Source organism: Brucella sp. NBRC 12950, from assembly GCF_030268145.1.
GTDB lineage: Bacteria > Pseudomonadota > Alphaproteobacteria > Rhizobiales > Rhizobiaceae > Brucella.
The window spans coordinates 517,544-558,211 of sequence record NZ_BSQC01000002.1; the positions used below are offsets into that span (position 1 = coordinate 517,544).

A 40,668-nucleotide genomic window follows, 5' to 3' on the forward strand; every position below is an offset into this window, starting at 1 on the left:
TGTATTGGTCTTGTTCGTTTTAAGAGTTTTTATGAACGCATTCATGCGCCAACAATCGGTTCCTCGTTCGGTGCAGGCGGAATCTTGATTGCTTCGATCATGTTTTTCTCCATCTTGCAATCCAGACCGATTCTGCATGAAGTGTTGATTACCGTCTTTGTGGTCATCACAACGCCGGTAACGCTCATGTTGCTCAGCCGCGCGGTGATTCATCGGGACCAAACGCACGACAGCAAAGAGCTCCCTTCATCTTCCGACCAGAAGTGATGGTTGGAAGCATCGGCTTGAAGCATTTGGAGGAGTGCTAAGAGCTGCGGCCAATTGTCCATATGCGCCTTGCGTCCAGACATGCGGATTGAAGGTTCATGTCATTTGAATTATCTGAATTTCAGTATTTTCTGAAACTTCAGAATTTACGGGAGAGAGAACTTGGAATTATCGCCAATTGTTCAGTCGTTTGTTCTCCACTTCGGAGAGATGGGCAGCCGCTGGGGCATCAACCGCACGGTTGGGCAGATTTATGCGTTGCTGTATCTATCGTCTGAACCCCTGTGTGCGGATGATATTGTTGATGCGCTAGGTGTTTCGCGCTCAAACGTCTCGATGGGTATCCGCGAATTGCAGGGATGGAATCTGGTGTTGCTTAAGCATATCCCCGGCGATCGCCGTGACTTTTTCACGACGCCGGGTGATGTGTGGGTGATTTTGCGAACGCTTGCTGAAGAGCGCAAGAAGCGCGAGATCGATCCGACCTTGTCGGTCCTGCGTGAAGTTCTCATGGAACAACCTCAGGACGTCGGCGACCGTTATGCTCAAGATCGCATGAAGGACATGTATGCGATGATTGAGCGGCTCACCAACTGGTACGACGACGTCAAGAAACTCGACACCGACAGATTGACCAGTCTTCTGGCGCTTGGCGCCAAGGTTACACGCTTTCTGGAAACGACCGACAGGATCGTCGCTCTGGGGCGCGGAAGAACAGCGGCCAAGAAGGAGCCTAAACGAGAGTGAAACCCGTTGCCCCCCGGACGGAAAAAGCGGCACAACAAGGTGGTGAAACTTCAGGCGACAAACATCGCCCGCCTCGACGCCCAGTTCCGACTCTGCTCAAAGTGGGGGCTTGGTTTCAGGCAGTGGCAGCACTTTTATGGCTGCCACAAGCCGCACTTCTAGCCTACGGCGTAGGCTATTTGGCCGACACTGGTTTTGACGCCACAATCTATCTTCTGGCTGCCGGATTGTTTCTTATAGGCTGCTTACGCAGCTTGCTTGATGGAAACGGCGCAATCAAGGCTTTCGACGCAGCTCGCAGTGAGCTTACCAGTTTACGCGAAAAGGCAGTCATCGCCTTATCCAAACGCTCTCCACTTGATACATCGCGTCCATCTTCCGGCGAAGCCGCCAGCATATTGGCAGAGCAGGCCGAAATGGTCGTTCCCTATCTCTCCCGCTTTGTTCCTGTGCGTATTCGCGTGATGCTGGTTCCACTGGCGATACTCGCAGTTGTCCTGTGGTTTTCATGGACAGCGGCGCTCATTCTGCTCATTGCCGCACCTCTGATCCCGATTTTCATGGCGCTCATTGGCTGGCGCGCAAAGGCTGCCAGCGAAAAACAACTCGTCGCTTTAGGCGATATGAATGGCTTCCTGCTTGATCGGCTACGTGGCCTTGCAACAATCCGCAGTTTCCATGCTGTGGATACAACTGCGACACGTCTGCGCGACAATGCCGAGACTTTGCGTCGCAAAACGATGATCGTTCTGCGCATCGCATTCCTCTCATCCGCAGTCCTCGAACTGTTTGCTGCCTTGGGTGTCGCCATGGTTGCCGTCTATATCGGTTTCCATCTGCTCGGCCCTCTGGATTTCGGCGCATGGGGGCACAAGCTCACACTTGCGGAAGGTTTGTTCATTCTTCTGCTTTCGCCAGCATTTTTCGAGCCTTTGCGTGATCTTTCGGCAGTCTGGCACGACCGCGCTTCCGGCGAAGCGGCAATTGATGCCCTCCAACAGCTTGCAAAGCATGAAATGCCACTGATTGGCGGTATCAATCCTGTTGACGAAGTCGCAAACGAACCCTCGGTGATGTTACGGAATGTCCGGTTTCGTTATCCCGCAGGCTCCGCAGATATATTCAACAGTTTCAATCTTGATATCGAGGCGGGCGAGCATGTAGCTCTTCTCGCGCCAAGTGGTTACGGAAAATCGACCTTACTAGCCCTGATCGCAGGGCTGGCCGCACCACAAGAAGGCGAACTACGAGTCGGTAACATAACTTTGAGCGATGAAACTGCTGCTGCAATTCGTAGCCGAATGAGCTGGGTAGGTCAGAAGCCGCATATTTTTGCGGGCAGCGCCCGGTATAACATCAGTTTGGGCCGCAATGTTGATGGTATGAAGACTTCATCCATCATCGATCAGATGGCGCTGAGCCATGTCGCGGGTGTCACCGGCGCCGGAGTTATCGGCGAAAACGGCGCAGGCCTTTCAGGCGGCGAGGCGCTGCGATTAGCGGTCGCACGGATCGCCGTCGATGATCATGCAGACATTATTCTTGCCGATGAGCCAACCGCGCATCTTGACCTAGAAACAGCAGGCCTCATCGCCAACAGTCTGATTAATGTCGCGAAGGGCAAGACGCTGATTATTTCCACTCATGACAAGAAACTGGCTAGCCGTATGGATCGGGTCGTCCGTCTTGATGATTTGAGCGCGAATGCGCAGCTCTGGCAGAAGAGGGCAGCAGAATGAACGGTCTTAAATCACTTCTCCCGATCTTTCAGCTCTTTTTCCGCACAAAAGGGACCGCACTTTCTGCGGGCATAGCGGCTGCTACCGCGACGGTTCTTGCAGGCATAGCATTGCTCGGCCTATCAGGTTGGTTCATCACAGCCACCGCGATTGCTGGTCTTAGCGTTGCAACAGCGGTCGTGTTTGATGTCTTTGCACCTGCTGCAGGCATTAGGCTGCTTGCCATTCTGCGTACTGGAGCGCGCTATCTTGAACGCCTCGTCACGCATGATGCTACGCTCGCAATTCTTGCAGCGCTCCGCGAACAACTTTTCCGTGCATGGGCGCGGCCTGCCGCAGCCAGCAATTTGCTCAAAAGGCCCGCTCGGCTTCTTTTCAGGCTGACAGCGGATATCGATGCACTCGACTCCCTTTACCTACGTGTACTTGTTCCGGCAGGGGCAGCGCTCGCAACCGCCTTTATTGCTGGCATTGCGCTTGGTCTCATGCATTCGCTTCTCGGATTGGTCATCGCGTTGACGTTGCTTTGTGTCGGTCTTGGATTGCCACTTGTTGCTGCCAAACGTTCGGAAAAGCCGATGCGCCAACGCGCCAAAGGAACTGAAGCCCTGCGTGCGCGAACTGTCGATCTGGTAGCAGGTCAAACCGAACTCGTCATGGCGGGGCGCATGGATAATCAAAACGCCATCATCATGCGTGCCGATAATTACATTGCCTCAAGTGACCGGACACTCAATCGTATCGAAGTTTCGACCGGGGCAGGGCTAGGCATTCTTCATGCAGGGCTCCTTGCCGGTGGTTTGATTGGCACTGGCTTGCTGATGCAGGCGGGCTTGATCAATGCGCCTGTCGCAGCACTTGGACTGTTGATAATCCTCGGTGCGATGGAGCCCTTTGCAGCGCTAAGACGTGGCGCAATGGAACTCGGCCGCACTATACTCGCTGCGCGTCGTGTTGCCCCGGCACTCCACACGAGGGATGAAATTCAAACACTATCCTTGCCTGCCGAGGGCGATGCGGTTCGGCTGGAGAATGTAACGGTCTGTCACGAGGGCTCCAGCACGAAAGCGCTCAACGCTGTTAATCTGAATATAGCAGCAAGCGAACGCGTTGCTCTTATCGGAACCAGTGGGGCGGGTAAATCCACGCTCTTTAACGTGCTTGCGGGAGAAATCCGGGCTGAATGCGGTGAGATACACGTCCTTCCCGCACGGCTTCTCACACAGCGCACTGAGCTTTTCAAAGACAGTCTTCGAAACAATCTCAAGCTCGCAAAACCTGATGCCACCGATGCTGATTTGAATGCCGCATTGGAAGCTGCAGGGCTTGGCGTCTTTATGAAAACCCAAGCCGAAGGGCTGGATACAGTTCTCGGAGAGGGGGGGCTGGGGCTTTCTGGCGGTCAGGCCAGACGCCTTGCTTTGGCTCGCCTGTTTCTGACCGACGCTCCGCTGTGGCTTCTGGATGAACCCACGGAAGGGCTTGATCAGGAAACTGCTGAGGATGTGCTTCGCCGCCTCAGCGAACAGGCAAAGGGCCGTAGCCTGTTGATAGCAACGCATATTCAGCGCGAGGCACAGATTTGTGATCGAGCGATTGTTTTGGATCAAGGCCTGCTGGTTCAATCCGTGAACAAAGGAGAGCCGTCATTTGGCAAAACCCTCAATTCCTTGAGGTGAAATTTGAGTAGGGGGGCTGTTTGCTGGTATCATATCAGTGACAGCTCGTAACATTAGGAGGGCCGGATTTGCCGGCTTAAAGAGATGGAATTCGATATTGTCTCCCTGTCGCGATTGCAGTTTGCAATCACGGCACTTTATCACTTCCTCTTCGTACCTCTGACATTGGGTCTGTCCGTGCTGCTTGCAATCATGGAAACCGTATATGTTATGACCGGAAGACTCATCTGGCGGCAGATGACGAAATTCTGGGGTACGCTGTTTGGTATTAACTTCGTTATGGGCGTCGCGACCGGCGTTGTGATGGAATTTCAGTTCGGCATGAACTGGAGCTATTACAGCCATTATGTCGGAGACATTTTCGGAGCGCCTCTGGCAATTGAAGGCATGATGGCCTTCTTTCTTGAAGCGACCTTCGTTGGCCTGTTCTTCTTCGGCTGGGATAAGCTGTCCAAAGTGGGCCACCTTATGGCCACTTATGCAGTTGCCGCCGGTTCCAATTTTTCGGCGCTTTGGATTCTTATCGCGAATGGCTGGATGCAAAACCCGGTTGGTTCAGCCTTCAACCCTGAAACCATGCGCATGGAAATCACCGATTTCTTCGCAGTTCTGATGAACCCGGTTGCCCAGGCTAAATTCGTGCATACGGTTTCGGCTGGTTATGTAACCGCTTCGATTTTCGTGCTTGGTGTCTCGGCCTGGTATTTGCTGAAAGGCCGTTCCACCGAACTCGCCAAGCGGTCGATGACAGTTGCAGCATCCTTCGGTCTTGCCGCATCACTTTCTGTCGTCGTTCTGGGTGACGAAAGCGGTTATCTCGCCAACGAACACCAAAAGATGAAAATCGCGGCAATAGAAGCCATGTGGGAAACCGAGCCAGCTCCGGCTTCGTTCACAGCTTTTGGTTTCCCTGACCAGGAATCTCGCGAAACCCATTATGCCGTGCATATTCCTTGGGTTATGGGGCTGATTGGAACACGCTCGCTGACGACGCCGATTGAAGGCATTGAACAGCTTGTCGCAAACGCTGAGGGCCATATCCGCAAGGGTATTATTGCCTATGATGCGTTGCAGCAGATCCGCGCTTCTGGCGATACAGATGCAGTGTCGCAAGGGGTGAAAGATACCTTTGCCGATAACAGCCAGTGGATGGGCTACGCGCTTCTGTTGAAGCGTTATGTCGATGATCCACGTCAGGCAACAGATGCACAGATTACGCAGGCAGCGAACGATACTGTTCCCGGCGTTCTACCGCTGTTCTGGGCATTCCGCATCATGGTGGGTATCGGATTCTTCCTGATCCTGCTGACCGGCACATTCTTCGTGCTTTCGGCGCGTCGTGCCCTGGATCGTCATCGGTTCCTGCTGAAAGTGGCAGTCTTTGCCATTCCGCTTCCATGGATTGCAGCTGAAATGGGCTGGATTGTTGCCGAGTTCGGGCGACAGCCATGGATTATTGAAGGCATTCTGCCAACCGCAGTCGCCGTCTCCAATCTTGGTGCTTCGACGGTTCTCTTCACCATCGTCGGCTTTGTGGCGATCTACACGGTTTTGTTCATCATCGAGATGGGCCTGATGCTGCGCGCGATTAAAGCTGGACCTGAACCTGACAGCAAACCGGAAGCAAAGCTCGCCCCGGCAAGCATTGCGCCAGCGGAGTAAGAATCATGATACTCAGCGATTTGTTGGACTATGAAACACTGCGCATCATCTGGTGGGTGCTGCTTGGGGTATTGTTGATCGGCTTCGCCGCAATGGATGGTTTCGACCTTGGTGTTGGTACACTTTTGCCGTTTATCGGCAAAACCGACATTGAACGCCGTGTCATCATCAACACCATCGGCCCGGTCTGGGAAGGCAATCAGGTATGGTTGATCCTCGGTGGTGGCGCAATTTTCGCCGCTTGGCCACCACTTTATGCGGTGTCCTTCTCTGGATTCTATCTCGCGATGTTTGCCATATTGTTTGCCCTCATCCTGCGGCCTGTCGGCTTCAAATTCCGCTCCAAGCGGGACAGTGTGGCTTGGCGGACAGGTTGGGACTGGGCATTGTTCATCGGCGGTTTCGTGCCATCCTTGATCTTTGGTGTCGCCGTCGGCAATGTGCTTCAAGGCGTGCCGTTCCGCTTTAATGACGATCTCCAGATTTTTTATGATGGAACGTTCTTCGGCTTGCTCAATCCGTTCGCACTTCTTTGCGGTGTAATTTCATTGACCATGCTTATCATGCACGGCTCCGCATGGCTTGTTCTGAAGACAACGGGCGTAGTGCAAGCACGAGCCCGTGCCTATGGCAGCGTCGCTGCACTGCTCACCAGCGTTCTCTATGTCATCGCCGGCGTCATCAGCTGGTATTGGGTTTCCGGCTATAAGATCACCAGTGCAGTCGTTACAGGTGGACCCTCCAACCCACTACGCAAGGCTGTAGAGTTTGATCAGGGTGCCTGGTTCGTCAACTACATGAATTATCCGGTTTTGCTGATCGCGCCTGCGCTGGGCATTCTGGGACCGTTGCTCCTATTTGTGTTCTTCCGCAGCAAACGTGAAGTGGCGCCATTGCTTATCGGTCAACTATCGATCTTCGGCATTATCTCATCGGTCGGTGTGTCGATGTTCCCATTCATCCTGCCATCGTCAGTCGATCCACGATCGAGCCTGACAGTTTGGGATGCATCATCGAGCCATATGACCCTCTTCATCATGCTGGTAGTGACGATCATCTTCCTGCCACTCATCGTCGCTTATACTTCGTGGGTCTACAAAGTCTTGTGGGGTAAGGTCGAGCAGCGCGACATCGAAGATGAAAGCAACCACGCTTATTAAGCTATCTGCGGGCGCTTGCAGCCCGCATAACCCCAATCAAGAAAGGAGAGCAAGATGTGGTATTTTTCTTGGCTTCTAGGCCTGCCGCTTGCTGCAGCTTTCGCAGTTCTGAATGCCATGTGGTATGAATTGATGGATGACAGGGCGCGAAAGCGCCTTGCCGGTGACCCGACCGCCGATCTGGCACGTGAAGGCAACAACCATCACTGAATTGAGAAAAGCGGTCCGGAAACGGTCCGCTTCTTTTGCGTGTAACGACACCGATTGAGCGAAACCGGGCATGACGCATCTGTGGACAAAATGCCTCATCCCACGATCATTATTGCTTCTAAGGGCTTGGGAAGCACTTCAATAGTACCGAGCGGTACTGACGTTTTCGTCAATTATGAGTAATAATGTTGCGTTCTTGAGATCAAATATTACCATATAAAACATATATAAAAACAGTCGTATAAGCTTGTTTCGGGAAGGGCCATACGCCTTCGGTCGGCTCGCTGAGAACGCGGTCGGAATCCAGACCCTGACATCTTTGAAGAATAATCTTGCTTTATTCCAAAACCCGTTCCAACCTGACTAAAGTGAAATCGGAGGAGGAAACCGGCTTCACGTCGCATGGGAGAAAATGAAGCTGATCTAAACTGGATTGGCTCTCGGATGTAGTTGAAACTCGCAGCCGGAACAAAACGCAAATTCTCCCGTTCGACATTTTGTGCAAGTTTACGAGGAACACCTGCATGAGCGATGATGTCGTACTTTCTCTGCATGTCCCAGAACCTGAGTGGCGCCCCGGCGATGCCCCAGATTTCTCCCACGTTAAAATTCCGCGGGCAGGGAGTGTCAGACGTCCGGAGATAGACGAAAAACCAGAAGGCATGCGCGATCTGGCTTTCAGCATCATCCGTGTATTGAACCGCGAAGGCGAGGCGGTCGGCCCCTGGGCGGGTAGCCTGACCGATGATGAACTCAAAGACGGTCTACGCCACATGATGATCCTGCGTGCTTACGATGCACGTATGATGATGGCGCAGCGACAGGGTAAAACCTCGTTCTATATGCAGCATCTGGGTGAAGAGGCGGTGAGTTGCGCGTTCCGAAAGGCGCTGCGCAAGGGCGACATGAATTTCCCAACTTATCGGCAGGCAGGGCTTCTCATCGCTGACGACTACCCGCTCGTTACCATGATGAACCAAATTTTCTCCAATGAGCAGGACCCGCTTAAAGGCCGCCAATTGCCGGTGATGTATTCCTCCAAGGAGCATGGCTTCTTCACCATTTCCGGAAATCTCGCCACGCAATACACGCAGGCTGTGGGCTGGGCGATGGCTTCAGCCATTAGCCATGACACTAAAATTGCAGCTGCATGGATTGGTGACGGCTCGACAGCCGAAAGTGATTTCCACGCTGCACTTGTCTTTGCATCGACCTACAAAGCCCCGGTGGTGATGAACATCGTCAACAATCAATGGGCAATCTCAACATTTCAGGGCATCGCGCGCGGTGGTTCCGGCACTTTTGCGGCGCGCGGACATGGCTTTGGCATTCCGTCACTTCGCGTTGATGGCAACGACTATCTTGCGGTTCATGCGGTTGCGAAATGGGCTATTGAACGCGCACGCCGCAATCTTGGTCCGACTATCATTGAATATGTCACCTATCGCGCTGGCGGGCATTCGACGTCTGACGACCCTTCCGCTTATCGTCCAAAGGCAGAAAGCGACGCCTGGCCTCTTGGTGATCCCGTCTTACGGCTCAAAAACCACCTGATCCTGCGTGGCGTATGGTCTAACGAACGACACAAACAAGCGGAAGCGGAAATTCTGGATCTCGTCGTCAGTGCACAGCGCGAAGCAGAAGCTATCGGCACGCTTCATGATGGTCGCAAGCCGTCAATGCGCGACATGTTTGAAGATGTTTATGCAGAAACACCGCCGCACCTTATTCGCCAGCGTCAAGAGGCGGGGTTCTAATCATGACAAAGTTAACGATGATTGAGGCGATCCAGAACGCCCACGACATTGCCATGGAGCGCGACCAGAAAGTCGTCGTTTTCGGCGAAGACGTTGGTTACTTCGGTGGCGTTTTCCGCTGCACAGCCGGTTTGCAGAAGAAATACGGCAAGGAGCGCTGCTTCGATGCCCCAATCAGCGAGCTCGGCATTGTCGGCACCGCGATTGGCATGGCGTCTTACGGCTTGCGTCCATGCATCGAAGTGCAGTTCGCGGACTATGTCTATCCTGCCTATGACCAGATCGTTTCAGAAGCGGCACGCCTTCGCTATCGTTCTGCGGGGGAGTTTACCTGCCCTATCGTTATCCGTATGCCTTCGGGAGGCGGCATTTATGGTGGGCAGACACACAGCCAAAGTCCGGAAGCACTTTTCACTCATGTTTCTGGTCTGAAGACCGTGATGCCTTCAACGCCCGCAGATGCCAAAGGCCTGCTGCTGGCAGCGATTGAAGATCCCGATCCCGTCATCATGTTTGAGCCCAAGCGCCTTTATAACGGACCTTTTGACGGACATCATGACAAACCCGTCACTTCTTGGAAAAAGCATGAGCTGGGCGAAGTACCAGAAGGTTACTATACCGTGCCGCTCGGCAAGGCCGCGATCCGACGTGAAGGCAGCGATGTGACTGTTCTCGCCTATGGTACGATGGTTCATGTGGCATTAGCCGCGACTGAAGAAACCGGCCTCGACGCGGAAGTCATTGATCTGCGCACCCTGCTTCCGCTCGACACGGAAACAATTATGGCTTCCGTTAGGAAGACCGGACGTTGCGTCATTGTGCATGAAGCAACATTGACCTGCGGATACGGCGCCGAGCTTGCGGCACTCGTGCAGCGCGAATGTTTCTATCATCTCGAAGCACCGATCATCCGCGTGACGGGCTGGGATACACCCTACCCGCACGCGCAGGAATGGGCCTATTTTCCGGGGCCAGATCGTGTTGGTCGTGCACTCGTTTCAATCATGGAGGCTTAAATGGCTCATTTTGCGATAAAGCTCCCTGATGTTGGCGAAGGCGTTGCAGAGGCTGAACTTGTCGAATGGCATGTGAAGGTTGGCGATATTGTCCGGGAGGATGATCTGCTCGCTGCCGTTATGACCGATAAGGCCACTGTCGAAATACCTTCTTCGCGCAGCGGCAAAGTCATCGCAGTGAATGGAGAAATCGGCGAGAAAATTGCTGTTGGCTCAGAACTGGTTCGTCTCGAAATACAAGAGGGAAGCAGCGAACAAAAGCCAGAAGCACCAGAACCCGTAGCGGCCGCGCCTGCTGAAACACCTAAGCCGCAACCAGCCAGCGCGGAAGCGCCCGTGCTTTTGCAAACGCCGGTTCCACCTAAACCTGTTCCACAGAAAAAAGAAACCTCAGGCCGGGCCTTTGCCGGAGCAGGGCCAGTGCGGGCCGAAGGTGAAAAACCGCTAGCAACACCATCCGTCAGGTTGCGCGCACGCGACGCAGGCATTGATTTAAGACGTGTCAAAGGTAGCGGCCCTGCCGGGCGCATTACGCATGAAGATCTGGACGCCTTTTTCCAGACTGAAAGCGGAGCTGCGCCTTCAGTCTCGGGTTATGTTGCAGACACCACAATCAACGAGATCAAGGTGATCGGCCTAAGGCGCAAGATTGCGGAGCGTATGGCCGAAGCAAAACGCCATATTCCGCACATTACTATCGTTGAAGAAGTGGATGTGACACAGCTTGAAGACCTTCGCACGGGGCTTAACAATGAGAAGAAGGAAGGGCGTCCGCGCCTGACCTTGCTGCCATTTGTTATCCGCGCAATCGTCAAGGCAGTCAAAGAACAGCCGGGGCTCAACGCACATTTCGATGATGAATCGGACATTATTCGTCAGTTTGGCGGTGTGCATGTGGGCATTGCCACACAGACGCCAAGCGGCCTTATCGTGCCGGTAGTTCGCCACGCGGAAAGCCTTTCTGTATTTACCGCAGCATCGGAACTTGTCCGCGTGACGGATGCAGCGCGCAACGGCACAGCTATGCGTGAAGAACTGACAGGCTCGACTATAACCATCACATCATTGGGACCACTAGGCGCCATCGCAACCACGCCAATTATCAACCGGCCCGAAGTGGCAATTGTCGGCATCAACAAAATGGCCGTGCGCCCTATGTGGGACGGCACACAATTTGTACCGCGTAAAATGATGAACCTGTCGTGCAGCTTCGACCATCGCGTTATCGATGGATGGGATGCGGCAGTATTCGTGCAGAAGCTGAAGAGCCTGCTGGAAACGCCTGCGATGATTTTTGTAGAGGGCTGATCGGATGAGTGAGATTTCCTGCAAACTTCTGATCATTGGTGGCGGTCCCGGCGGTTATGTCTGCGGTATTCGCGCAGGCCAGCTTGGGATCGATACGGTTCTGGTCGAGAAAAAGCGGCTGGGCGGGACCTGTCTTAATGTCGGCTGCATACCGTCCAAAGCTGTTATTCATGCCGCTGACGAGTACCACCGCCTCACGACATTCGCGTCGAAAGGTACGCTTGGCATCACAGCTGAAAGTCCTAAGATCGATTTTGCCAAAACGCTCGAATGGAAAGACGGCATCGTCAATCGCCTGAACAGCGGTGTCGCCGGACTTCTGAAACGCTCCCGCGTGCGAATGTTCCAGGGGCAGGCGCGTTTTATGGATGGTAAAACCGTTGTGGTGGATACCGACACCGGTCGCCAGACTATCCATGCCGAGACCATTGTGATCGCAACAGGGTCGGTGCCGGTTGAAATTCAGTCACTGCCTTTTGGCGGCAATGTCATCTCCTCAACGGAAGCGCTTTCACTCGATAAGATCCCTGAAAAGCTTGCAATCGTTGGCGGTGGTTATATCGGGCTCGAGATCGGTACGGCCTTTGCAAAGCTTGGTGCAAAAGTGACCGTCGTTGAAGCCACTGATCGCATCCTACCGCAATATGATGCAGAGCTGACACGCCCGATCATGGCACGGCTGAAAGTACTCGGCGTTGACGTGCTGACGAATACGTCTGCCAAAGGCTTATCCGCCGATGGAAAAGCGCTGGATGTGTTGCTGGGTGATGGCAAAAGGCATTCAATTCCTGCCGACAAAATTCTTGTCACGGTTGGCCGCAAGCCCCAAACCGATGGCTGGGGTTTGAGCGAAATCCGGCTCGATATGGATGGCCGCTTTATCCGCATCGATGACAAATGTCGCACATCAATGCGCGGCGTTTATGCCATCGGCGATGTAACAGGTGAGCCCATGCTTGCGCATAGAGCTATGGTTCAGGGCGAAATGGTTGCTGAAATCATTGCGGGCGGCAAACAGGCCTGGGATAAGCGCTGCATCCCGGCAGTCTGCTTTACTGATCCTGAGATCGTAACAGTCGGCTTATCTCCTGATGAAGCGCGCAAGGCAGGTCATAATATCCAGACCGGCATTTTCCCGTTTCAGGCCAATGGACGCGCGATGACTATCGAGCGGGAAGATGGTTTTATCCGGGTTGTCGCCCGCGCTGATAACCACCTGATGCTTGGCATTCAGGCCGTTGGTGTCGGGATTTCCGAGCTGTCATCCGCCTTTGCGCTTGCTGTTGAAACAGGCACACGCCTTGAGGATATAGCAGGAACGATCCACGCTCATCCGACCCTTGGTGAAGGCTTTGCCGAAGCCAGCCTGAAAGCACTCGGCCACGCGCTCCATGCCTAAAGCATGTCGCGGAAAATTGAGAACCGCTTTCGCGGAGAAATCAGTCCACAGGACTGATTTCTTAATCCCGCGACGATCCCATAACGACATGAGCAAAAGCAAAGAGATAGAGAGAGAGCGCAGCGTATACAATTAACTGCGACACGCTCTAGAACACGTCTTTATACCAAAATCGGCTTCCACTTTCGGGAGACACGCCTTTATACCAACGCGGCCCAATATGCTGACGCATCACGCCTTGAAAAAGTTCAATCTCCACTCGGACTTAACCAACACTCCATTACTCATACTGATGGAGTGTTGGAATTAGTGCTTTGATTTGCGCTCGTACCGCCATACCAAAATGGCAGCACCGGCAATCATGGCTGCAAGCGCAAACCATGTGATTGCATAAGAGAGATGGTTGTTGCGGAAGGTAACAACCGTAAGCCCGCCAATAGGCACGTTGCCCGGATTGGAGTTATTATCTGCATCAATGAAATAGGGCGCGACTGCCCCCAAGCCTTCTTTTTCAGCGAAAGCTTTGACATCTCGCGAATTCCAATCATTGCGGGCAGGGTCGTTGGGACGAAGGAAGAAGCCATCAGGCTCCGGCATGCGCAGAAGGCCAGTTACGGTCGTCTCGCCCGCGATTTGCGTTTCTACGCGTGAAGATGGATCGCGCTTGGTATCAGGAATGAAACCACGATTGATGAAGGTCAGTGTACCATCATCTGAACGCAACGGCGTCAGCACCCAAAAGCCTGAACCGCGTTCAGTCAGCGCACGAACCAGCACTTCCTTGTCATTGAGGTAAGAGCCGGTCAGCGTGACATGCCGGTACTCGTCATCGGCCTGATTGACATTGGCCCAATCGTCTTTGCCCGGAGCAGCGACCGGCTCCGAATGAACGCGCGCATCAACGCGGGCAATCAAGTCGAGCTTCCAATGCAGGCGCTCGACTTGCCAGATGCCGAGGCTCAGAAACAATGCGAAAAACAGCGCCCCCAAAACAGCCATGAAGCCAAGGAAGAAGCGTGATTTCTTCTTTTGCGATGTCGAACTGGCTTGCATGGGCGTTGTCATGATTATTCCTGGGAGATGGGGAGAATTGCTGTTTGAAATACTCCAGATGCGCGCTGTAATAAAGGGCGGCCGGGGCAAAACTACGTGATTGATCAATAAGAAACAGCGCCGACACCCCTCTGACCGGATGCGGCGCTTGAATATTTTAAGATTTAATTATGCGTTTTTATGAACTCTGCGTCTGCGATGTGAGTAACCGCCCTTAGAAAGACGTAGAACATTGCAAACCTGTGTTTTATCGTCAGAAGGTTGCTGCATCTGAGTTTGAGCATTCTGCAGCATCTGTGTCGTTACAGGGGTAGGCTTTGCACTTGGTCCAATTGTGATGCTTCTCATCGATCATTCTCCCTGTTTTTGGGCGCGGTAGGAGCCTCAACGGCTACTCCGTCCGGTAGTCAAGAATGTGCGAATGAACTAAGTATTAACCTTATTGGGGTGGTTGACAAGCACCAAATACAACCCTGCGTAAGTCATTGCACACGCATAATAAAAGGCCGGATCGTTGAAACGACCCGGCTTCTGCAATCTATAATCCGATCACTTAATCGCGGTTGCCAGTGAGGATTTCACGCTTACCAACATGGTTAGCCGCACCGACAAGGCCTTCCTGTTCCATACGCTCGACAAGTGAAGCCGCGCGGTTGTAACCAATGCCGAGGCGACGCTGGATGTAAGAAGTCGAGCACTTCTTATCACGCAAAACAACCTTCACAGCCTGTTCATACACATCGTCACTGTCTTCCGAAGCCATGGCCGAAGCATCGAAGACTGCAGTGTCCTGCACGGCATCTTCATCTTCCTCGTCTTCGGTGACAGTCGCCAGATAATCAGGACGACCCTGTTCTTTCAGATGATTGACGACCTTTTCAACTTCTTCATCCGAAACGAATGGTCCATGGACGCGAACAATGCGGCCACCGCCGGCCATATGCAGCATATCGCCCTGACCGAGAAGCTGTTCGGCACCCATTTCACCAAGAATGGTACGGCTGTCGATCTTAGACGTGACCTGGAACGAAATACGGGTCGGGAAGTTAGCCTTGATCGTACCGGTGATAACGTCAACAGAAGGACGCTGCGTTGCCATGATAAGGTGGATACCAGCAGCACGCGCCATCTGTGCAAGACGTTGTACAGCACCTTCAATGTCCTTGCCGGCAACCATCATCAGGTCGGCCATTTCGTCAATAATCACGACGATATATGGCATTGGCGTCAGGTCGAGTTCTTCCTGAACATAGGTTGCTTCGCCGGTTTCCTTGTCAAAGCCGGACTGCACCGTGCACATGACGGTTTCGCCTTTGCCCTTTGCAGACGCTGCACGCTGATTGAAACCTTCGATGTTGCGAACGCCCAGACGTGCCATCTTGCGATAGCGGTCTTCCATTTCGCGCACGGCCCATTTCAGAGCCACAACGGCCTTCTTCGGATCGGTCACAACTGGCGTCAGCAGGTGCGGAATGCCATCATAGATGGAGAGTTCCAGCATCTTCGGATCGACCATGATAAGGCGGCATTCTTCCGGTTTGAAGCGGTAGAGGAGCGACAGAATCATCGTATTGATAGCGACAGACTTACCCGAACCGGTGGTGCCTGCTACGAGCAGGTGAGGCATCTTCGCAAGTTCTGCGATGATCGGCTCACCACCGATGCCTTTGCCCAGACAAAGCGGCAGGCGGTAGTTCGAGGATTCGAAGGTGCGGGAGTCAATCATTTCGCGCAGATAGACGGTCTCGCGATTGGCATTTGGTAGTTCGATGCCAATGACGTTACGCCCCGGAACAACGGCAACACGTGCAGAGAGTGCCGACATCGAACGCGCAATATCATCAGCAAGACCTATCACGCGGGACGACTTAACGCCGGGAGCTGGTTCAAACTCATAGAGTGTGACGACAGGGCCAGGACGAACATGGATGATTTCACCACGCACACCGAAGTCTTCAAGCACGCTTTCGAGAAGGCCAGCACTGCGCTCAAGCATTTCCTGCGTGATGACATTGCCATCGAGCGAAGGCGGTTCCTGCAGCAGGTCACGCGGCGGAAATTCATAGTCGCCATGCATGACGACAGCTTCTGTCCGGGGGAGGGGCTGCGGCTGATAAAGAGCGATTGAAGGGGCTGTCTTCGTAGGGGCTTCAACCTTTGGCATTTCTGCAACAGGTTCAGGAGCCACAATGTCCTCGACCACATGCTCTTCTGCTTCAGCGACAGTAAGCACGCCTTGATCTTCCGTTGCTTCAGCAGCAACATCAGTGACGACTTCGACAGGTGCCTGAGGTGCAGCCTCTTCGATAAGCGCACGAGGTGATTCAATCACCACTTCTGCAACGGGTATAGCAACTGGCTGTGGAGCTGGAGCAGTCTGGTCTGGCTGAGCAACTTCAGCAACCGGAGCAGGCTGTTCTACGACAGCAGCAGGAGCCTCCTGAGACTTACCCTTGTTCCATTCAACCGTGCGGAACTGTGCGATGATCGATTCAACAGTCGGCGCAGCACGCTTTGGCGTTGCAACTTCTTCAACTTCTTCAACTTCTGCAATAACGGCAACAGACTGAACTGGCACGGCATCAAAATCAAAGCTTTCCCAAAAAGCAAAATCCGACAAATGTGAGAATGCCGAAATAGCTGCGGCTACATTCGCTACAGGCTGAACATCAATCGATTGGGCAGCCAAAACAGGCGCTACTTCGACAGGCTGGACTACGGTTTCGGCTGGTACGGTCGTCAGAACAGGCGGCACGGGCGCGACGGGTGTGCGAACCATATTCTGTGAAACGGACTGCTGAAGAGCAGCAACAGCCATTGGCTGAGCTTCCGCAACTTTTTCGATCTCGACCGGAGCATGATCAGCTTCCACCTCCGCAGGCTTCGCACGACCATTGATATCCGGCAGATCTTCACCGCGACGACGCACCAGATCAATCTCTGGCGTGCGGGTAAAACGCACATTCGCACCGAGTGAAAAATACGATTTCCACGTCCCGTCCGAATTTGGCGAATGCGCTCCCAACGGGTCGCGCTGCGGCTTCTGCTCTGGAGCAGACTCTGCACGATTTCCATCTGTATGGGGAAGATTTTCTCTCAAATTACGCATGATACCCGAACCATAGATATGTCGCCTGAATGAGCCTTAGTAATAAAAAATGAAGGTTAACAACCCCCTTCATAATTCACTCAAAACCGACAAATTTCTTTGGTCCCATCAATCGACCCAGGGCATTAACTTGTATAATACAATCACATTTTATTATTAAATAACAATACGATATAGATTTAAAATAATCTATTTTATTAAAAAATCAGAAAACTTCTGCTCGTTTTACGAGCCGTGGAAGCTGTACTGCCACGGCTCTTTCATCAGACTCAGTGAGACTCGGAACTTTTAAGCCAATCCGCCAAGGAAATGCGGCGATTTCCGCCACGACCAACAAAGGTTTCAGCCGCACACATGGAATTCAGCACGGCCTCCTGCGCGGCCTCAGCGGCGGCCCGGAAAAGAATGTCGATACGATTCTCGTTCAGAGCCTTTAATGAGATCAAGTCGGATGCTTCATCGTGATCGAATGTTGCAGCCGTTGAAAAACCAATCGCAATATCGCCGCTGCCATTGCCCCAGAATGCACCGAGGCGAGCCAATCCCGCACCACAACGTTTCGAAACACGCTTTAATTGCCGATGTTCGAGCGGCACATCGGTTGCGAGCACAAGGATGACCGAGCCTTTTTCCGATTGCGCAATGGTCTTTGGCGATGGCCTGCGCCCATCCGGCAGAATCAGATCGCCAGTGCGCCCAAAATTTGTGAGCGCCAGAATGCCAAGGTGATAGACTTCGCCATTCAGATCAAACCGACGAGATGCACTACCAACACCCCCCTTGAAACCGAAGCATGTCATGCCGGTTCCTGCACCGACATTGCCCTGAAGGAAGCGATTGCTGGCATTTCCAAGTGCTAGCCGCGCATGATCCTCAGTTATCGCCAAAGCTTGAATGTCATTGAATGGCCCATCATTACACTCGAGAACAACGGGATTGACGGTTGCGGTCGTCCTGCCGATATCAGGATTTGCGGCAATTGCCTCACGAATAAGGGTATTGGCGCAAGTTCCGACGCCGAACGTATTGGTAAGCAGAATAGGGGTCTCGATAGTGCCCAATTCCTCCACCTGCATCAGACCGATGCTTTTGCCAAAGCCGTTGATGATATCGCAGGCGCCAAGAACTTTCTGCCGATAGAGATTGCCGCTGTGAGGCATGATGGCCGTGACGCCGGTATTGATGTCGCCATCTTTAACTGTGTGTTGTCCAACCAGAACACCAGGAACATCGGTGATAACGTTCTTATCGCCTGTTGGCATTGTTCCACAAACGATACCAAAATCTCTTGCCGTATAGGTCATGCTCTCATCCCACCTCAATTTATCAACAGTCCTAGACGCTTTTGAGATCGCGCGAAACTCACAAACAGACATTGAGGCGTGACCAGAAAAACGCACGTTAAAGATACTTATGCTCATTTTAAGCAAAAGCGTCTTATTTCGATCAAATCGCGATTGACAGACGAGGCTGAGAGGCGCAGCAAAAGCACCGTAGAATTTCGGCCGGAAAGAGGGGATCATCGCGGCATGAAAGTTACAATCGAACAAACGCTCGATCAGGCCGGAGCCGGCCCCTTCCAGCGCAATCTTCTCGGTGTATTCGGACTTGTATGGGCTGCAGATGCCATGCAGGTCCTAGCGGTAGGTTTCACCGCAGCCTCGATCGCCGCAACTTTCGGCCTCACCGTTCCACAGGCGTTGCAGACTGGTACGCTGTTCTTCTTCGGAATGCTGATTGGTGCAGCACTGTTTGGCAGGCTTGCCGACAAATATGGTCGCCGCCGCGTTCTTCTCATTACAGTTGCATGTGATGCAGTGTTTGGCTTGCTGTCTGCTTTCTCGCCGAACTTTGCTATTCTTCTCGGCCTTCGCTTTTTGACCGGTATCGCGGTCGGCGGAACCTTACCCGTTGATTATGCAATGATGGCAGAATTTCTGCCATCCAAGAATCGTGGCCGCTGGCTGGTTATGCTCGAAGGTTTTTGGGCTGTTGGCACAGTGATCATTGCGCTTGCTGCGTGGGCCGCAAGCCTTGCAGGCGTGGCCGATGCGTGGCGCTACATTTTCGTCGTTACCGCCGCACCGGCCTTGATCGGCATCTGGCTGCGTATCTGGATTCCTGAATCCCCGATGCATTTGCTCAAAACCGGTCAGACACAAGAAGCAAAAAGCGTGATGAATCGCGTTCTGCGGCGTAACGGCAAGCCGGAGCTGCCGCCAAAGGCTGTTCTTGATGCACCGCTTCTGGTGACAAACGAAAAACTTCTTTCGCCAAATCTGCGTCAGCGCACGCTGACCACGCTGGCGATATGGTTCCTTGTTTCTGTATCCTATTACGGCATCTTCACATGGATTCCGGCCAAGCTTGCAAGTGATGGCTTCGGCTTCGTGCGTGGTTATGGCTTCCTGGTCGTCGTTGCACTGGCACAGCTGCCCGGTTATGCGCTGGCCGCATATGGCGTCGAGGCTTGGGGCCGTCGTAAGACGCTGATCGGCTTCCTGTTCATAAGTGCCGCTGCCTGCGCGCTTTTCACTATCGCCGGAAGCTCTGCCCTGGTTGGTGCATCGATCCTCATCATGAGCTTTGCTCTGCTCGGCACATGGGGCGCGCTTTATGCGTTTACGCCGGAGCTTTATCCGACAGCATTGCGTGCAAGCGGCATGGGCGCGGCAGGCGCTATGGCACGCCTTGGCGGATTACTCGCACCTTCGGCATTGGCGATTGTCGTCACACAGAGCTTCAATACGGCTGTTGCAATGTTTGCAGGCTTGCTGGCGCTTGCGGGAATAATCGCCTTCTTCATAAATGTGGAAACACGAGACAAGGCGCTCAACTGATAAAAAAGACGCCCGGGTTTCTGGTTTGAAATCCGGGCGCCTTAAATTTAAATTACTTTATTAATTAATGCTATCTAACCATTGTATTTTATAGTTTTTATATGTTTCATTAGCTGGACTAAAGATACGTTCAGAGATTGACGGAACCGCAGCTCCGGCAAGTAAAGCAGCCCCCATCGCAGTCCCTGTCGTCCCTGAAACAGCAATCACATCTCGACCAGCGAAACCTGCCAGAGCATGAAGATAGATGCTGTTTGCCGCGAATGGACCTTCGACGATTATTTGACCATCAGCACCCAGAAGCTCAAGGCAACTCTGCGTCATCAGTGCTGCATAAAGGCAGGAAGCTACATAACGCTCCGCTGGTCTTGCATCTTCGGCGTTTAACCAGCGTAGCGAAGTATCCGGGTACGGCCCGCAACCCGGCACAGCAGAAGGTAAAGCCATGATGCCGTGTGCCAAAACCTGATCCAGGACGCGTTCATACTCTTCTTCGCTCGGGGGCATCAGATTTGCAGTCATCACGTCGAATTCGCGTCCGCCCATATAGCGGGCAGAGGGAACAGCGCGACCATAGGCATCGACATTGGCGAGCGTATCGCGTTTCGGATCAAGCCCTTCGAGATCACCGCCAACTGCAAAACTCACAACCCATGTACCCGTCGAGACAACCGAAAAGGGCGGCTCACGATCCATGAGATGCGGAAGTAAGGAGGCGTTTGAATCATGGATACCGCAATAGACGGGAACAGTGGCGACAAGCCCAATCTCCTGCGCGAGTTCGGGCAGCAGATTGTCCAGCGCATCGAATGCCGATCGCAGCGGCGGAAACTTGCCCTCAAGGCCAAGGCTTTCGACCAGCGACGAATAAGTACCGCTTTTCGGCAGCCAAAGATCCGTATGGCATCCGAGTGATGTCAGCTCGACCGCAGGAACCCCGGTCAACCTATAGGCCCAGTATTGCGGATAGGTCACGACCAGCGCCGTTTCGGCAAACTGTTCAGGAAAAACTGTCTTCAGGTAATGAAGCTGTGCGCCGACATTGAGCCCCAGCGAAAGTGTTGGCGAATAAGTCAGCGCGAAGTCCGGCTTGATGCGTGCATAGTTTTCACGGATTTCAGCGCCATAATCATGCTCGTAATCAAGCGTGGGCATGGCAAGCTCGCCATCCTTGTCGAGCAATACTGCACTCGCACCATGGGTTGTAATCGAAATAGCGTCAAAGCCCGGGGCTTTTGCAAACTCGGTAAGGCTTTTCAGGAAAAAGCCCCACAGCGTCTCCAGATCATAATGCGGATAGGGACCATCGTGCAGCACTGTGTTTGGGATGCGCCGCACGGCAACCTCTTCACCTGTTACTGCATCAAGCAGAACGGTCTTGGCATTGGTTTTGCCGACATCGAGAATGGCAATATGTTTCATGGCATATGAAAGACAGGTTTGAGGTCGATGGAAATCGGCGAATTATCGGCATTCGTTTCCATGATGTCGGCCATATGCGCCCACCATTTCTTCATGACCGGATGATCTGGCAACGCTGCCATGTCATGCGTCTTGGTTCGGGTAAGCGTGCCGAAAAGGATATGTGTGTCCTCATCCAGCCATATCGAATAATCAGACACTCCGGATTGCTGCAGCAGATCGATAAGCTCGGGCCAGATTTCATCATGACGGCGCCGGTATTCTGCTTCCTGACCGGGATGAAGCTTCATGCGGAAAGCATATCGTTCACTGTTCATGACTTTTGCCTTGCTTTGAATTTGCGCCCAAGGATTGGCAGCGAGATCGTGGTGATCAGCAAAAGCCCGATGAAGATCGACATGACAATGCCCGGCACATTGAGAAGGCCGAGGCCGAAGGTCACAAGCCCCATCACAAAAGCCGCGATTACAACGCCGATGATGCTGCCTGCGCCGCCGAGGATCGACACACCACCGAGCACGACCATCGTTATGATTTCAAGTTCCCAGCCCTGTGCAATGGATGGCCGGGTGGAGCCAAGGCGTGAGGTGAGGCACACGGCAGCTATGCCACTCATCAGCCCTGTGAGCATGAACAGTGTGAACTTCATGCGCTCGACAGGGATGCCAGAAAAGCGCGAAGCAAACTCATTATTGCCGATGGCATAAATGCGTCGTCCGAAAGTGGTGGCATGCAGCAGTACGCCGAAAATCAGTGCAAAAGCGACGAACAGCACAAATTCAAACGAGAAAACCCAGATGACATAGCCCTGTCCGAAATAAGCGAAGCTTTCCGGATATCCGCCATAGGCTTTGTCGCCAAGTACAATATAGGAAATGCCACGAAACAGACTCATCGTACCAATGGTGACAACGATGGAGGGAAGCTTAAGTCCAGCCACAAGTCCACCATTGATCGCCCCGCAAACAAGACCTGTACCGATACCGATTAACACAAGACCCGGAGTGCCTACACCCATCTGTGCTGCGGCCCCCATGGCGGTCGATGCTAAAGCAATGATCGCAGCAACCGACAGATCGATCTCACCGGAGATGATGAGCAACGTCATTGCAAAGGCAATGAGCGCTTTCTCAGTGAAATTGAACGTTGCGTCGGAAAGGTTCCAGGCATTGAGGAAATATGGCGAGGCAAATGAATTGGCGATGAAAATCGCAATCGCCACGCCAAGCAACAACATTTCCCAACTGGCAAACAGCCGCGTGTAGGACGTTCCCAGCCGATCCGGGATATGACGGCGTTCCGTTATCTCGCTCACGTGGCTGGCTCCTCATAAGTCTTTGCGGCTTTGTCGCGCAGAATGATACGTCCGCCGCGTTTCTCCTGTCGGGCATTGAAGATCACGGCTGCGATGATAACCGCGCCGGAAATCGCCATTTGCCAGAAGGGTGAGATGTTGATGACGGGCAGGGCGTTTTTGATAACGCCGAGAAACAGCGCACCCAACACTGCGCCAAAGGCCGTGCCAATGCCGCCGATGATTGAAATCCCGCCTATCACGCAGGCAGCGACGCTATCGAGTTCAAATCCGTTGGCGATATCGACATAAGCAACCGCATAGCGTGAAACCCAGAGATAACCGCATAACCCTGCCAACGAGCCGGACAGTACAAAGGCGAAGAAGCGCGTGCGGCCCACATCGATACCGGCATAGACCGCAGCCGTCGGATTGCCACCTGATGCATAAAGTGCTCGGCCAAAGAAGCTGCGCGTGAGCAGCACATAGATGAAACCGATGATGAGCAGTGCCGTCCAGCCTAGGAGCGGAAGCCCCAGAAACACCGTGCGGGGCGTATTAAGAAACGGCCCGGTCATCTGATGAGCATTGACCCAGCCACCACCTGACAGAACAAAGGCCATGCCGCGATAGATGGTCAGTGTGCCAAGTGTTACCACAATAGCTGGAATATCCAGCTTCCAAACCAGAATTCCATTGATCGCACCCAGAATGGCACCAATGCCTACGGCTGCAACAATCAGCACGACCAGCGGTATTTCAGGGTAGGCGGCATTGAGCATCGCCACCGCCATGCCGGTAAATGCCAGATTGGCCGCGACTGAAAGATCGATGGACTTTGTCAGGATCACCGACATCTGACCCAGAGCCAGAATAATCAGGATCGACGTGTCGTTGAAAATGTTCGCGAGATTGCGCGGCGAGCTGAAACCCGGCGCACGTATTGAGAACAGCCCGATCATGATTGCAATGATGACAAGAAGCAGGAGTTCGCGCTGTTTGAGAAGCTGTTTCATATCTTACTCCGCATTCTCACCGGCATTTCCAGTGGCCGCACGCACCAGAACTTCGGCATCAAGGTCGGCACGATCAAAAACGCCTTCCACCAGCCCTTCGCGCATCACCATGACGCGATCCGACATACCTATAATTTCGGGTAGCTCGGACGAGATCATGATGATGCTCAGTCCTTCCGCAGCTAATTCGCTGATAAATTCATGGACGGCTGCTTTCGAGCCAATGTCGATGCCTTTGGTCGGTTCATCGAGAATGATGACCTTTGGATGGGTCGCGAGCCATTTACCGATAACCACTTTCTGCTGATTGCCGCCGGAAAGCGTTCCCACCGGCACCGACAGTGCGGCGGCGCGCAAATCAAACCGCTCGGCATATTTGCGTGCGAGCTTGAATTCTTCCGCCAGGCGCAGAAACCCACGCCGCGATGTGCGCGTCAGCGAGGGGAGCGATACATTCTGAAAAATCGGCATCTGCAAAACTGCGCCATGCCGTCCGCGCTCTTCCGGCACATAAACAATGCCTTGAGCAATTGCATCGCCCGAGCGGCAGATTTTGATTTCCTTGCCTTCTAGCACAACTTGACCGGATGAAGGCGTCGTCATGCCAAACAGCGATTGAGCGAACTCAGAACGACCAGCGCCCACCAGACCATAGACACCGAGGATTTCACCGCGCCGCAGTTCAAACGATATATCGCGAAACTCAGTCGGATGAGAATAGTTCGTAACCTTCAGCACCGTGTCGCCAAGCGCAACATCTTGCTTGGGAAAAGCCTTTTCCACTGAGCGTCCAACCATCAGCCGGACAATTTCGCGTTCATTCATCTCCGACAATAGTCCGTGCCCGACCGCACAACCATCGCGGAAAACCGCATACCGATCCGCTATCTCATAGACTTCATCGAATTTGTGGCTGATGAACAGGATTGCTTTGCCCTGTGATTTCAGCCTCTCGACGATGCGGAAAAGATCATCGACTTCCTTGCGCGACAGGGCCGCTGTCGGCTCATCCATAATGACGACGCGGGAATCCACCGAAAGCGCACGCGCAATCGCAACAAGATGCCGCTGCGCAATGGAAAGTTCTCGCAGCTTGATACGTGCATCAACCGTGATTTCCAGCGAAGAGAGCAGAGCCTGTGCCCGTGCAAAAACGGCCGCCCAATTGACGAAGCCAAGCTTCGTGCGGGGCGCGTGGCCGAGATAGATATTCTCGCCAACGGATAATTCGTCGAACAGCACTGTTTCCTGATGAATGGCGGTTACACCGGCGTCGGTCGCATCCTGCGCAGTTGAAAAATGAACCGGCTGACCATCAATCAGAATTTCGCCTTCGTCCGGGTGATAAATTCCCGTCAGAATTTTAACGAGCGTCGACTTGCCCGCTCCGTTTTCGCCGATCAGTGCTGTTACCTGGCCTGGATAGAGCGCGATATTGACGTTATCGAGCGCTCGCACTCCGGGAAATGTTTTGGCAATGCCGCGCATTTCCAGCAAAGGCGTATCCGGATGGCCGGCAGGCAACACCGATTGCCCGCTTTTCTGCAAAGCTGCATTCATCAGAAATACCTGAATTCAATTCGGAAAATGATGGCGGTGTAAGATTATCCCTCACACCGCCAGCCTCAGTCTTAAAATTAAAAGACCTTGGAGAATTCGTCGATGTTCGATGCGTCATAGACAAATGGATCGCTCATCGCGGCTTCGCCGTTTTCGCCGATCTTGATTTTGCCCATGCGACCGGCTTCGATTTCCGAGCCCGGCTTACCGTCTGCATCACCCTTTACGAGATGATAGGCAATCTGCGTTGCAGAATAACCCAGATCGATCGGGTTCCAGATCGCGAATTCCTTGGTTGCACCCGACTTGATGGCGCCTGCCATTTCAGACGGCAGGCCAAGGCCGGTTACATAAACATCGCCGATTTTGCCTGCATCTTTGACAGCCTGCGAGGCAGCAAGCACGCCCACCGTAGTTGGAGCGACAATCACCTTCACATCAGGATTGGAAGTGAGGAGACCCTGCGCTTCACGGTAGCTTTTGTCGGCAAGGTCATCACCGTAAACGGTGGTGACGAGATTAAGGCCCGGAAAATCCTTGAGCTGCTTCTTCATCTCGTCAATCCAGATATTCTGGTTGGTCGAGGTGGTTGTTGCCGAAAGGATCGCGAAATCACCCTTGCCACCTGGCAAATGATGAGCTGCCAGAGTCAGGCACATTTTTCCGATCAGATCGTTCGATGATGGATTGAGATGGACGATGCGGCCTTCAGGCGCGACACCGGAATCCCAAGAGATAACCTTGATACCGCGCTGCGCAGCCTTCTTGAGTGCTGGAACAACCGCATCCGGATCGTTTGCAGAGATTGCAATGGCATCCACGCCTTGCGCAATCAGCGAATTGATGACTTCAATCTGACCTTCGGCAGTCGTTGTCGTTGGTCCGGTATAGATGACTTCAACGCCACCCAGTTCCTTGGCAGCTTCCTGTGCGCCCTTATTGGCCGCTTCAAAAAAGCCATTACCCAACGATTTCGCAACGAGTGCGATCTTCATATCTGCGGCCTGTGCGGCATTCGCTATGAAAGCAACAGCCAACGCTGTGCTCAATGCCAGTTTCTTAAAAAGTTTCATGTCCCATTCCTCCCGATTAAGAACATTCATATGTTTGGTTACAGCTTAGGCAACTTCTGTGGCTTCCCCCCGTTCGTCACCCTTGCCAGCATTTGCAGAGACCTGCGCTACGATGAGCTTGATGCCCGCATTCTCCACCATTCGCCGCGCATCATCCGAAATGCCTTCATCGGTGATCAGCGTGCTGACCCGATCAAGAGGGCAGAGGATAAGGCTTGAGCGACGTGTGAATTTCGATGAATCGACCATCAGGACAATTTCGTCCGCCTGGCCCATGAGTTTCTGCTCGCTCTGGATAATCAGGGCGTCAGCTTCCATCACGCCGAGAGGGCTGACACCCTGACAGCCCATGAACATGCGGCGTCCGTAGAAGTTACGGATCACATCATTATCGAATGGCGACAGAATAAGGCTCTGATCACGATAGATCGCGCCTCCCGGCACAATGACCGTGCTTTTTGACTGGCGCAAAAGGTGTTCAGCGATGGCAAAGGAATTGGTCAGCACCTGCAGACGACGCGCCGCGAGATAATGCACCATCTGGAAAGTCGTAGAACCACCGTTGATGATGATGCTGTCGCCTTCTTCGCAAAGCGAAACAGCTTCGCGAGCAATCGCGCGCTTGCGATCCGTGTTTTCCGATTCCGAAACCTTGAAAGGTCGGCCTGCAAGGCTGCCGAACTGCGGGGGATGGATAGCCTCCGCGCCGCCGCGAACCCGCTTGATACGGCCCTGCATGTGAAGCGATGCAATGTCGCGCCGAAGGGTCGCTTCCGACGCCTCCGTCAATTCCACCAGATCCTGAATGGTGATCACCGGCTTTTCCTGAACAGCACTCAGGATAATACGGTGGCGCTCTCTTTCGTGCATGACTCCTCCTTTTTTCTTGTATCGAACACAAATGCGGGTAGTGTCAATCATAAACAATCATCATAGCGCACAAAAATAACATATATGATTATTTATGATCGTTTTTGATTGACATTAATTTGCACAATACGCCATATCTTTTCCCAACATGATCGTTTGTGCGTGAAAAAGAAAGCGCATTCCGGTCTTCACCATAAAACGGGAGGATGAAATGGTGGTCCAAAGCAGGCTCTTGGATAATCGCTGGGATGACGCCAAAGCGGCAACGTTGGATGAGCCAGGCAAGCTGCTTTATCGTTCAAACCTGCTCGGTTCCGATAAGCGCATCACCAATTATGGTGGCGGGAATACATCGGCAAAAGTTCAGGAAATCGATCCGCTGACCGGCGAACAGGTTCCAGTGCTCTGGGTCAAGGGCTCGGGCGGCGATGTCGGCACCATTAAGCTCGACGGCTTTGCTACGCTTTATCAGGACAAGCTCGACGCGCTGAAAGGCATCTATAAGGGCGTTGAAGACGAAGACCGTATGGTCGGATTCCTTCCGCACTGCACATTCAATCTCAATCCCCGTGCCGCTTCCATCGATACGCCGTTGCATGGTTTTGTACCATTCACCCATGTTGATCACATGCATCCTGATGCGATCATTGCAATTGCCGCATCAATCAACTCACGCGAGCTGACTGCCGAGGTTTTTGGCGATGAAATTGGCTGGCTGCCATGGCGTCGTCCGGGCTTCCAGCTTGGTCTCGACCTCGAATCCTTTGTGAAGTCAAACCCGAACGCAAAGGGCGTAGTCCTTGAAAGTCATGGTCTTTTTACCTGGGCCAATGACGCTAAGGACTGCTATGAGCTGACGCTTGCCATTATTAACAAGGCTATCGAATGGCTTGATAAGAAGGGTGAAGGCAAGGCCGCTTTTGGCGGTTCCGTGACCCAAAGCCTGGATGTTTCGGAACGCCGTGCAATTGCTGCGCGTCTCATGCCGGAGATACGCGGGTTGATCGGAAAGGAAGAGCGCAAGCTTGGCCATTTCGATGATCAGGATGCGGTTCTGCAATTTGTAAACTCGAAAGAACTGGAGCCACTCGCACGCCTTGGCACATCCTGCCCGGATCACTTCTTGCGCACGAAAATTCGCCCGCTTGTGGTCGATTTCGATCCCGCGAAACCGGATGTGGATGGTGTCGTTGCTGGCCTTGAAGCTTCACTCGACGCCTATCGCGCTGATTACACGCGCTATTATGAGAGCTGCAAGCATGACAATTCGCCGAAAATGCGGGATCCTAATCCGGTCATTTTCCTGATCCCCGGTGTCGGCATGTTGTCTTTTGCGCGCGACAAAGCGACAGCGCGTATTGCCGGTGAGTTCTACGTTAACGCGATCAATGTCATGCGCGGCGCATCATCCGTATCTGAATATCAGGGGCTGCCCGAACAGGAAGCGTTCGATATTGAATATTGGCTGCTTGAAGAAGCCAAACTCCAGCGTATGCCGAAACCTAAAAGCCTAGCCGGACGCATTGCGTTGATTACCGGCGGTGCAGGTGGAATTGGCTATGCTACCGCTGAACGTCTGGCAGGTGAGGGCGCTTGCGTGGTTCTGGCAGACATTGACGCAGAATCGCTCAAAACCGCTCACACAAATCTTGCCAAGCGTTTTGGCGCCGATCAGGTTCGTAGCGTCGAGCTGAACGTCACCAATGAGGGTGCCGTCATCAACGCTTTCACAGAGGCAAGTGTTGAACTGGGCGGCATCGATATACTGGTTTCAAATGCTGGTATTGCATCGTCTGCTTCGGTCGAAAATACCGAGCTTTCGATGTGGAACCGCAATATCGACATACTTGCTACAGGATATTTTCTTGTTTCTCGTGAGGCATTCCGGCTTTTCCGGCGTCAAAAACTTGGCGGAAACGTGGTTTTCGTCGCTTCCAAGAATGGGCTCGCCGCTTCGCCGGGCGCATCCGCCTATTGCACGGCAAAGGCTGCGGAAATCCATCTGGCGCGTTGTCTTGCCCTTGAAGGTGCCGAAGCTGGTATTCGTGTGAACGTGGTCAACCCGGATGCTGTGCTGCGCGGTTCGAAAATCTGGGACGGCGAATGGCGGGAACAGCGTGCAGCGTCATCGAAAATTGATGTGACGGAACTGGAAGAACATTATCGCAAGCGCTCGCTGCTCAAGCTCAATGTACTGCCGGAAGATATTGCTGAAGCGATCTACTTCCTTTCAAGCGATGCATCGGCCAAGTCCACCGGCAACATCATCAATGTGGACGCCGGAAACCAGCAGAGCTTCCCGCGCTAATTACTCAGAAGGTAGGTAAGGCGATCTTGCCTTCCTGCCTTTTATCCAAGAAATTGAGGACATTCTGGGAGGAACCATGTCCGAACAAAGTATTGCAGCCGATTTCATCGCTGAGCACAATTCCGGCTTTGAGAATGCACAAAAGAGCGACTATCAGGCTCTTGGCGAACAGCTTGCCCGGCGCGGCATTGAAATTGAAAACATCACTGAGAAAGTTGCAAAATATTTTGTCGCTGTTCCCTCGTGGGGGACAGGAACGGGTGGTACCCGCTTTGGCCGTTTCCCTGGTCGCGGTGAGCCGCGCGGGATTTTCGACAAACTTGACGACTGTTCGGTCATCAACGAACTCTCACGCGCAACGCCAAATGTTTCGCTGCACATTCCGTGGGATAAGGCTGACCCGAAAAAACTGAAAGCCCATGCGAAAGCACTCGGGCTTGGTTTTGACGCGATGAATTCCAACACGTTCTCGGATTCGGCTGATCAGCAGCATTCCTATAAATATGGCTCGCTTACCCATGTCGATCCGGCCGTGCGCGCTCAGGCTATTGAACATAATATTGCGTGCATCGAGATCGGAAATGCCATTGGCTCCAAAGCTCTGACAGTCTGGCTCAGCGATGGTTCAAACTTCCCCGGCCAGCAGAATTTCACTCGTTCATTCGAGCGTTATCTGCATTCGATGGGTGAAATCTATAAAGCGCTTCCGGATGACTGGCGGCTGTTCTCTGAACACAAAATGTATGAGCCAGCCTTCTATTCGACAGTCGTTCAGGATTGGGGCACGAATTACCTTATAGCCTCGACGCTTGGTCCAAAGGCACAATGTCTGGTCGATCTTGGCCACCATGCACCAAACACCAATATTGAAATGATCGTGGCGCGGTTGATCCAGTTCGGAAAGCTCGGTGGCTTCCATTTCAATGACAGCAAATATGGCGACGACGATCTCGATGCGGGATCGATTGATCCATACCGTCTGTTCCTCGTGTTCAACGAGCTCGTTGATGCAGACTATCGCGGTGTAAAGGGTTTCCATCCTGAACATATGATCGATCAGTCGCACAATGTGACCGACCCGATTGAAAGCCTGATTTCATCTGCTAATGAAATCCGCCGCGCTTATGCGCAGGCTTTGTTGGTGGATCGGGAAGCGCTGGAAACCTATCAGCAGGAAAACGATGCCCTGATGGCATCCGATACGTTGAAGCGCGCTTATCGTACCGACGTTGAGCCAATTCTGGCAGAAGCGCGTCGTCGTACCGGCGGAGCAATCGAGCCGATTGCAGCTTACCGCGCCAGCGGCTATCGTGAGAAGGTTGCGAACGAACGACCTGAAAGCAAAAGCGACGGCGGTGCGTTCAACTAGAGCGCGTTCGATCTGAATATTTGTTTTAACGCGCATTGCGGAAAAAATGCGCGTTCCAAATGAATGCATAGAGTTAAAGACAGCCCGCATCTAATTGGAGTTATTTAGCTTTTCTGAATGTAAGATTATAGCGATTTCGACCAAACTGCGGATACTCTCCATCCTTCAATGGCAAAATACCATGATAGAAGAGTCGGGATGGGCCACCCCAAACGACCACATCGCCGTGGTGCAGCACGAATTTTCGCACCGGATCACTGCGCTGCAATCCGCCGAATTGAAATGTCGCGGGTAGTCCCAGCGACACAGAAACAATCGGATTTTTGAAATCCTTCTCGTCCTTATCCTGATGCAAAGACATTTTTGCGCCGGGTTCATACCGATTGATGAGACAGGCATCCGGTAAGAAATCAGGATAACCAGCTTCGACCGCTGCGCTTTCTGCAAGATCGCGAAATGCCCCCGGCATAGAAGGCCACGGCTTTTCCGTTTCAGGATCAAGGGCGCTGTAACGATAGCCCTTCCGGTCCGTCACCCAGCCAAAGGACCCGCAATTTGTCATAGCGACTGACATGCGAAATCCGCCTGGCGTCGTCATATTCCGAAAAGGTGCATCATTCTCAACGACTTGCATGGCGTTGAGAATTTCGGCTTCGTTTGCGAGCGCAAATCCCCGCAAAAGAACGGCGCCGTCGGCAAGCTTTTCTCGAGTTTCAAGCTGGGAAAACAGATCAATCATAAGGCCATTCTAACACAAAGCCGCACAAGAACGTCCGGAAAACTGCTTTCATATTATCGCCTCTCTTGACAGAGTCCGAGACTCGTAACATATAAAGTTACATGAAAAAAGATAGTAAACTTTCGGGCGTCCTCCACGTCCTCCTTCACATGGCTGAGTATAAAAAGCCCGTAACCTCCGAAGTCCTCGCAAAAGCGATGGGCACCAATCCCGTTGTCGTGCGTCGCGTCATGAGTGGTTTGCGAGAGCAGGGTTATGTGAGCTCCGAAAAAGGTCATGGCGGCGGATGGGAGATCGCTTGCGATCTTAGCAAAGTCACGCTGCATGACATTTACAACGCCATCGGCAAACCGTCGCTGCTTGCGATGAGCAATCGTACGGAAATGCCGGGCTGCCTCGTCGAGCAGGCCGTCAACGCATCGCTCAACAAGGCGTTCAGCGATGCAGAAGAGCTTTTATTGAAACGTTTTGGCGAAGTGACACTCGCCATGTTGAGCGCGGATTTTCATCAGTGCGCGATTGAACGCGGCGCAGCTTTCGACTTGGAGACAGCCCATGACGCATCATGATGTGATTATTATCGGTGGCAGCTTTGCCGGACTTTCGGCGGCAACCTATGTGGCGCGCGGCAGACGCTCGGTTCGCGTGATCGATGCAGGCAAGCCACGCAACCGCTTTGCTAAACATTCACATGGTTTCTTCGCTCAGGATGGAAGCAGCCCGGCAGCGATGCTCAAAACGGCAAAAGAGCAGGTTAAAGCCTATCCGACTGTAAGAGTAACGGAGGGTAAAGCTGTAAACGGAATCGGGCAGATTGATGACTTCTCGATTGAACTCGATACAGGCGAAGTCGTCAGTGGGCGCAGACTGATCTTTGCCTTCGGCATTTCTGACGTTTTGCCAGATTTACCGGGGCTGGCTGAACGCTGGGGCAAATCGGTTATTCATTGCCCCTATTGCCATGGCTACGAGCTCAGCGGCAAAAAACTCGCCGTGTTGAACCTCTCGCCAATGTCGTCCCATCAAGCCATGCTTATCTCCGAATGGGGACCGACCACATTCTATCTGAATGGCGGTGGAGAGCCTGATGCTGCAACTTTGGCAGAACTAGAAAAGCGTGGTGTCACTCTTGAAGCGAAACGGGTTGCAGGCATAAGAGGTGGGGGAACATCCATCTCCGAGATCGAACTTGCTGACGGTCGCCTGTTGCAAGCTGACGCATTATTCATTGGACCGTCCAACCGCCTAAACAGCCAGATCGCTGAGCAATTCGGCTGCATATTGGAAGACATGCCGCTTGGAAAAGCCATCAAAACTGATGAGATGAAAGCGACAAGCATTCAGGGTATCTATGCCGCCGGCGACATTTCAAGGGGCGCACATAGTGTTGCATGGTCCGTTGCGGATGGTGTTTCGGCTGGCGTTAACGTCCATCGGTCTTTGGTATTTTAGATTTATATCACTTTATAAGAAAACGGGGCCAAAGCCCCGTTTTTATTTAATTTAATCGTTTGTACCAAACCGCTCTTCGCTCAGCGCTGCGGCCATGAGAGCCTTCGTATAATCCTCATAGGGGTTATCGAAAACCTGTTCTGTATCGCCTTGCTCGACAATCTTTCCGTTCTTCATAACAATCACATAGTCGGACACGGCACGTACCACCGCCATGTCGTGACTGATGAAAAGATAGGAAAGCCCGTGTTCCTTCTGCAGATCACGCAGGAGCGTAACGATCTGCTTCTGTACGGAACGATCCAGCGCACTGGTCGGCTCATCAAGCACGATCACCTTTGGTTTCAGGATCATTGTGCGTGCGATGGCGATACGCTGGCGCTGGCCACCTGAGAACTCGTGCGGGTAGCGGTTACGCATTGCCGGGTCCATGCCGACTTCACGAAGCGCTTCCTGCGCGCGACGATCCCGTTCCTTTGCCGAAAGGTTCGGCTCATGGATAAGCAGACCTTCGGTGATGATCCGGCCGACGGTCATACGCGGGCTGAGCGATCCGAACGGATCCTGAAACACCAGCTGAAGCTCACGGCGCTTGGGCCGCATGGCCTGCGATTCCGTCGGCAACTCTTTGCCCAGATAAGCAATCCGACCTTCTGACGGAAGAAGGCGCAGGATCGCGCGGCCAAGTGTCGATTTGCCTGAACCGGATTCACCGACAATCCCGATGGTCTGGCCTTCCTTCAAGGTCAGAGAGACATCATTTACCGCCGTCATGTAGGTAGCGGCACCAAGCCAGGGCTTATTGATAAGGAAGTTCACCTTCACATTATCAGCACGGATAAGGACCGGCGCTTCTGCAGGCGGAGACAGCTTTTCACCTTCTGGCTCTGCATCAAGCAGCATCTTCGTATAGGGATGCTCTGGCTCGGTAAAAAGCTTTTCGGTCTCGTTGGTTTCCACCACTTCACCCGAACGCATCACATAGACGCGGTCGGCAAAACGGCGCACGATACCAAGATCATGGGTAATGAACACAACCGCCATCCCCAGCCGCTGCTGAAGATCAGCCAGCAGGTCGAGAATTTGCGCTTGAATGGTGACATCAAGCGCGGTTGTCGGTTCATCGGCAATGAGAATATCCGGCTCATTAGCCAGCGCCATGGCGATCATCACGCGCTGGCGCTGACCACCTGAAAGCTCGTAAGGGTAGCTATCGATGCGGCGTTCGGGTTCAGGAATGCCGACCAGCTTCAGCAATTCCAGAATACGTGGACGCGCCTGCTTCTTGCTCAATCCGCGGTGATAGCGCAGAGGTTCTGCCAGCTGATCGCCAATCCTATAAAGTGGATCAAGCGATGTCATCGGCTCTTGAAAGATCATGGTGATCTTAGCACCACGGATTTTGTTCAGCGCCTTATCGGACATGCCGATAAGATCCTGACCGCGATAAAGCGCCTGTCCTGTCGCTTTACCGTTTTGTGCCAGCAATCCCATCATCGCCATGGTGGTCTGGCTTTTACCGGAACCGGATTCACCAACGATTGCGATTGTTTCACCAGCTTTGACATCGAGGTTAATGCCGCGCACAGCATCAACCGGACCGTCATGCGTGTCGAAAGTGACACGAAGATCGCGAACGCTCAGAATATTTTCTGTTGTCATCTCAGCGATCCTTCGGGTCAAGACTGTCGCGCAGGCCGTCGCCAAGGAAGTTCAGCGCAAACAGGATGATGGTGAGGGTTGCGGCAGGCCAGATCAATTGCCAGCTTGCGCCGCGCATATTCTGAGCGCCTTCTGAGATAAGGAGGCCGAGCGAGGTGAGGGGATCCTGCACGCCCAGACCAAGGAACGAAAGCAGGCTTTCAAGCAGAATGGCCTTTGGCACCAGAAGCGTTACAAAGACAATAACCGGCCCCAACGCATTCGGGATAATATGGCGGGTGATGACGCCGCGGCGGGTTGCGCCGAGCGCTTCTGCCGCCTGCACAAATTCCTGCCGTTTGAGGCTCAATGTTTGTCCACGCACGATGCGCGCCATATCCAGCCATTCGGTTGCACCAATGGCAATGAAGATGATGAAGATCGACCTCCCGAAGAAGACGAGCATCAATATGACGAAGAAGATGAAGGGCAGGGAATAGAGAATATCAACAAGCCGCATCATGATGTTGTCGGCACGGCCACCGAGGTAACCCGAAATAGCACCATAGCCAACGCCAAGGACCAGAGCCATGGCTGAAGCGAGCAAGCCGATTGCCAGCGACATGCGCACACCGATGAAGATGCGGGTCATGAGATCGCGGCCAAGATTATCTGTACCGAGCACAAAATAGTTGCGCGAGACATTCAATGTCAGCTTGCCACTCAAACCATCGGCAGCAAGTTCGATCTTAGGATTACTGAACAGGTCCGAGCGCTGGAAGTAGCGAAGAACGCGCTCATCGGTCGGACGTTGCGCAGTGAAGTCGATGACCACATTGCTTCCGGTCAATTCTGGCTCGGCTGATGCAGTGAGGCGAGCACGAGCCAATTCACGTTCCAGTCCCGGCATGATCGTGTCAGCGCGCGGATAGGCTTCCAGACTTGGGGCAACGCGGACAAACTGCGGATAGATTTTGTCATAGGGATGCGGGCTAAGCATCGGCCCGAAGATACCGACAAGTGCAAGCACGATCAGCACGATAGCACTTGTTACAGCTGCCTTGTTCCTGCGCAGGCGCAGCCATGCGTCCTGCCAGAGTGAACGGCTTTGTACCGAACCAAGCTTTTCCGTTTCAACGGCTGCAGTAAAATCAGTCATAGCGAACCCTCGGATCAAGCCATGCATAAAGAAGGTCGACAATGAGATTGAACACCACGACAAAAACGGAAATGACGACAACGGTTCCCATCACCATCGTATAATCGCGGCTCAGCGCGCCTTGCACGAAGTAACGGCCAATACCGGGGATACCCAAGATGGTTTCAACGACAACCGAGCCAGTAAGGAGAGCAGCAGCTGTCGGCCCCAGATAGGAAACCGCCGGCAACATGGCAGCACGCAGAGCATGAACGCCAACGACCACGCGCGCGGGCAGGCCGTAAGCGCGAGCTGTCCTAACGTGATTGGCGCGCAAGGCTTCAATGGTTGCGCCGCGCACGAGGCGCGCAATAACGCCAACCTGCGGCAGCGCCAAAGTCAGCACCGGCAATATCCAGTAAAGGATATTGGCCGAAGACCAGCCACCAGCCGGCACCCATCCGAGGATGACGCCGAAAAGAAGGCTCAGAAGAGGGGCAACGACAAAATTCGGCGTCGTAATGCCAAAAGTGGCGAGTGCTACAACGAAATAATCAATCGGAGAATTCTGTTTCAGTGCCGCAATTGTTCCGAGAAATGTTCCGATAATCGCAGCCAGACTAAGTGCCAGCGCACCAAGCATGATCGAAACCGGAAGACCGGAAGCGAACAAATCATTGACGGTGAAGTCGCGACGCGTGAAGCTCGGGCCAAGATCACCGCGCAACAGATTGCCCAGATAAATAAGATACTGCTGCCAAAGCGGCGCATCCATATTGTAGGCTTTCTTGAGGTTTTCGAGGATCAGCGGATCAATCGGGCGCTCAAGGTCGAAAGGACCACCCGGCGCAAGCCGGATAAGGAAGAAAGTCAGTGTGACGATGATAAAGATAGTTGGTATTGCACTACCCAATCGTCGGAGCGTGTAGCCCAGCATTTTTATTTCCCTTCTTTGCCGGAACGCTCAAAAAGCGACCCGGCAAATCCCACTAAGGGCGTTCCTGTTTTTGTTTAGCCTTTTATCGACAGCCAGTGTGTGGCGTGCGAATTCATCAGGTTGTCGTCGTAGCCTTTGACCTTGTCGGCAACCAATGCGGTAGATGAATAGTAGAGCAGAGGAATAGCAGCCCCGTCTTGAAGCAAAATCTTCTCTGCGTTGGTGAGGATTTTCGCCCGTTCACCCAAATCTGCTGTGATGGCTGATTTCATGATCAGTGCGTCATAGTCCTTGTTCGACCATTGCGCGTAATTGAAGTAGCTGTCGCTCGTGAAGAGTGACAGAAACGAGTTCGGATCATTATAATCCCCAACCCAGCCATCGCGGGCGATATCAAACATGCCTTTCTGCTCAAGATAATTGAAATAGGTCGTGCCATCGACTTCGTCGAGCGTGGCATTGATACCAATATCCTTGAGCATGTCGGCAATCGCTGCCATCGTGTTCTTGTGATTTTCTGACGTGCTATATCTCAGCACTATCGACAGGCTGCCAGGTGTGACACCGGCATCTGCCAACAGCTCTTTTGCCTTGTCTTCGCGATCAAGAATGTCTTCTTTGGCGTAGCTTAGCTGCGGTCCGTCTTTGACGTAATTATTGATTCCGGGAGGCACCATCGAGCTGGCAGGAAGCATTGTACCGCGCCAGACTTCCTGTGCCAGAAAATCACGATCAATCGTCATTCCAATGGCTTGTCTGACACGACGGTCGCGCAACTTGCTGGAAGGCTCACCTTTGATGTCGATGTAATAAATACCCAGCAGCGGTGCCTGATGAAACCATTTACCGAGGTTCTGTTTCACATAGTCCATCTGTTCAGCGGCAACATCAGAGCAGATATCAACTTCTTTCGCCTCAAACCGGCGCATACAGCTGGAGCGATCCTGAAACGGTATCCAGTTTACCTGATCAATCTGAACATGCTCCGCATCCCAATAATAGGGATTTTTCTTCATAACAATCTTGTCGTTCGGATTGAAACTGACAAGCTCATAAGCGCCATTGCTGACCATGTGGTCCGGCTGGCTAAACTTTGACCCGAATTCCTTTTCGGCTTTCGGATTGACCGGAAATCCGGTGTTGTGGGTCAATAATTCAATGAAATATGGAGTAGGCGCGTTGAGCGTGATCTGGAGCGTTTTGTCGTCCAGTGCTTTCACGCCAAGCTGATCGACATACATATGACCCGTCGCGATCTGCTCGGAGTTCTTGATTGAATAAAAGACACTAGCGTAGCCCGCAGCCGTCTTAGGGTCCATCAAGCGGCGAAATGAAAACTCGAAATCGCCTGCCGTTACAGGATCGCCATTCGACCATTTTGCATTGTCGCGCATATGAAATGTATAGGTGAGGCCATCGGGTGAAATTTCCCATGATGTCGCCGCACCGGGAACTGCTCTGCCGTGGCTATCCTGCGCGACCAGTCCCTCATAAAGATCTTTTAAAACGCGGTCTTCCTGAACTGTAGTGGTGAGCTGCTGATCCAGCGTTGAAGGATCCATATCATTGCCACGGTTAAGCAAAATTGCAGCAGACGCGGCGCTGCCAAGCGAAATCAGGCAAACGCCTGCCAATAAAATTTCGCGAACCATCGTGAAACTCCCATAAGTCTTAAAAAATATCTGTCCCCATGAAAAGAGGGACCCTCCGACCCTCCCAGGTCGAAAGAAAAAGGGGCTGCGCCGAAAGGCACAGCCCGAACTGAAAATTTACTGTTTGAACGAAAGCCAGCGGGTTTTGTGGCTGTCCATAAGGTTGTCGTTCCAGCCATCGATCTTGTCAGACACAAGAGCGCGCGAGGAATAATAAAGGATAGGAATATTGCTCATGTCATCGAGCTTGAGCTGCTCGGCTTCAGCCAGAACCTTGGCGCGGGCATCCAGATCAAGGATCTTCGCTGCTTCAGCCATCTTCGCATCGTATTCCGGGTTTTTAACCTTGGAATAATTGAAGCTGACATCGCTCTGGGCAATGTAAAGGAAGTTCTGCGGATCGTTGTAATCGCCGATCCAGCCAGCGCGTGCGATATCGAACGGACCGTCTTCACGCAGGAAGTTGAAGTAGGTAGCGCCTTCGGTTTCGTTGAGCGTTGCCTTCACACCGATATTGCCAAGCTGATCGGCAATTGCTGCCATCGTGTTCTTGTTGTTTTCAGATGTGTTGTAGAGCAGCTCAATCGAAAGCGTGTTTGGCTCAACGCCTGCTTCCTTCAACAGCTCCTTGGCCTTGTCTTCACGATCCAACATGTCGTCGGAATAGTCGAGTTTAGGCGCATCCTTGACGTAGTGGTTGATACCTGGAGGAACCAGCGAATAACCTGGGAGCATGGTGCCCTGCCAGACCTGATCGGCAATGAAATCACGGTCGATCGCCATGGAAAGAGCCTGACGAACACGCGGATCTTTCAGCTTGCTGTCAGCAGTCTTGCCTTTGACCGGCAAATAATAAACGCCGAGATAAGGTGCCATTCGGAATTCGTTGGCGAGGTTCTTCTTCACATAATCCATCTGTTCGGCAGGAACGTCCGAGCAGACCTGAACTTCCTTGGCCTCGAAACGTCGCATGCAGCTGGCGCGGTCTTCGAATGGAATCCAGTTGATGGTATCGATCTTGACCTGATCGGCTTCATAGTAATTCGGGTTCTTCTTCATGACGATTTTGTCGTTCGGCGTGAAGCTGACCAGTTCGTAAGCGCCGTTCGTCACCATTTTCCCAGGTGTCGTGAACTTGTCGCCATTTTCTTCAACGCTCTTCTTATGCAGCGGGAAGCCGGTCTGGTGCGTCAGAAGTTCGAGGAAATAAGGAGCAGGGGAGTTAAGCGTTACCTTCAGCGTGTGATCGTCTACAGCTTCAACCCCCAGCTCATCGACCGGCTTTTTTCCACCAGCAACGTCTTCCGCGTTCTTGATCACAAACAACATGCTCGCATAGCCAGCAGCTGTCTTAGGGTCCATCAGACGGTGAAAAGCGAAGCTGAAATCACCAGCAGTTACCGGATCGCCATTTGACCATTTCGCGTTATCGCGCAGATGGAAAGTGTAGACCAAACCGTCTTCCGAAATATCCCATGACTTCGCCACACCCGGTACGGCCTCACCATTCGCGTTCTGGATGGTCAATCCATCATACAAATCGCGAAGGACGTTGCCTTCAGACACGGTGGACGTACGATGATGATCGAGCGTGGCTGGATCAGTGTCATTGCCGCGATTAAGAACGACCTCAGCCGATGCCGCTCCCACCAGTGTCAGAAGACACACGCTTGTCAGTAGAGTTTTGCGAAACACGATGAACCCCTCCTAGGTAATTTTTGAAATGGCGTGCATCTTATAGATAAGATTGGTTCTTGCAAGAGAAGTTCTCAAGATACTGAATTAGTTACCAGATTGACTACGCTGCAGCTAATTTAGAAGGCAAAAAACTGGTACGCAATGGCGATTTTAAAGCGCTTTTGAATGCAATCTCAGAGGATGAGAAATCAAGAAAACTCCATATTTTGCGGCACTTTTATAAGCTGCTGCCAGCATTTTTTTACAGGCTACGACATCCGATTCGCTTAAATTTTCACCAGAGTTTTCGAGTTGTGGAAAATACGCAAAGGAAAGCCATTTGAACTTGGTTTGAGTGATCATCACCGCATCATATTGGGGCGGTGAGAAATGTCTCATCGCAACAAGATGCTAGCTTTTCATTCTTTTTTAGTTCCATAACATACGTTATGCAATCGATGTGTATAACGGCAATATACAGATGCGACACATGGGCAATTTAGAGATGCGACAATTTTTGCCTCTCTTGCCCTTTTCAAATCGAACGCGGAAAGGAAGACTGGGCTTTCAGCAG

Annotated in this window: 34 protein-coding genes (1 of these 34 running past the window's edge); 16 read left to right on the forward strand and 18 right to left on the reverse strand. The window is 52.7% G+C overall.

Translation table 11 applies throughout. The features are described from left to right. From mnhG to lpdA, 11 genes are all read left to right on the forward strand, one after another. On the forward strand, window positions 1-267 hold the 3' portion of the coding sequence (gene mnhG, locus QSJ70_RS05335; RefSeq protein ID WP_215778889.1) for a monovalent cation/H(+) antiporter subunit G. 87 nt of this gene lie to the left of the window's left edge; the window shows 267 of its 354 coding nt (coding positions 88-354); its start codon lies off the left edge, out of view; its stop codon occupies window positions 265-267. A 162-nt stretch (window positions 268-429) separates the two neighbouring features. Next, on the forward strand, window positions 430-1,014 hold the full coding sequence (locus QSJ70_RS05340) for a GbsR/MarR family transcriptional regulator (RefSeq protein ID WP_285535069.1): 585 nt from the start codon (window positions 430-432) through the stop codon (window positions 1,012-1,014). Next, window positions 1,011-2,753, forward strand: a complete 1,743-nt coding sequence (gene cydD / locus QSJ70_RS05345; RefSeq protein WP_285535070.1) for a thiol reductant ABC exporter subunit CydD — start codon at window positions 1,011-1,013, stop codon at window positions 2,751-2,753. Before QSJ70_RS05340 ends, cydD begins: the two co-directional genes overlap by 4 nt. Next, window positions 2,750-4,432, forward strand: coding sequence for a thiol reductant ABC exporter subunit CydC (cydC, locus tag QSJ70_RS05350; RefSeq protein ID WP_285535071.1), 1,683 nt, complete (start codon window positions 2,750-2,752; stop codon window positions 4,430-4,432). Before cydD ends, cydC begins: the two co-directional genes overlap by 4 nt. A gap of 84 nt (window positions 4,433-4,516) precedes the next feature. Continuing rightward, window positions 4,517-6,094 carry a cytochrome ubiquinol oxidase subunit I gene (locus tag QSJ70_RS05355; protein WP_285535072.1) on the forward strand — a complete coding sequence of 526 codons (1,578 nt, stop codon included), beginning with the start codon at window positions 4,517-4,519 and terminating at the stop codon, window positions 6,092-6,094. Between the two features lie 5 nt (window positions 6,095-6,099). Then, window positions 6,100-7,254: a cytochrome d ubiquinol oxidase subunit II gene (cydB, locus tag QSJ70_RS05360; protein ID WP_215778881.1), complete on the forward strand. Its 1,155-nt coding sequence runs from the start codon at window positions 6,100-6,102 to the stop codon at window positions 7,252-7,254. Between the two features lie 54 nt (window positions 7,255-7,308). Then, window positions 7,309-7,464: a cytochrome bd-I oxidase subunit CydX gene (cydX, locus tag QSJ70_RS05365; RefSeq protein ID WP_215778879.1), complete on the forward strand. Its 156-nt coding sequence runs from the start codon at window positions 7,309-7,311 to the stop codon at window positions 7,462-7,464. A gap of 524 nt (window positions 7,465-7,988) precedes the next feature. Beyond that, on the forward strand, window positions 7,989-9,221 hold the full coding sequence (locus QSJ70_RS05370) for a 3-methyl-2-oxobutanoate dehydrogenase (2-methylpropanoyl-transferring) subunit alpha (RefSeq protein ID WP_215778877.1): 1,233 nt from the start codon (window positions 7,989-7,991) through the stop codon (window positions 9,219-9,221). 2 nt (window positions 9,222-9,223) lie between these two features. Continuing rightward, window positions 9,224-10,237 (forward strand): alpha-ketoacid dehydrogenase subunit beta, encoded by a 1,014-nt coding sequence (locus QSJ70_RS05375; protein WP_215778876.1) that lies wholly within the window; start codon window positions 9,224-9,226, stop codon window positions 10,235-10,237. Next, window positions 10,238-11,545: a dihydrolipoamide acetyltransferase family protein gene (locus QSJ70_RS05380; RefSeq protein WP_215778874.1), complete on the forward strand. Its 1,308-nt coding sequence runs from the start codon at window positions 10,238-10,240 to the stop codon at window positions 11,543-11,545. 4 nt (window positions 11,546-11,549) lie between these two features. Beyond that, window positions 11,550-12,944 carry a dihydrolipoyl dehydrogenase gene (gene lpdA / locus QSJ70_RS05385; RefSeq protein WP_215778872.1) on the forward strand — a complete coding sequence of 465 codons (1,395 nt, stop codon included), beginning with the start codon at window positions 11,550-11,552 and terminating at the stop codon, window positions 12,942-12,944. 306 nt (window positions 12,945-13,250) lie between these two features. On the opposite strand, the gene QSJ70_RS05390 is transcribed toward lpdA, so the two are convergent. The 4 genes from QSJ70_RS05390 to QSJ70_RS05405 all read right to left on the reverse strand — a co-directional run bounded on the left by QSJ70_RS05390 (window position 13,251) and on the right by QSJ70_RS05405 (window position 18,410). Then, window positions 13,251-14,009: an SURF1 family protein gene (locus QSJ70_RS05390; RefSeq protein ID WP_285535073.1), complete on the reverse strand. Its 759-nt coding sequence runs from the start codon at window positions 14,007-14,009 to the stop codon at window positions 13,251-13,253. 156 nt (window positions 14,010-14,165) lie between these two features. Continuing rightward, window positions 14,166-14,345 carry a hypothetical protein gene (locus tag QSJ70_RS05395; protein WP_252349105.1) on the reverse strand — a complete coding sequence of 60 codons (180 nt, stop codon included), beginning with the start codon at window positions 14,343-14,345 and terminating at the stop codon, window positions 14,166-14,168. 205 nt (window positions 14,346-14,550) lie between these two features. After that, window positions 14,551-17,106, reverse strand: coding sequence for a DNA translocase FtsK (locus tag QSJ70_RS05400; RefSeq protein ID WP_285535074.1), 2,556 nt, complete (start codon window positions 17,104-17,106; stop codon window positions 14,551-14,553). Between the two features lie 269 nt (window positions 17,107-17,375). After that, window positions 17,376-18,410, reverse strand: a complete 1,035-nt coding sequence (locus QSJ70_RS05405; RefSeq protein ID WP_215778869.1) for a DmpA family aminopeptidase — start codon at window positions 18,408-18,410, stop codon at window positions 17,376-17,378. 225 nt (window positions 18,411-18,635) lie between these two features. Between QSJ70_RS05405 and QSJ70_RS05410 the strand changes: the two genes are divergently transcribed. Then, on the forward strand, window positions 18,636-19,946 hold the full coding sequence (locus QSJ70_RS05410) for an MFS transporter (protein WP_215778867.1): 1,311 nt from the start codon (window positions 18,636-18,638) through the stop codon (window positions 19,944-19,946). Window positions 19,947-20,006: 60 nt separating this feature from the next. Here the strand turns inward: QSJ70_RS05410 and QSJ70_RS05415 are convergent, their stop codons facing one another. The 7 genes from QSJ70_RS05415 to QSJ70_RS05445 all read right to left on the reverse strand — a co-directional run bounded on the left by QSJ70_RS05415 (window position 20,007) and on the right by QSJ70_RS05445 (window position 27,181). Then, on the reverse strand, window positions 20,007-21,368 hold the full coding sequence (locus tag QSJ70_RS05415; protein ID WP_285535075.1) for an FGGY-family carbohydrate kinase: 1,362 nt from the start codon (window positions 21,366-21,368) through the stop codon (window positions 20,007-20,009). After that, entirely contained in the window at window positions 21,365-21,685 is a 321-nt protein-coding gene (rhaM, locus tag QSJ70_RS05420) for an L-rhamnose mutarotase (protein WP_215778863.1), read from the reverse strand. Before rhaM ends, QSJ70_RS05415 begins: the two co-directional genes overlap by 4 nt. Next, window positions 21,682-22,683, reverse strand: coding sequence for an ABC transporter permease (locus QSJ70_RS05425; protein ID WP_285535076.1), 1,002 nt, complete (start codon window positions 22,681-22,683; stop codon window positions 21,682-21,684). Before QSJ70_RS05425 ends, rhaM begins: the two co-directional genes overlap by 4 nt. Beyond that, window positions 22,680-23,678: an ABC transporter permease gene (locus QSJ70_RS05430; protein ID WP_285535077.1), complete on the reverse strand. Its 999-nt coding sequence runs from the start codon at window positions 23,676-23,678 to the stop codon at window positions 22,680-22,682. The genes QSJ70_RS05425 and QSJ70_RS05430 overlap by 4 nt, the downstream gene beginning before the upstream one ends. A gap of 3 nt (window positions 23,679-23,681) precedes the next feature. Continuing rightward, a complete protein-coding gene (locus QSJ70_RS05435; protein ID WP_285535078.1) occupies window positions 23,682-25,238 on the reverse strand; it encodes a sugar ABC transporter ATP-binding protein in 1,557 nt (518 codons plus the stop codon). Window positions 25,239-25,315: 77 nt separating this feature from the next. Next, window positions 25,316-26,311, reverse strand: a complete 996-nt coding sequence (rhaS, locus tag QSJ70_RS05440) for a rhamnose ABC transporter substrate-binding protein (RefSeq protein WP_285535079.1) — start codon at window positions 26,309-26,311, stop codon at window positions 25,316-25,318. 45 nt (window positions 26,312-26,356) lie between these two features. Continuing rightward, the gene (locus QSJ70_RS05445) at window positions 26,357-27,181 is read right to left on the reverse strand and encodes a DeoR/GlpR family DNA-binding transcription regulator (RefSeq protein WP_064321714.1); all 825 of its coding nucleotides are present in this window, start codon (window positions 27,179-27,181) and stop codon (window positions 26,357-26,359) included. A 211-nt stretch (window positions 27,182-27,392) separates the two neighbouring features. On the opposite strand from QSJ70_RS05445, the gene QSJ70_RS05450 reads away from it, so the two are divergent. Both QSJ70_RS05450 and rhaI read left to right on the forward strand, forming a co-directional pair. Then, a complete protein-coding gene (locus QSJ70_RS05450) occupies window positions 27,393-29,489 on the forward strand; it encodes a bifunctional rhamnulose-1-phosphate aldolase/short-chain dehydrogenase (RefSeq protein WP_285535080.1) in 2,097 nt (698 codons plus the stop codon). Between the two features lie 76 nt (window positions 29,490-29,565). After that, entirely contained in the window at window positions 29,566-30,858 is a 1,293-nt protein-coding gene (gene rhaI, locus QSJ70_RS05455; protein ID WP_285535081.1) for an L-rhamnose catabolism isomerase, read from the forward strand. 100 nt (window positions 30,859-30,958) lie between these two features. Here the strand turns inward: rhaI and alkB are convergent, their stop codons facing one another. Then, on the reverse strand, window positions 30,959-31,597 hold the full coding sequence (alkB, locus tag QSJ70_RS05460) for a DNA oxidative demethylase AlkB (RefSeq protein WP_285535082.1): 639 nt from the start codon (window positions 31,595-31,597) through the stop codon (window positions 30,959-30,961). 101 nt (window positions 31,598-31,698) lie between these two features. Between alkB and QSJ70_RS05465 the strand changes: the two genes are divergently transcribed. After that, window positions 31,699-32,166 (forward strand): Rrf2 family transcriptional regulator, encoded by a 468-nt coding sequence (locus QSJ70_RS05465; RefSeq protein ID WP_215778850.1) that lies wholly within the window; start codon window positions 31,699-31,701, stop codon window positions 32,164-32,166. Further along, window positions 32,153-33,049: an NAD(P)/FAD-dependent oxidoreductase gene (locus tag QSJ70_RS05470; protein WP_285535083.1), complete on the forward strand. Its 897-nt coding sequence runs from the start codon at window positions 32,153-32,155 to the stop codon at window positions 33,047-33,049. The genes QSJ70_RS05465 and QSJ70_RS05470 overlap by 14 nt, the downstream gene beginning before the upstream one ends. A 51-nt stretch (window positions 33,050-33,100) precedes the next feature. Here QSJ70_RS05470 and QSJ70_RS05475 read toward each other — a convergent pair whose 3' ends face one another. From QSJ70_RS05475 to QSJ70_RS05500, 6 genes are all read right to left on the reverse strand, one after another. Then, entirely contained in the window at window positions 33,101-34,711 is a 1,611-nt protein-coding gene (locus QSJ70_RS05475) for an ABC transporter ATP-binding protein (protein WP_285535084.1), read from the reverse strand. Window position 34,712: 1 nt separating this feature from the next. Continuing rightward, window positions 34,713-35,849: an ABC transporter permease gene (locus QSJ70_RS05480; protein ID WP_285535085.1), complete on the reverse strand. Its 1,137-nt coding sequence runs from the start codon at window positions 35,847-35,849 to the stop codon at window positions 34,713-34,715. Then, the gene (locus QSJ70_RS05485) at window positions 35,842-36,765 is read right to left on the reverse strand and encodes an ABC transporter permease (protein WP_285535086.1); all 924 of its coding nucleotides are present in this window, start codon (window positions 36,763-36,765) and stop codon (window positions 35,842-35,844) included. The genes QSJ70_RS05480 and QSJ70_RS05485 overlap by 8 nt, the downstream gene beginning before the upstream one ends. A gap of 74 nt (window positions 36,766-36,839) precedes the next feature. Next, window positions 36,840-38,417 carry a peptide ABC transporter substrate-binding protein gene (locus QSJ70_RS05490; protein ID WP_215778845.1) on the reverse strand — a complete coding sequence of 526 codons (1,578 nt, stop codon included), beginning with the start codon at window positions 38,415-38,417 and terminating at the stop codon, window positions 36,840-36,842. 117 nt (window positions 38,418-38,534) lie between these two features. Then, complete coding sequence (locus QSJ70_RS05495; protein WP_215778843.1) at window positions 38,535-40,112, reverse strand: peptide ABC transporter substrate-binding protein; 1,578 nt, start codon at window positions 40,110-40,112, stop codon at window positions 38,535-38,537. 153 nt (window positions 40,113-40,265) lie between these two features. After that, on the reverse strand, window positions 40,266-40,457 hold the full coding sequence (locus QSJ70_RS05500; protein ID WP_285535087.1) for a hypothetical protein: 192 nt from the start codon (window positions 40,455-40,457) through the stop codon (window positions 40,266-40,268). Between the last annotated feature and the right edge of the window lie 211 nt (window positions 40,458-40,668).

Coding starts and splice junctions, on each gene's coding strand:
- cydC (WP_285535071.1), top strand. CDS start 2,750: ATGAACGGTCTTAAATCACTTCTCCCGATCTTTCAGCTCTTTTTCCGC.
- QSJ70_RS05355 (WP_285535072.1), top strand. CDS start 4,517: ATGGAATTCGATATTGTCTCCCTGTCGCGATTGCAGTTTGCAATCACG.
- cydB (WP_215778881.1), top strand. CDS start 6,100: ATGATACTCAGCGATTTGTTGGACTATGAAACACTGCGCATCATCTGG.
- cydX (WP_215778879.1), top strand. CDS start 7,309: ATGTGGTATTTTTCTTGGCTTCTAGGCCTGCCGCTTGCTGCAGCTTTC.
- QSJ70_RS05370 (WP_215778877.1), top strand. CDS start 7,989: ATGAGCGATGATGTCGTACTTTCTCTGCATGTCCCAGAACCTGAGTGG.
- QSJ70_RS05375 (WP_215778876.1), top strand. CDS start 9,224: ATGACAAAGTTAACGATGATTGAGGCGATCCAGAACGCCCACGACATT.
- QSJ70_RS05380 (WP_215778874.1), top strand. CDS start 10,238: ATGGCTCATTTTGCGATAAAGCTCCCTGATGTTGGCGAAGGCGTTGCA.
- lpdA (WP_215778872.1), top strand. CDS start 11,550: ATGAGTGAGATTTCCTGCAAACTTCTGATCATTGGTGGCGGTCCCGGC.
- QSJ70_RS05390 (WP_285535073.1), bottom strand. CDS start 14,009: ATGACAACGCCCATGCAAGCCAGTTCGACATCGCAAAAGAAGAAATCA.
- QSJ70_RS05395 (WP_252349105.1), bottom strand. CDS start 14,345: ATGAGAAGCATCACAATTGGACCAAGTGCAAAGCCTACCCCTGTAACG.
- QSJ70_RS05400 (WP_285535074.1), bottom strand. CDS start 17,106: ATGCGTAATTTGAGAGAAAATCTTCCCCATACAGATGGAAATCGTGCA.
- QSJ70_RS05405 (WP_215778869.1), bottom strand. CDS start 18,410: ATGACCTATACGGCAAGAGATTTTGGTATCGTTTGTGGAACAATGCCA.
- QSJ70_RS05410 (WP_215778867.1), top strand. CDS start 18,636: ATGAAAGTTACAATCGAACAAACGCTCGATCAGGCCGGAGCCGGCCCC.
- QSJ70_RS05415 (WP_285535075.1), bottom strand. CDS start 21,368: ATGAAACATATTGCCATTCTCGATGTCGGCAAAACCAATGCCAAGACC.
- rhaM (WP_215778863.1), bottom strand. CDS start 21,685: ATGAACAGTGAACGATATGCTTTCCGCATGAAGCTTCATCCCGGTCAG.
- QSJ70_RS05430 (WP_285535077.1), bottom strand. CDS start 23,678: ATGAAACAGCTTCTCAAACAGCGCGAACTCCTGCTTCTTGTCATCATT.
- QSJ70_RS05435 (WP_285535078.1), bottom strand. CDS start 25,238: ATGAATGCAGCTTTGCAGAAAAGCGGGCAATCGGTGTTGCCTGCCGGC.
- rhaS (WP_285535079.1), bottom strand. CDS start 26,311: ATGAAACTTTTTAAGAAACTGGCATTGAGCACAGCGTTGGCTGTTGCT.
- QSJ70_RS05445 (WP_064321714.1), bottom strand. CDS start 27,181: ATGCACGAAAGAGAGCGCCACCGTATTATCCTGAGTGCTGTTCAGGAA.
- QSJ70_RS05450 (WP_285535080.1), top strand. CDS start 27,393: ATGGTGGTCCAAAGCAGGCTCTTGGATAATCGCTGGGATGACGCCAAA.
- rhaI (WP_285535081.1), top strand. CDS start 29,566: ATGTCCGAACAAAGTATTGCAGCCGATTTCATCGCTGAGCACAATTCC.
- alkB (WP_285535082.1), bottom strand. CDS start 31,597: ATGATTGATCTGTTTTCCCAGCTTGAAACTCGAGAAAAGCTTGCCGAC.
- QSJ70_RS05465 (WP_215778850.1), top strand. CDS start 31,699: ATGAAAAAAGATAGTAAACTTTCGGGCGTCCTCCACGTCCTCCTTCAC.
- QSJ70_RS05470 (WP_285535083.1), top strand. CDS start 32,153: ATGACGCATCATGATGTGATTATTATCGGTGGCAGCTTTGCCGGACTT.
- QSJ70_RS05475 (WP_285535084.1), bottom strand. CDS start 34,711: ATGACAACAGAAAATATTCTGAGCGTTCGCGATCTTCGTGTCACTTTC.
- QSJ70_RS05480 (WP_285535085.1), bottom strand. CDS start 35,849: ATGACTGATTTTACTGCAGCCGTTGAAACGGAAAAGCTTGGTTCGGTA.
- QSJ70_RS05485 (WP_285535086.1), bottom strand. CDS start 36,765: ATGCTGGGCTACACGCTCCGACGATTGGGTAGTGCAATACCAACTATC.
- QSJ70_RS05490 (WP_215778845.1), bottom strand. CDS start 38,417: ATGGTTCGCGAAATTTTATTGGCAGGCGTTTGCCTGATTTCGCTTGGC.
- QSJ70_RS05500 (WP_285535087.1), bottom strand. CDS start 40,457: ATGATCACTCAAACCAAGTTCAAATGGCTTTCCTTTGCGTATTTTCCA.